This window comes from Maribacter aquimarinus (assembly GCF_047345505.1).
Taxonomy (GTDB): Bacteria; Bacteroidota; Bacteroidia; order Flavobacteriales; family Flavobacteriaceae; genus Maribacter.
In genome coordinates this window covers 1-57,671 of record NZ_JBLFEO010000008.1, presented here as the reverse complement: position 1 = coordinate 57,671, position 57,671 = coordinate 1, and the positions used below count along the sequence as shown (strand labels likewise).

40 protein-coding genes and 2 tRNA genes (1 of these 42 running past the window's edge) are annotated in these 57,671 nt (G+C 52.7%); 22 read left to right on the top strand and 20 right to left on the bottom strand.

Going from position 1 to position 57,671, the window contains the following annotated elements; genetic code table 11:
- Nucleotides 1-207, bottom strand: the 5' end (the start) of a protein-coding gene (locus tag ACKWCC_RS07680; protein ID WP_413995332.1) for a GH3 auxin-responsive promoter family protein. Its footprint begins 1,320 nt before the window's first position; 207 of the gene's 1,527 nt are visible here — the first part of the coding sequence; its start codon is at nucleotides 205-207; its stop codon lies off the left edge, out of view.
- Between the two features lie 75 nt (nucleotides 208-282).
- Here ACKWCC_RS07680 and ACKWCC_RS07675 point away from each other — a divergent pair, with 75 nt between their 5' ends.
- Complete coding sequence (locus ACKWCC_RS07675) at nucleotides 283-1,077, top strand: DUF2797 domain-containing protein (protein ID WP_413995331.1); 795 nt, start codon at nucleotides 283-285, stop codon at nucleotides 1,075-1,077.
- Here the strand turns inward: ACKWCC_RS07675 and ACKWCC_RS07670 are convergent.
- Genes ACKWCC_RS07670 through sppA form a run of 3 tightly spaced genes read right to left on the bottom strand, consistent with a single transcriptional unit; the run spans nucleotide 1,070 to nucleotide 6,344 of the window.
- Nucleotides 1,070-3,814, bottom strand: coding sequence for an AsmA family protein (locus ACKWCC_RS07670; protein ID WP_413995330.1), 2,745 nt, complete (start codon nucleotides 3,812-3,814; stop codon nucleotides 1,070-1,072). The genes ACKWCC_RS07675 and ACKWCC_RS07670 overlap by 8 nt on opposite strands.
- Nucleotides 3,815-3,872: 58 nt before the next feature.
- Nucleotides 3,873-4,583, bottom strand: coding sequence for a queuosine precursor transporter (locus ACKWCC_RS07665; RefSeq protein ID WP_413995329.1), 711 nt, complete (start codon nucleotides 4,581-4,583; stop codon nucleotides 3,873-3,875).
- A 3-nt stretch (nucleotides 4,584-4,586) separates the two neighbouring features.
- The gene (gene sppA, locus ACKWCC_RS07660; RefSeq protein ID WP_413995328.1) at nucleotides 4,587-6,344 is read right to left on the bottom strand and encodes a signal peptide peptidase SppA; all 1,758 of its coding nucleotides are present in this window, start codon (nucleotides 6,342-6,344) and stop codon (nucleotides 4,587-4,589) included.
- 70 nt (nucleotides 6,345-6,414) lie between these two features.
- Between sppA and folK the strand changes: the two genes are divergently transcribed.
- Nucleotides 6,415-7,563, top strand: a complete 1,149-nt coding sequence (folK, locus tag ACKWCC_RS07655; RefSeq protein WP_413995327.1) for a 2-amino-4-hydroxy-6-hydroxymethyldihydropteridine diphosphokinase — start codon at nucleotides 6,415-6,417, stop codon at nucleotides 7,561-7,563.
- 382 nt (nucleotides 7,564-7,945) lie between these two features.
- Here the strand turns inward: folK and ACKWCC_RS07650 are convergent, their stop codons facing one another.
- Nucleotides 7,946-8,476 carry an RNA methyltransferase gene (locus ACKWCC_RS07650; protein WP_413995326.1) on the bottom strand — a complete coding sequence of 177 codons (531 nt, stop codon included), beginning with the start codon at nucleotides 8,474-8,476 and terminating at the stop codon, nucleotides 7,946-7,948.
- Nucleotides 8,477-8,620: 144 nt separating this feature from the next.
- Between ACKWCC_RS07650 and mutS the strand changes: the two genes are divergently transcribed.
- The 4 genes from mutS (at nucleotide 8,621) to ACKWCC_RS07630 (ending at nucleotide 12,377) form a co-directional block, all read left to right on the top strand.
- On the top strand, nucleotides 8,621-11,203 hold the full coding sequence (gene mutS / locus ACKWCC_RS07645; RefSeq protein WP_413995325.1) for a DNA mismatch repair protein MutS: 2,583 nt from the start codon (nucleotides 8,621-8,623) through the stop codon (nucleotides 11,201-11,203).
- 133 nt (nucleotides 11,204-11,336) lie between these two features.
- A tRNA-Gly gene (locus tag ACKWCC_RS07640) sits at nucleotides 11,337-11,409 on the top strand.
- Between the two features lie 201 nt (nucleotides 11,410-11,610).
- Nucleotides 11,611-11,694, top strand: a tRNA-Leu gene (locus tag ACKWCC_RS07635).
- Between the two features lie 89 nt (nucleotides 11,695-11,783).
- Nucleotides 11,784-12,377: a Crp/Fnr family transcriptional regulator gene (locus tag ACKWCC_RS07630; protein ID WP_413995324.1), complete on the top strand. Its 594-nt coding sequence runs from the start codon at nucleotides 11,784-11,786 to the stop codon at nucleotides 12,375-12,377.
- Nucleotides 12,378-12,635: 258 nt separating this feature from the next.
- Here the strand turns inward: ACKWCC_RS07630 and ACKWCC_RS07625 are convergent, their stop codons facing one another.
- The gene (locus tag ACKWCC_RS07625) at nucleotides 12,636-13,496 is read right to left on the bottom strand and encodes a bile acid:sodium symporter family protein (protein ID WP_413995323.1); all 861 of its coding nucleotides are present in this window, start codon (nucleotides 13,494-13,496) and stop codon (nucleotides 12,636-12,638) included.
- A gap of 153 nt (nucleotides 13,497-13,649) precedes the next feature.
- Between ACKWCC_RS07625 and ACKWCC_RS07620 the strand changes: the two genes are divergently transcribed.
- The 11 genes from ACKWCC_RS07620 (at nucleotide 13,650) to ACKWCC_RS07570 (ending at nucleotide 24,444) form a co-directional block, all read left to right on the top strand.
- Nucleotides 13,650-15,470 carry an acyl-CoA dehydrogenase gene (locus tag ACKWCC_RS07620; protein WP_413995322.1) on the top strand — a complete coding sequence of 607 codons (1,821 nt, stop codon included), beginning with the start codon at nucleotides 13,650-13,652 and terminating at the stop codon, nucleotides 15,468-15,470.
- A 232-nt stretch (nucleotides 15,471-15,702) separates the two neighbouring features.
- The gene (locus ACKWCC_RS07615; protein WP_413995321.1) at nucleotides 15,703-16,476 is read left to right on the top strand and encodes a glucose 1-dehydrogenase; all 774 of its coding nucleotides are present in this window, start codon (nucleotides 15,703-15,705) and stop codon (nucleotides 16,474-16,476) included.
- A gap of 9 nt (nucleotides 16,477-16,485) precedes the next feature.
- Complete coding sequence (locus ACKWCC_RS07610) at nucleotides 16,486-17,700, top strand: acyl-CoA dehydrogenase family protein (RefSeq protein ID WP_413995320.1); 1,215 nt, start codon at nucleotides 16,486-16,488, stop codon at nucleotides 17,698-17,700.
- Nucleotides 17,701-17,702: 2 nt separating this feature from the next.
- Nucleotides 17,703-18,782 (top strand): phosphotransferase family protein, encoded by a 1,080-nt coding sequence (locus ACKWCC_RS07605; protein WP_413995319.1) that lies wholly within the window; start codon nucleotides 17,703-17,705, stop codon nucleotides 18,780-18,782.
- Between the two features lie 6 nt (nucleotides 18,783-18,788).
- Complete coding sequence (locus ACKWCC_RS07600; RefSeq protein ID WP_413995318.1) at nucleotides 18,789-19,544, top strand: SDR family NAD(P)-dependent oxidoreductase; 756 nt, start codon at nucleotides 18,789-18,791, stop codon at nucleotides 19,542-19,544.
- Between the two features lie 6 nt (nucleotides 19,545-19,550).
- The gene (locus ACKWCC_RS07595) at nucleotides 19,551-20,318 is read left to right on the top strand and encodes an enoyl-CoA hydratase/isomerase family protein (protein WP_413995317.1); all 768 of its coding nucleotides are present in this window, start codon (nucleotides 19,551-19,553) and stop codon (nucleotides 20,316-20,318) included.
- Between the two features lie 71 nt (nucleotides 20,319-20,389).
- Nucleotides 20,390-21,391 (top strand): NADP-dependent oxidoreductase, encoded by a 1,002-nt coding sequence (locus ACKWCC_RS07590; RefSeq protein WP_413995316.1) that lies wholly within the window; start codon nucleotides 20,390-20,392, stop codon nucleotides 21,389-21,391.
- A complete protein-coding gene (locus ACKWCC_RS07585) occupies nucleotides 21,391-22,365 on the top strand; it encodes an NADPH:quinone oxidoreductase family protein (protein WP_413995315.1) in 975 nt (324 codons plus the stop codon). The genes ACKWCC_RS07590 and ACKWCC_RS07585 overlap by 1 nt, the downstream gene beginning before the upstream one ends.
- 32 nt (nucleotides 22,366-22,397) lie before the next feature.
- Nucleotides 22,398-23,135, top strand: a complete 738-nt coding sequence (locus ACKWCC_RS07580) for an SDR family NAD(P)-dependent oxidoreductase (protein WP_413995314.1) — start codon at nucleotides 22,398-22,400, stop codon at nucleotides 23,133-23,135.
- A 228-nt stretch (nucleotides 23,136-23,363) separates the two neighbouring features.
- The gene (locus ACKWCC_RS07575) at nucleotides 23,364-23,831 is read left to right on the top strand and encodes a MaoC family dehydratase (protein WP_413995313.1); all 468 of its coding nucleotides are present in this window, start codon (nucleotides 23,364-23,366) and stop codon (nucleotides 23,829-23,831) included.
- 88 nt (nucleotides 23,832-23,919) lie between these two features.
- A complete protein-coding gene (locus ACKWCC_RS07570) occupies nucleotides 23,920-24,444 on the top strand; it encodes a DUF4442 domain-containing protein (RefSeq protein WP_413995312.1) in 525 nt (174 codons plus the stop codon).
- Nucleotides 24,445-24,468: 24 nt separating this feature from the next.
- Here the strand turns inward: ACKWCC_RS07570 and ACKWCC_RS07565 are convergent, their stop codons facing one another.
- From ACKWCC_RS07565 to ACKWCC_RS07525, 9 genes are all read right to left on the bottom strand, one after another.
- Complete coding sequence (locus tag ACKWCC_RS07565; RefSeq protein WP_413995311.1) at nucleotides 24,469-26,310, bottom strand: FAD-dependent oxidoreductase; 1,842 nt, start codon at nucleotides 26,308-26,310, stop codon at nucleotides 24,469-24,471.
- Nucleotides 26,311-26,402: 92 nt separating this feature from the next.
- Nucleotides 26,403-27,536: a glycoside hydrolase family 10 protein gene (locus ACKWCC_RS07560; protein ID WP_413995310.1), complete on the bottom strand. Its 1,134-nt coding sequence runs from the start codon at nucleotides 27,534-27,536 to the stop codon at nucleotides 26,403-26,405.
- Between the two features lie 116 nt (nucleotides 27,537-27,652).
- Complete coding sequence (locus tag ACKWCC_RS07555) at nucleotides 27,653-28,582, bottom strand: DUF4434 domain-containing protein (protein ID WP_413995309.1); 930 nt, start codon at nucleotides 28,580-28,582, stop codon at nucleotides 27,653-27,655.
- 7 nt (nucleotides 28,583-28,589) lie between these two features.
- Nucleotides 28,590-30,425, bottom strand: coding sequence for a sodium:solute symporter family protein (locus tag ACKWCC_RS07550; RefSeq protein ID WP_413995308.1), 1,836 nt, complete (start codon nucleotides 30,423-30,425; stop codon nucleotides 28,590-28,592).
- 24 nt (nucleotides 30,426-30,449) lie between these two features.
- Nucleotides 30,450-33,467: a DUF5107 domain-containing protein gene (locus tag ACKWCC_RS07545; RefSeq protein ID WP_413995307.1), complete on the bottom strand. Its 3,018-nt coding sequence runs from the start codon at nucleotides 33,465-33,467 to the stop codon at nucleotides 30,450-30,452.
- Between the two features lie 88 nt (nucleotides 33,468-33,555).
- Nucleotides 33,556-36,888, bottom strand: a complete 3,333-nt coding sequence (locus ACKWCC_RS07540) for a VCBS repeat-containing protein (RefSeq protein WP_413995306.1) — start codon at nucleotides 36,886-36,888, stop codon at nucleotides 33,556-33,558.
- 118 nt (nucleotides 36,889-37,006) lie between these two features.
- The gene (locus ACKWCC_RS07535) at nucleotides 37,007-38,602 is read right to left on the bottom strand and encodes a SusD/RagB family nutrient-binding outer membrane lipoprotein (RefSeq protein ID WP_413995305.1); all 1,596 of its coding nucleotides are present in this window, start codon (nucleotides 38,600-38,602) and stop codon (nucleotides 37,007-37,009) included.
- Between the two features lie 28 nt (nucleotides 38,603-38,630).
- Nucleotides 38,631-41,702: a SusC/RagA family TonB-linked outer membrane protein gene (locus tag ACKWCC_RS07530; RefSeq protein ID WP_413995304.1), complete on the bottom strand. Its 3,072-nt coding sequence runs from the start codon at nucleotides 41,700-41,702 to the stop codon at nucleotides 38,631-38,633.
- 41 nt (nucleotides 41,703-41,743) lie between these two features.
- Nucleotides 41,744-41,929 carry a hypothetical protein gene (locus ACKWCC_RS07525; protein WP_413995303.1) on the bottom strand — a complete coding sequence of 62 codons (186 nt, stop codon included), beginning with the start codon at nucleotides 41,927-41,929 and terminating at the stop codon, nucleotides 41,744-41,746.
- Between the two features lie 81 nt (nucleotides 41,930-42,010).
- Between ACKWCC_RS07525 and ACKWCC_RS07520 the strand changes: the two genes are divergently transcribed.
- Both ACKWCC_RS07520 and ACKWCC_RS07515 read left to right on the top strand, forming a co-directional pair.
- Complete coding sequence (locus ACKWCC_RS07520; RefSeq protein WP_413995302.1) at nucleotides 42,011-43,090, top strand: sensor histidine kinase; 1,080 nt, start codon at nucleotides 42,011-42,013, stop codon at nucleotides 43,088-43,090.
- On the top strand, nucleotides 43,087-43,797 hold the full coding sequence (locus tag ACKWCC_RS07515) for a LytR/AlgR family response regulator transcription factor (protein WP_413995301.1): 711 nt from the start codon (nucleotides 43,087-43,089) through the stop codon (nucleotides 43,795-43,797). The genes ACKWCC_RS07520 and ACKWCC_RS07515 overlap by 4 nt, the downstream gene beginning before the upstream one ends.
- Nucleotides 43,798-44,047: 250 nt before the next feature.
- Here the strand turns inward: ACKWCC_RS07515 and ACKWCC_RS07510 are convergent, their stop codons facing one another.
- Nucleotides 44,048-46,210: a thioredoxin domain-containing protein gene (locus ACKWCC_RS07510; RefSeq protein WP_413995300.1), complete on the bottom strand. Its 2,163-nt coding sequence runs from the start codon at nucleotides 46,208-46,210 to the stop codon at nucleotides 44,048-44,050.
- A 313-nt stretch (nucleotides 46,211-46,523) separates the two neighbouring features.
- On the opposite strand from ACKWCC_RS07510, the gene ACKWCC_RS07505 reads away from it, so the two are divergent.
- The 3 genes from ACKWCC_RS07505 to ACKWCC_RS07495 all read left to right on the top strand — a co-directional run bounded on the left by ACKWCC_RS07505 (nucleotide 46,524) and on the right by ACKWCC_RS07495 (nucleotide 48,725).
- On the top strand, nucleotides 46,524-47,171 hold the full coding sequence (locus ACKWCC_RS07505) for a SanA/YdcF family protein (protein ID WP_413995299.1): 648 nt from the start codon (nucleotides 46,524-46,526) through the stop codon (nucleotides 47,169-47,171).
- Nucleotides 47,172-47,195: 24 nt separating this feature from the next.
- Nucleotides 47,196-48,440, top strand: coding sequence for an NRAMP family divalent metal transporter (locus ACKWCC_RS07500; RefSeq protein ID WP_413995298.1), 1,245 nt, complete (start codon nucleotides 47,196-47,198; stop codon nucleotides 48,438-48,440).
- A 93-nt stretch (nucleotides 48,441-48,533) separates the two neighbouring features.
- Entirely contained in the window at nucleotides 48,534-48,725 is a 192-nt protein-coding gene (locus ACKWCC_RS07495) for a hypothetical protein (RefSeq protein WP_413995297.1), read from the top strand.
- A 245-nt stretch (nucleotides 48,726-48,970) separates the two neighbouring features.
- Here the strand turns inward: ACKWCC_RS07495 and ACKWCC_RS07490 are convergent, their stop codons facing one another.
- The 4 genes from ACKWCC_RS07490 to fabD form a co-directional block, all read right to left on the bottom strand.
- A complete protein-coding gene (locus ACKWCC_RS07490) occupies nucleotides 48,971-50,887 on the bottom strand; it encodes an OmpA family protein (protein ID WP_413995296.1) in 1,917 nt (638 codons plus the stop codon).
- A gap of 93 nt (nucleotides 50,888-50,980) precedes the next feature.
- Nucleotides 50,981-51,976 carry a PorP/SprF family type IX secretion system membrane protein gene (locus ACKWCC_RS07485; protein ID WP_413995295.1) on the bottom strand — a complete coding sequence of 332 codons (996 nt, stop codon included), beginning with the start codon at nucleotides 51,974-51,976 and terminating at the stop codon, nucleotides 50,981-50,983.
- Complete coding sequence (locus tag ACKWCC_RS07480; RefSeq protein ID WP_413995294.1) at nucleotides 51,976-56,319, bottom strand: Calx-beta domain-containing protein; 4,344 nt, start codon at nucleotides 56,317-56,319, stop codon at nucleotides 51,976-51,978. Before ACKWCC_RS07480 ends, ACKWCC_RS07485 begins: the two co-directional genes overlap by 1 nt.
- A 161-nt stretch (nucleotides 56,320-56,480) precedes the next feature.
- Complete coding sequence (fabD, locus tag ACKWCC_RS07475) at nucleotides 56,481-57,365, bottom strand: ACP S-malonyltransferase (RefSeq protein ID WP_413995293.1); 885 nt, start codon at nucleotides 57,363-57,365, stop codon at nucleotides 56,481-56,483.
- Between the last annotated feature and the right edge of the window lie 306 nt (nucleotides 57,366-57,671).

Here is a 57,671-nt window from a genome sequence, read left to right as displayed (position 1 = left end):
TATGGGCAGCCGTTCCCGGTAGGTTTCATAAGAGCCAATGGAATCGAACCCATAGGACTTGCCCATCTCCGTGTCTTCCGCAAACTCCAGCAATTGCAAAAGCACCTCTTCCTGGACCTCCTCCGGGTACTTCAAAAAAAGCTCTATTTGGTGATAGCGCTTTTTAAGCAACCAGGAGGCAATGGAATTGAACAGCGGAATGGGCATTTTTGGGTATCTTTAACACGCTAAAAATAGGCTTTTGGCCCATCATAATCAAACGCAAAAAAAACGTGGGTAGTTATGCAATTTGAAGGAGTGTTGAAAAAAATGCGGACCGAACTTGGGGATACCGTGAACTATTACATGGTGTTCAACGGAGACTTTCTGCACCTGAACCAAGTGCTTGATCGGGAGCTGAACCTTGAATTCCTGAAACACGAATGCCTCAACTGCCACTTGGACCGGCCCATTTTTAGACAGGGGTTCTGCAAGAACTGCTTCTTTGAGATCCCTTCTGCCGGCGACTGGATCATGAAGCCCGAACTGAGCAGGGCACACTTGGATGAAGAGGACCGGGACCTGGCCTATGAAAAAAAGGTACAATTGCAACCGCACATTGTGTACTTGGCCAATTCCAGCACCATCAAGGTGGGCGTTACCCGAAAAAGCCAAGTGCCCACCCGGTGGATCGATCAGGGGGCCCACGAGGCCCTTGCCATTGTGGAGGCCCCCAACCGTTACCTGGCGGGCATTACGGAGGTGGCCCTCAAAGACCACATTGGCGACAAGACCAATTGGCGCAAAATGCTCACCAACTCGGTGGTGGACGAAGACCTTCCCACCCACCGGGACCGACTTATGGCATATATTCCCGATGAGGCCAGGGACTATGTGCTGCGGGAAGCGCAAGAGACCCACATCCACTTTCCGGTCCTGCGGTATCCGGAAAAGGTAAGGAGCCTTAACCTGGGCAAGACCCCAAATTACAGGGGCAGGCTAAAGGGCATAAAGGGCCAGTACCTCATCTTTGAAGACGGCACGGTCTTCAATGTGCGCTCCAACGAAGGTCTGGTGGTGGGCCTGGACATCAATTAACGGTGTCCTTCTGGGCCTTGGCCGTATCGCGCTTCCTGCCCAGGAGTCCGCCCAAAATGTTCTTGGCCGCTTTTTTCACGGCTTCACGCTCCGCCGGCACCGAATCCCTTTTTGCCACGGTATCCGTTTTGGGGTCATTGCCCAAGAGACCGCCCAAGACACCTTGAACCTCCTTTTTCAAGGGGCTGGCCGAGCCTGTAGAATCGGTTTGTGCGGTTCCGCCGCCCTTGTTGAACAGGTCTCCGAGCAAATCCTTGGCCTTGGCGGTCCCCTTGTCCATAAGACGCTGCTTTTGTATTTCCACCAATTGGGTGGTCAGCGTCTTTACCCCGCTGGCCAGGTCCGTGCTCACCTCCGGACTCGAGTACAGGCCGCCAATACTGGCGGTTACGGGAATGGTCAGATCGGCCAGGCTCCCATCTTTCATCTGTGCAATGAGCTGGCCCACCTCCTTGCCCAAATACTTGGCGGGCACATCTATGGTCGCCGTATAGTCCAGCTTTTGATCAAAGGTGTGGCCGCCCGCCACCTTAATGGCAATATCCTTGTAGTTGATGGTAAAGGGCTTTACGGCCACCACCCCATCCTTGAAAGACAGTTTGGTGGTCAGATCCTTTAGGTCCAATTCCTTCAGGTCCAGGAAACCCAACTTGTTGTCCAGTGCGGAGAGCACGGGGGCATTTTCCGGGGCAATGTCCTTGGTGAGCAACTGCGCCAGCACATCGCCGGACAGGGAGGACAGCTCTGGGGTGAAGTCCTTGGTGAGCTTCCCGGAAAGGGCCAGCTCCGAATTTAGGGTGCCCTGGAGCACCTGTGCCACCGGGGCCAGTACGTTAAAGAGTTCCAGGGCCTTAAAGGTCTCCGCGATCTGCAGCTCTTTCATGTCCAGGGCCATGGCAAAGGTGGGCACTTTCGCCTTGGTGGACACCTCTCCGGCAAACGCCACCCTTCCGTTGAAAAGCGAGGAGGTCATGTTGGTAAGGCGTGCCGTCTCGTCCTGTATTTTCAGTTGCCCCTTAACATCCTTAAGGGCAATGTTGTCATAGATGACCGTATTGGCCGTGGCGTTGAACTCGGCATCCAAAAAGGCGGGGATCTTTATTTCATCTGCCGTGGCGGCTCCCGGGGCATCGGCATCGCCCGTATCGGTGGGTTCCCCATTGGCCACCATAAAATCGTTCAGGGCAAAGGTGTTGGAGGCCAGGGTAAAATTGCCCCGTACCTTTTCATCGTTGAACAGGTAGCCCAAGAAATTGTCTATGGTTCCCTTGACGTTAAAATCGGTCTGGCCGGTGGTGCCCTGCAGTTCCTGTAAGGTCACCGTGGTAGGGTTAAAGGACACCCGCGTGGTCTTTAGGGCAATGGGCTGGGCAAAATCCTGGGATCGGTAGGCAAAATCGTTCAAGGCCAAGGTGCCCGAGGTCCGTGTCCTGTCGTAGGCTTCGGCCTCAATGGCGGCCATATCAAAAGCCGTGCTCACATCGGCCTTGAGCATTCCCTCCAATTGCATGTCCTTGGGCACCGGATAGGCCCGGGCAATGTTGGCCAGGTTCATGTTGCCCTTGAGGTCCGCGCTTACCTTGGTGTTCCCCAGGAGCTCGGTGATTTTAGAGGTCAGGGAAAAGCGATCTGCATCTATGGCAAAGCTCAATTTGTTGATGTTCACGTAGGTGCTTTCGGCCAGCCCGGTATCATTGCCTATGAGCACGTCCATAAACACCTGGCTCACCGCTTTTGGCAGCTCTGGGTACTTGAAGGAAGCATTCTCGGAACTGATGTTGATGTTGAACTTGGGAATGTGCTGCTCATCCACGGTTCCCCTGAAAAAGCCATTGACCATAAAATTGCCGGTTGTGGTCACTTGGTCCAGGTTCTTGGCGTAGGCTTCGGGAATCACGGCCAGAAAGTTCTTAAAGTCGGACGAAGGGGTCTTAAAGGTCACATCCACCTCTTGGCCGGTCTCCGTGAGCTGCACAAAACCATCAAAGACCAAGGGCAATTGGTTTATGAGCGCCTCGTTCTGCAAAAAAGTGTATTTGCCCTGCTCCAGGTCAATGCCAATGACGGCGTCCAGGGCCACCTTATTCTTGTTCAGATAGTTTACACTGTCCATTTCAAAGGAAACCAGGGCCTTGGTCTCGGTATCCAGCTCCGAGGTGGCCATGGAGAGGTCTCCCGTTCCGCTGTGCTGCATGTCCGTAAGCTCCAAGTGCATGTTGCCCGCCAGATCGTCATAGGAAATGTGGGCGTTGGTGATCTCATAGCGCTCCAGGGAAAACTCAAAGCCTTCGGCGGTGCCCGAGGACGGCCCTTGCCCGGCATTGGCCGTATCTTCCTTGGCAATGTCGTAATTGGCCACACCGTTTTCATTGCTCACGATCTGCAAGCGTGCCCCGTCCAGGGACAGCCGGGTCACGGCTATGGGGGTGTCCCCGGATTTTAACAGTTGCATCAGCCCCATTTCCAAGGCCACCGTTCTGGCGGCAAAAAGGGTGTCGCCCTCAAAGGGGGCCTTGTTCACCAGGCTCACGTTCTCCATTTGCACTTCGGCATTGGGAAAACTGCGGATCAAGCTCAGATTGGCCTCCGAGAAATCTAGGGTGGCATTCATATTGGCGTTGGCATTGTTTCGTATGAGGTCGCCAATTTTGGCCTCCAAAAAGAAGGGCACGGCAATGAGTACGCCCAAAATGAGCAATAACAGCACCCCCAGAATCTTTAACAGTCTCATTTTCATAACTATAAATTAAATCGATAGACCGATTATGATTAAAAACTTCGGATTTGGAACAATATTATGCGTCCAGGTCCATTTCTTCGCCCACTTCCAGTTTGAAGCGCTTGCGAAGCCCGTACACAAAGAGGTAGAGCAAGGGGGTGTCCAGGAAGGCGATAATGACCTTAAAGATAAAACCACTGATCACCAAGCCCTGGAACTTGTCCCAGGGAATCTCCCCAAAAGAGCACAGCAACAGTACCACTGTAAAGGTATCTATAAGCTGGGAGGAGAAGGTGGAGAAGTTGTTTCTGAGCCACAAATATTTCCCTTGGGTCAATTTTTTCCAAAAATGGTAGATCTGGATGTCCACAAATTGGGCCAAGAGGTAGGCCATCATGGAGGCAAAGACGGCCACCACGGTATTGCCGAACACAGAGGTGAACATGCCATCCGTTACCGGGCTCCAGGGGGTGGCGGGTACCGCGGCACCTGTGTACACAATGAGCAGGGAAAAAAACGAGGCAAAAATCCCGGCCACCACAATCTGGTTGGCCTTCTTTTTCCCAAAAATCTCCGATATGATGTCCGTGATCAAAAAGGTGACGGGATAGGGCAGTATGCCCGCGGATATTTCAAAAAGGGGTGCCCCAAAAACGGTGACATCGCCAAAGGGTAGCCAGTAAAAGAATTTCTGGAAGATAAGGTTGGACACCACCAAGGAGGTGATGAACAAGGCCCCTAGGTACAAATATATCCTGCGTGCCAGCAGTTTGTCCTTCAGCACCATTCCTTACTTGATGTTCAGCGAAAAGGGCATTTTGGCCTGTATTCCCTTTTGGTCCACGGAGGGGCGCACGCTTTCCCATGCCCGGTAGAGCTCCTCTCCCATCTCATCGCGCAGCCAGGCCTTTCTAGTGTTGGCACTTGCCCCGCCTAGATCTTCCATAAGCCGTTCCAGGCCCGTCTTGTACTTTGGATATTTTCGTATGCCGTACTCCGTGATATTGGCCAGTTCGGCGGCCTTGGCCAGGGCATCTTCCAAACCGCCCAGGGCATCCACCAGCCCCACGCGTTGGGCATCCACTCCGCTCCAAACGCGGCCTTGGGCCACGCTGTCCACCTGGGCCATGGACATGTTGCGCCCCTCGCCCACACGGTTCAGAAAGGTTTGGTAGGTATGCTCTATGCTCTCTTCCACCACGTTCCTAAAGGTGTCCCCCATGGGCTCGAACAAGGAATAGTCCACCGCATTTTTATGGGTGCCCACCTGCTCTGCATTGATGCCAATGTCCGCTGCCAGCCCACTGAGGTTGGGCACGGTGCCAAAAACCCCAATGGAGCCCGTGATGGTGGTGGGCTCCGCAAAGATGGCATTGGCCGCGGAGGCAATGTAATACCCGCCCGAGGCCGCCACATTGCCCATGGATACCACCACCGGCTTCTTTTCCCTTGTCAAGAGCACCTCGCGCCAGATCAGGTCTGAGGTGAGGGCACTGCCCCCCGGGGAATTCACCCGCAGCACAACGGCCTTCGTCTTTTCATCTTCGCGGGCCTTTTTCAAGGCTTTGTTTATGAGGTCCTGACCAATGACATCGGGGCCGCCCTCGCCGTACAGGATTTCGCCCTGCGCAAAAATCACGGCGATCCTGTCCGTTCCCTTTTTGAGCTTTTTGGTCTTGGCGTAGCGCGTGTAATCCTCCAGGGACACCAGCTCCAGATCCCCATCCGGTACTTCCACGGCACGTTTTAGTTTATCTACATAGACATCGGCGAACACCAGCCCATCCAAAAGCCCGTTGTTTTTGGCCATCTTGGGCAAGCGGCCGCCCAGGGTGTCCGCTAGGGTGTTCATCTCCGTTTCGGAGAGTCCCCTGGCGGCGGCCATCTCCGTGAGCATGTTGTCCCAAAGGGATTGTATGAGCTCCCGGATCTGCAGCCGGTTGGCCTCGCTCATTTCGTTCTCCAGGAAGGGCTCCACGGCACTTTTGTACTTGCCGTGGCGTATGACCTCCATTTTTATGCCCGTTTTGTCCTGCAGTTCCTTAAAAAAGAGCACTTCCGAGGAAAGCCCCTTGAAATCCAACGCACCCACGGGATTGATGAAGATGGAATCTGCCACAGTGGCCAGGTAGTAGTCTTTCTGGGTATAAAAATCGGCATAGGCGTAGATGAACTTTCCCGCCTCCTTAAAATCGGCCAGGGCCTTGCGCAGGGCCTGTGCCTGGGCCATGCCCGCCATGACAAAATTATTGTTGAGGCTAATGCCCTTGATGCGGTCATCTCCCTTGGCCACGGCAATGGCGTGCAGGATATCGTCCAGACCGCGGGCCGGCTCAAAAAGACTGGCAAAGGGATCGGCCCCGTCTCCGCCCACATAGTCCGCAATGGGGCCCTGAAGTTGCATTTCCAACACGGTGTTCTGCTTCACCTCAATGGCGTCCTCGCCCGAACCCAAAAGGGCGGCAAAGATGAAGAACATAACAAAGAGAATACCAAATGCCACCAAACACCCGATGATGGCGGCCAATAGATTTCGTAAAAAGTTCACAGTTGCGCAATTTTTTATTTGATGGCAAAGATAACCAAAGTGAATTTGTTTTACTTATTTTGTTCCCCTTATGCGAGCAAAGGAAACCGTTTATCTTTCCCTGGGCAGTAATTTGGGGCAGCGCCGGACCCACATTCAGGAGGCCATTTTTGACCTTGGCCAAAAAATGGGGCCGATCGCCCAAGTTTCTTCCCTGTACAGCACCCCTGCAATGGGCTTTGCGGGAAAAGAGTTCCTGAACGCTTGCGTGGCCCTGCACACCACTTTGGAGCCAGAGGCCTGCCTGCGCGTTCTGCTGGACATTGAACGGAGCAAGGGACGCAAAAGGGAAGAAGGAACGGGCTATGCCAACCGCCCCTTGGACATAGACATTCTCTATTACGGCACAAGGACCATAAGCTCCGAACCCCTTACCTTGCCCCATCCCCGAATGGCCGAGCGCCAATTTGTGCTGCGCCCCCTGGCGGAGATCGCCCCACAGTTTTACCACCCGATTTTGGGCAAGGACACCCGCAACCTGATACAACAATGCCCGGACAAGAGCAGGCCCCTAAAAAAACCCCAACCGCTGTTCAAGACCCAAAAGGAGCTGCTGGCCCATTTGGGATTCTTGACCATAGAGGGCAATATTGGTGCCGGAAAAACGAGCCTTACCACCAAGATTGCGGCGGAGTTCAACGCCAAGTCCATCTTGGAACGATTTGCGGACAACCCCTTTTTGCCCAACTTTTACAAAGACCCGGACCGTTTTGCCTTTCCCTTGGAAATGTCCTTTTTGGCGGACCGGTTTCAACAATTCACCGAAGACACCAACCAGCTGGATCTCTTCAAGGATTTTTTGATCAGCGATTACGACATCTACAAATCGTTGATCTTTGCCAAAGTGACCCTCCAGGAACAGGAGTTTGACCTTTACCGCAAGCTGTTCGGGTTCATGTACAGGGAGACCAAAAAGCCCCGCTTGTACGTTTTTTTGCACCAAACCCCGGAGCGCCTACTGGAAAACATAAAAAAGAGGGGGCGCCCCTACGAACAGGACATCACCACGGCCTATCTGAACTCCATTAACCAAGGCTACCAGGACTACCTCAAGACCTATCCCAAGGACAAACAACTGATCGTGGACAGTTCCGAACTGGATTTTATGGGCAACCCAAGGGATTACGCCAAGATACTGGCCCACATTAACGCCCACGTCCTGAAAGAACGGAAGGCCTGACCCTTGAACCCAGATTAAGCAATAGAAATTCCCCGCCTGAAAGGAACGGGCAGGTATTACGGCTGTAAATCCCTGCAAAATCAATCGTTGCACTCACTTTGGCTCACTCACCGTAGCTATGGCCACGCCTCGATCGCAAAAGTCTTGATTTTATTGGGCTTTACACCCTCATTACGAAAGTCTACTGCATAATCTGGGTTGAAACGCCCCAAGCCAAAAGTCGGTTTTAACAAGAGGGGTGAACCAGACCCAGGTGTTATTTAGATTAACAATATATTGGCAATATTCTTGCACAAACGGTTACAATTTCCGTTCTTGCGCACTGCTGTAAGCAACTAACTAACTCAAACTTTACTCCAAACCCGGCCCAAGCCGGGTTTTTTTATCCCTGGAGCTTGGACCAAAAGTCCCATACCGCCACCCCGGCGCTCACGGCAATATTGAGGGAGTGCTTGGTGCCAAACTGGGGGATCTCCAACACGCCATCGCTGGCCGAGACCACCTCCTGTGCCACCCCCTTGACCTCATTGCCCAGCACAAGAGCATATTTTTTTGACGCTTCCGGGAAGAAACGCTGAAGTGGCAGCGCGCCTTGCGCCTGTTCCAACGAAAACACCAGATATCCGTTATCCCGTAGATCCCGCACCACCTGTAGGGTCTCTTTGCCATACTGCCAGGCCACGCTTTCCGTGGCGCCAAGAGCCGTTTTGTGAATGTCCTTGTGAGGGGGCTTGGCGGTGATGCCGCAGAGAAAGATCTTTTCCAGCAAGAAAGCATCGGCCGTTCTAAACATCGAGCCAATGTTGTTCAAGCTCCGGACATTGTCCAAAACGAGCACCAAAGGGGTTTTGGGCGCCTCCTTGAAGCCGATCACATCCAGACGCTCCAATTCCTCGTTCCGTAACTTTTTCATGGCATAGTTTTCAACGAAGGGGCTTAGATATCAACAAAGATTTTTAAACCATTAATATTGCCCTATATTCGTTTTAAGGTGCAAAAATAAGTAGAACCAACGATCGTGGCGAGCAAATCCAAGACAAAAAAGACCACCCCTTTGATGCAGCAGTACCATGGCATCAAGACCCGGTATCCAGATGCCCTGCTCCTTTTTCGGGTAGGCGATTTCTACGAGACCTTTGGGGAAGATGCCGTGAAGGCGGCCAAGATATTGGGCATTATCCAGACCCACCGGAACAATGGCGGGGACCGCACCGAGCTGGCGGGCTTTCCCCACCATTCGCTCAACACCTATCTCCCCAAGTTGGTAAAGGCCGGCCAGCGCGTGGCCATCTGCGACCAGCTGGAAGACCCCAAACAGACCAAAACCATCGTAAAGCGGGGGGTAACGGAATTGGTGACCCCAGGGGTGGCCCTCAATGACGATATCCTCAGCGCCAAACGGAACAATTTTCTCTGCGCGGTGCATTTTGGGCGCAAAAAACTGGGCATTTCCTTTTTGGACATTTCCACGGGAGAGTTCCTTACCTCGGAGGGCAGCGAGGAGCAGATGGACAAACTGCTGCAAAATTTTGCCCCCAACGAGGTCTTGGTCTCCAAGACCCATAAAAAGGAATTCGCCACCACCTTTGGCACGCGGTTCCATACCTTTTACATAGAAGATTGGGTGTTTCAGGAAGATTATGCCCTGGAGCAGCTCACCGGCCATTTCAAGACCAGGAGCCTAAAGGGCTTTGGCGTGGCCCACCTGACACACGGCGTGGTGGCAGCGGGCGTGGTGCTGCACTACCTCTCCGAGACCCAGCACCGGCAGCTGCAGCACATCAATACCCTACAGCGCATTGCCGAAGACGACCATGTCTGGATGGACCGGTTCACCATTCGCAACCTGGAGCTGCACCAGTCCCCCTCAGCCAATGCGGTGACCCTCTTGGATGTCATTGACCGTACCCTTACGCCCATGGGCGGCCGCATGGTACAGCGATGGCTGGCACTGCCCCTAAAAAACCTGCAAAGGATACAGCACAGGCACCAAGTGGTGCAGCACCTGACCCAGCATGAGGAACTGCTGCACTTTCTCCAGGGCCACCTGAAGCACATGGGCGACCTGGAGCGGCTCATTTCCAAAGTGAGCACGGGCAAGGTGAACCCCAAGGAGGTGGTACAGTTAAAAAACTCCCTGGAAGCCATTGCGCCGCTGAAACAAAAAGCTGCCCAATCCAAAAACGAGGCCCTCTCGGTGATCGGGGACCAACTGCACGGCTGCGAAAAATTACGTGCCAAAGTAAAGGAAATGCTCTTTGAGGAGGCCCCGGTGAACATCCTTAAGGGCAATGCCATTGCCCAGGGCCACTCCAAGGAACTGGATGAGCTCAGGGACTTGGCCCGATCCGGAAAGGCCTACCTGGACCGGATGCTGGAACGGGAGACCGAGGCCACCGGCATCAGCTCCCTAAAGATCGCCTCCAACAATGTTTTTGGCTACTATATTGAGGTAAGGAACACCCACAAGGACAAAGTGCCCAAAGACTGGATCCGCAAGCAGACCTTGGTGAACGCCGAGCGCTACATTACCCAGGAACTGAAGGAGTACGAAGCCAAGATCCTGGGGGCCCAGGACCGCATCCTTAGCTTGGAGCAACAGCTGTTTGGCCAACTGGTGGTCTGGATGCAGGAATACATCCCGGCGGTGCAGCAGAACGCCCGGGCGGTTGCCCAACTGGACTGCCTCTGTGGGTTTGCCCAATTGGCAAAGGAAAACAACTATGTGCTTCCGGAAATGAACGAGGGCACGGACCTGCACATAACCAACGGCAGGCACCCCGTCATTGAAAAACAGCTGCCCCCGGGCGAACCCTACATAGCCAACGACGTTCACTTAGATCGCTCCGAGCAGCAGATCTTGATGATCACCGGGCCCAACATGAGCGGTAAATCGGCCATTTTGAGGCAAACGGCCCTGATCGTGCTCTTGGCGCAGATGGGCAGTTTTGTGCCCGCCGAGGCGGCCACCCTGGGGCTGGTGGACAAGATCTTTACCCGGGTGGGGGCCAGTGACAACATTTCCATGGGCGAATCTACCTTTATGGTGGAAATGAACGAGACCGCATCCATATTGAACAACCTATCGGAACGGAGTTTGATCTTGCTGGATGAGATCGGGCGTGGCACCAGCACCTATGACGGCATCTCCATTGCCTGGGCCATTGCAGAATACCTGCACGAACATCCCGCACGCGCAAAGACCCTTTTTGCCACCCATTACCACGAACTCAATAAAATGGGGGAGACCTTTGGCCGCATCAAGAACCACAACGTCTCGGTACGGGAACTCAAGGACACCGTGCTCTTTTTGCGAAAGCTCCAACCCGGGGGCAGCGAGCACAGTTTTGGCATCCACGTGGCCAAAATGGCGGGCATGCCACAGCAGGTGATCCACCGGGCCAACAAAATGCTCCAGAAAATGGAGGCCTCCCATAGCGGGGAATCCAAAAAACCGGACTTAGGCAACCTACAAGATGAACTGCAGCTCAGTTTCTTTAACCTTGACGATCCCCTTCTGGAGGAGATCAAAGAAGAAATCCTGCATTTGGACATAGACACCCTGACCCCGGTGGAGGCCTTGATGAAACTCAATGAGATCAAGCGCCTGCTCACCAAAAACAAGAAAGCCACTTCCTAGGAGCTTCTCGCCTTTCCGGTGCTGGCCGGGCCCCGACCAATTTTTATTTCTTTTTCCCAAAAATTGCTTTGGATTTTATAGAAATATATTAAATTTGCTCCCGCAGAATCTTAGTGCACGTTCTTATAAAAACGCGAAAATAGCTCAGTTGGTAGAGCGCCACCTTGCCAAGGTGGAGGTCGCGGGTTCGAATCCCGTTTTTCGCTCTGAAATGCGAAATGGAACTTTCTGGAAAGAAGGTCGCGGGTTCCCCCGAAGCCTCGGGGCCGTTTTTCGCTCTGAAATGCGAGACCAAAACGACCCTTGAAAGAAGGTCGCGGGTTCCCCAAAACGAATTGAACGAATTGGTCCCGGTTTTCGCAAATAAAACAAAACGCTGCTTGCCAGCGTTTTTTTGTTTAAGTCCTGCTCGAGTGGTGGAATTGGTAGACACGCCGGACTTAAAATCCTGTGGGCATTTGCCCGTGCGGGTTCAAGTCCCGCCTCGAGTACCTCCAAAGCTGCAATGCACATTGCAGCTTTTTTTATTCCGTATTCTTTCAATACCCTATCTTTAGTCTCTTTAAAAGACAGCCCTATCGTGTGTTCTGATACGCCACTGCTCAACAACATCAAAAAAAAGGTACGCTCGTACACCACCGTGGATGACGAGCCCTTGGCCATGGCATTGGGGGCCTACCGGGCCATTACCCTGAGGAAAGGGGAACGCCTCAGCCGTCAAGGCGATAAAGTGAACCACTTCTATTATTTGGAACGTGGCTGTATTTCCTATTATAAAATGGAAGAGGACGCCATTAAGGTACTCGAGTTCTACACTCAGGATGTCTTCTTTACAGACCTTATCGCCTATGTGAAGGGAACCCCCACCGATTGCTATCTGGAGGCCCTGGAAGATAGTACCGTGCTGGCCGTACACAAGGATGATGCCGAGCGATCGTTTGCGTCCTCGCACCAGCTGGAGCGTTTTGGACGGCTGTCCATGCAAGAGGCGTTTGTAAAGCTGTTTAACCGCGTGGACCGACTCAACAACCGCAGCAATGAGGAACGCTACCTCCGCCTGGTGCAGAAACGGCCCGATCTGCTGCAACGGGTACCACAATACCTCATTGCCTCCTATCTGGGCATTACCCCCGTTGGGCTTTCCAAGCTGCGAAAGCGACTGGGAAAAGGGTGAGGGTGGGGGAAGACTTGAAATTTGAGATTTGAGATTTGAGATTTGAGACAAGAGAAGCAAGACGCAGGGCTTAGGACATAGGATAAAGGACAAAGGACGTCAAGGTAAATTGTAAAAGCCTGATTATAAAGAGCTCACCTCTAAACACCACCCTCTACCAACTACCAACTACCCTCTACCAACTAAAAACTTTCCCATTAAAAATCACCCACCTCCTAAAATATCGAACCCCACATTTCGCATTTCCCATTTCGCACGTCACCCCTCGGCCCTGCTGCGGTTGGCCCAAAATATGAAGGCCCCGGCGGTCAAGAACATGACCACCCCGTAAACGGCAGGGGCAATGGCGTAGGCCGTATTGTTCAGCAACAAAGTGGCAATGGTTATGCCCAGGGTGCCGTTCTGAATGCCCCCTTCTATGGTGATCGAGATGCGCTGTCTTTCCTCTAAATGGAAAAGGTGCCCCAGCAGAAAAGCTGTGAGCATGGTGAGCAGGTTAAGGCTTAGGGTCACCAGGCCGGCCTCACCAAAACTGGACATGAGCATTTCACGTTCCTTGATCACCACCGCCAAGAGCACCAGGACAAAAAAGATGCCGGAGGCGCGCTTCACGGGTTTTTGCATGCGCAGCGCATATTTGGGGCTTCTGGATTTCAACACCATTCCCAGTGCCACGGGGACAATGACAATGACAAACACCTGCAATACGGTCTGTACCACATTGAGCTGTATCACCGTGCCCTCGCCCAGCACCTGCTGCAGGCCCAGGTTGATCAAAAATGGAATGGTGAGCAAGGTAATGAAGCTACAGGCCGCCGTCAAGGACACGGAAAGGGCGGTGTCCCCATTGGCCAGGTGGGTTATGAGATTGGAAGTGGGACCGCCGGGACAGGCCGCCAAAATGATAACGCCAATGGCGATCTCCGGGCGCAGGGCAAACACGGAGATCAGCGCGAACCCTATCAGGGGGAGCAAGACCAACTGGCAAACAAGTCCAATGACAATGGCCTTGGGCCTTAGGAACACAAGGGCAAAATCGCGCAGGCTCAGGGACAGTCCCATGCCGAACATAATGATGATGAGGGAAAGCGCCAAAATGGCATTGGAAATGGAATCCATAGGTGCAAGGGTGGTTTAAGGGTCCCTAAATATAGGTGTTTTATGCCTTCCGGTGCCCATTTGGGGCCGTTGTGCACTTTCTTAAACCAGTATAATGGACGTTACCCTTATTTTATGGTATCTTGATGGACGATATAAATAAAACGATCCCTTATGGCAAATGCATATATGGATATGGAGACCCTAACGTATCTCCTCAATGACGTTCACCAGTGGCAAGACCTTCTGGACCTACCCGATTATGCGGACCACGACATGGCGTCCGTTGCGCTGTTGATCAAGTCGGTAAAGGAGTTTGCGGACAAGGAAATGCACCCCTATTTCAAGGAGATGGACGAGCGTCCGGCCCACTTCAGGGATGGGGAGATCGTGGTGCACCCACAGGTTCCAAAATACATGGCGGCCAGTGGTGAAATGGGCCTCTTGGCGGGTGGCTTTCCGTACAAGGACGGCGGCATGCAACTGCCCTCCATGGTCATGAACGCCCTGGGCTACATTCAAGAGGCGGCCAACAACCACCTTCCCGGCTACATTGGCCTCACCATTGGCGCGGCAGAACTCATTACCCATTTTGGCAACGACCACCTTAACCAAACCTATGTGCCCAAGATGCTGGAGGGGAGCTGGGGCGGCACCATGTGCCTCACCGAACCCCAGGCCGGCAGCTCCCTGTCCGATATTGTTACCTCGGCCACCCCGGATGGCGACCATTACAACATCCACGGACAGAAAATATTCATTTCCGGCGGGGATTACCAAGGGGCCGAGAACATCGTTCACCTGCTCTTGGCCAGAATTGATGGGGCCCCGGCCGGCACCAAGGGCATCTCCCTCTTTGTGGTGCCCAAAAACAGACCGGAGCAAAACGGAAAGCTCACGCCCAACGGGGTGGAGACCGTGGCCGATTTTGAAAAAATGGGACAGAAAGGCTACTGTACCACCCACCTGTTCTTTGGGGGCAAAGCGGCATGCCACGGGTACTTGGTGGGCGAACCGCACAAAGGCCTAAAATACATGTTCCTGATGATGAACAGTGCCCGCATTGCAGTGGGCCGCGGTGCCGCCGCCATCTGCGCTGCCGCCTACCAGGCCTCGCTCAACTATGCCCACGAAAGGGCCCAGGGCCGCAAACTGACCAGCACGGAAAAAAAAGACGTGCAACAAGAGCAGACCTTGATCGTGAACCACCCCGATGTACGGCGCATGCTTTTGTTGCAAAAGGTGGTGTCCGAAGGGGCGCTGAGCCTGGTGCTGCTCACCTCCAAGTACCAAGATCTCTCCAAATCCCTGGAGAGCGCCCAGGAACGGGAAAAATATACGCTTTTGTTGGAATTATTGACCCCCATTGTAAAAACCTACCCGTCTGAAATGGGCAGGATCGCCGTGGACAACGGGCTGCAGATCCTAGGGGGGTACGGCTTTTGCTCCGATTATATCCTACAGCAATATTTAAGGGACATCCGCATCTTCTCCATCTACGAGGGCACCACGGGCATACAGTCCCAGGACCTTCTGGGCAGAAAGATCACCATGCACCAAGGCAAGGCCCTGGAGCTGCTCTCCCAGGAAATAGCCACCACCATAAAAGCGGCCACGGCACATGACCGCCTAAAAGGCTGCGCCGGGCAGCTCGGCGGGAAACTCCAAGAAACGCAAAAGATTTTGAAAACACTGATGGGGCACGCCCAAAAAGGGGACTACGAACGTTTCTTGGCAGATGCCACGCCCTTTATGGAGTACTTCTCCAACGTGCTGCTGGCCTGGCTGTGGTTGGGCATGGCCCTAAAATCACAACAAGCCCTGATACACGGGGACGCCGAGCACAGCACCGATTTCCACAAAAGCAAAATCCACGCCATGGAATTCTATTTTACCTATGAACTGCCAAAGACCACGGGGCTGGCGGAAATTATCATGAACCATAAATCATTGACCGTGGCTTCCGGGGAAAAGGTGTTCGGGGAGCATTTCTGACGTTGGTGGAAAAAACAAAACGTCGCATATGGACCATCGTACAAGCCCATCTGCTGCCAACCACCAGCGGCCAACATCCGAAGTACAGATTTGGATCGATGATGATGGGACACGCAGCAGATGGATTTCAACACAGGATAAGAACAAGCACAATGGATAATGGGAAGCTGCCAACGGGCCAGAAGAACAAAAAGGATGCCCTTTTTTGCGGGCTTCCCCAAAAACCAAAACAATGAGCATTAAACAACGATTTGACCTCAGTGGCAAGGTGGCCGTGATCACCGGTTCCAGCAAGGGCATAGGAAAAAGCATTGCCCGGGGACTGGCCGAGAACGGGGCCAAGGTGGTCATCAGCAGCAGAAAACAGGACGCCGTGGATGCGGTGGCGGAAGAGTTCAACAGCGAAGCACTGCAGGCCATTGGCGTGGCCTGCCACATAGGGGACAAGGCCCAATGCGAACAACTGGTGGCCAAGACCCAAGAACACTTTGGCCGGCTGGACATTCTCGTTAACAACGCGGCCATAAACCCCTATTACGGACCGTTGGAAGGTTCTGACGAAGCCATTTTCGATAAAATCATGCACGTGAACGTCAAGGCGCCGTGGATACTGTCCAACCTGGCCATGCTGCCCATGAAGGCCCAAGGCAGCGGCAGCATCATCAACATTGCTTCGGTGGAAGGGCTGCATCCCGGTTTTGGCCTGGGCCTGTACAGCATGACCAAGGCCGCCCTGATCATGATGACCAAAAACCAGGCAAAGGAATGGGGCCGTCATGGCATTAGGTCCAATGCCATCTGTCCGGGATTGATCAAGACCAAATTCAGTGAAAGCCTGTGGAGCAACGAAAAATTGGTGGCCGGCTATGAACGTACGGTACCGCTAAAACGCATGGCCGAACCTGATGAAATGGCCGGGCTGGTAATGCTTTTGGCCTCCGAAGCGGGCTCCTACATGACCGGTGGCGCCTATGCGGCAGATGGCGGTTATTTAATCTCAGGTTAAACCCAGCGTATGAACTTTGAACATTCCAAAAAATCGATGGCCCTGCAAGAGCGCCTCAAGGCCTTCATGGCCAAAGAGCTGCTTCCGGTGGAGGAAGCCGTAAACCAGTTTCACGCCGATCCGGACAATGCCTGGAAAAAATGGCCGGGACTGGAGGGGCTAAAGGCCAAGGCCAAGAGCGAAGGCCTCTGGAACCTCTTCTTGCCCAAAGCCTATGGCACGTGGAGTCCCGGGCTCACCAATCTGGAATACGCGCCCTTGGCGGAACAGATGGGCCGCATGCTGTGGGCCCCAGAGGTGTTCAACTGCAATGCCCCGGATACCGGAAACATGGAGGTACTGGCCAAGTACGGCACGCCAGAACAGCAGGAAAAATGGCTAAAACCCTTGTTGAACGGCAGCATCCGCTCCGCATTTTTAATGACCGAGCCCGATGTGGCCTCTTCCGACGCCACCAATATTGAGACCTCCATTGTGGCCCATGGCGATGACTATGTCATCAACGGAAAAAAATGGTGGTCTTCCGGGGCCATGGACCCGCATTGCAAGATCGCCATTGTCATGGGCAAGACCGATTTTACCGCCCCACGCCACCTACAGCAGAGCATGGTACTGGTGCCCATGGACACCCCCGGACTGAAAATCATAAGACACCTGCCCGTGTTTGGCTACAATGACTCCCCCGAGGGCCACGCGGAAATGGTGTTGGACAACGCCCGGGTGCCCAAGGGCAACCTGCTGTTGGGCGAAGGCCGAGGCTTTGAGATCGCCCAAGGCCGCTTGGGCCCTGGAAGGATACACCACTGCATGCGCCTTATTGGCATGGCCCAGCGGGCGCTGGAGATCATGTCTAAAAGAACCCTGCACCGAAAACCCTTTGGCCGTACACTGGACACCTACAGCAGTATCCGGCAAGAGATTGCGCGATCGGCCTGCGATATTGAACAGGCCCGATTGCTCACCCTCTCCGCCGCCGATAAAATGGACAAGCAGGGCAACAAAGAAGCCAAAGACCTCATTGCGATGATCAAGATCGTTGCCCCGAACATGGCGCTAAGGGTCATAGATCGGGCCATTCAGATTTTTGGCGGCATGGGCGTGAGCAATGACACGCCACTGGCCCATTTTTACGCTGCCGCCAGAACGCTCCGACTGGCGGACGGCCCCGACGAGGTGCACTTGAACCAGCTTGGAAAAGGTACCATTAAGAAATACGGTCAATAGGTATGTCGGCAATCAGCAACACCAGACCCATTCGTGCCGGGGAAGAACTCCCCAAGGCAAAGCTGATGGCATTTCTGGCGCAGCACGGATTGGTGTCCTCCCCCCACGGGGAGCTGTCCGTTCGTCAATTTTCCAACGGATATTCCAACCTCACCTACTTACTGGCCTGCGAAGGAAAAGAATTTGTACTGCGCCGCCCCCCTTTTTCCGCCCCAAAACGGGGGCATGACATGGGCCGCGAATACCAGGTCTTGAAGCATTTACAACCGGTTTTTGGAAAAACCCCCACCGCCTTTGCGTTTTCGGACGGTGCCTTGCTGGGGGCGCCCTTCTACATTATGAGCAAGGTGGAAGGGGAGATCCTCACCGCAACCACCGCCAAACAGAAAAAAGTGGGGCCCCGGGCCTTCCAGACCATCGGGGCCACTTGGCTGGACGCCTTTGTGGACCTCCACACCATTGACTACCGGGAGGTGGGCCTGCAAGGTTTGGGCCGCCCTGAGGGCTATGTGGCGCGGCAGGTGACCAATTGGGGCAAACAGTATCTCGCCGCGGCCACCGAAGCCGTGGTGGAGGCCGAAAAGGTGATGCAGTGGATGGAGGAACATCAACCCAAAACCTATGGACATACCCTCATACACAACGATTTTAAGTATGACAATGTGGTGTTCAAGGACGAAAACTGGACCGAAATCACCGCCATTTTGGATTGGGAAATGTGTACCCTGGGCGATCCATTGATGGATCTTGGCACCTCCTTGGGCTACTGGACCACCCACCAAGACCCCGAATTCATGAAGCAAGGACTGCCCTCGCCCACCGTGATGGAAGGCAACCCGTCCAGGACGGACATCGTACAGCAGTACGCCCTGAAAAGCGGCAGGGATGTGGACCACATTGTGTTTTATTATGCGTACGGACTGTTCAAGATTGCGGTCATTGCCCAACAGATCTATTACCGCTACCGGCAGGGGCACACCCAAGACCCCAAGTTTGCGCAGCTGAACAAAGCATCGGCCCTGTGCTGCGCAACCGCCTGGCAGGCCATTCAAAAAAAACAAATTGATCATTTATACACATAGCGAAGCATGGACTTAAAAGACAAGGTGGTGGTCATTACCGGAGCGGGAAGCGGCATCGGTGCCGCCACGGCAAAATTGTTTGCGGCCCACAAGGCCCGCGTCACGGTCTCGGACATTGATGTGGACAAAGCCAATGAAACGGTAAAGGACATTGAAGATGCCGGGGGAAAGGCCACGGCCGCACAGACGGACGTTACCCAGTTTAAGGAGGTAGCAGCCCTGATTGCCCAAACAGTGGACACCTTTGGGCAATTGGACGTGATGGTGAACAATGCCGGCATTGGCGGCAAGCACCAACTGAAAACGGCAGTGCATGACCATGACGATTGGCACCAGGTGATCGCCGTGAACCAAACGGGCGTCTTCTACTGCATGCAGCTGGCCCTACGGCAAATGACCCAACAGGGGCATGGCGCCATTGTGAACGTGGCCTCCCTGGCCGGGCTAAAGGCCTCGGGGAACAACCTTTCGTACAGCGCAAGTAAATTTGCAGTGGTGGGCATGACCAAATCGGCCGCCTTGGAGTACGGCCGAAAAAACATCCGCATCAATGCGGTTTGCCCCGGTTTTACGCAATCTGCCCTACTGAACCAACTCTTGGCCAGCAGCGACACCATGGAAAAGAACCTGCTGCGCATGATCCCAATGGGGCGGTTTGGCGAGGCCCATGAAATTGCCGAGGCCATTTGTTGGCTGGCATCGGACCATTCCAGATTCATCACCGGACAAACCTTGACCTTGGACGGCGGAACCTCATTGTAAACCCATATGAAACACCTGAAAATCAACACAAAAGAACGCTACGCCATCGTCCAGATGAACCGGGGCAAGGTAAATGCCCTGAACCACGACATGGTGCTTGAACTGCGCAGCACCTTTGCCCGGATGGAAAAAGACCCCGCCGTGCAAGGTGTTGTGCTTACGGGACAGCCCCATTACTTTTCGGCGGGCCTGGACCTGATCGAGCTCATGACCTACAACGAGGCCCAAATACAAGAGTTCTTCAGAGATTTTGGCGCGCTGTACCTGCAACTGGTGCAGTTTGGAAAGCCGTTTGTCTCGGCCATTACCGGACACGCCCCGGCCGGGGGATGCGTGCTGGCCGTAACCAGTGACAACCGCTATATGGCAGCGGGCGACAAATACGTGATCGGCCTGAACGAAGTGGCCGTTAACATTCAGATCAGCCAAAACCTAACAGAAATATATGCCTTTTGGATGGGGCTCGGCCGCGCGAGCCGCTACCTCTTGGAAGGCAGATTATTGAGCGGGAAGGAAGCGATGGCCGCTGGTCTGGTGGACGAACTCCTGCCCCTGGAAGAGGTGCTGCCACGAGCGGAAAAGCAGCTACGGCACCATCTAACGGCAGACCCCGAAATCTGGAGAAACACCAAGGCCAAGGTCAGAAAATCCCTGTGGGAGAAATTGGACACCGATTCTGAAAACGTCCTGAAGGAGGCCGCAGCGCTCTGGTGGAAACCGGAGATCAGGAAGAAAATGGAGGCCTATGTGGCACATTTTACCCGCAAAAAATAATGCTGGACGGTGATTCTTGACCACTGCAACAGTGCAACGCCCCTTTTTGGGAAAAAATAAAACCAATAATGATGAACAAGCAACTCTTATTTGTAAAGCGCCCAACGGGCAAGGCCGAAGCGGACACCTGGAATTTGGTGGAAAACCCCATCCCGGAAATTGGCGATGGCGACATCTTGATCAAACAGCACTATATTTCCTTGGACCCCGCCATGCGGGGCTGGATGAACAACGCCAAATCGTACATCGCCCCCATGGAAATTGGGTCGGTGATGCGGGCAGGTTCCGTGGGCGAAGTGGTACGGTCCAACAACAAAAAGTTCAAGGTGGGCGATTTTGTGGCCGGGACCGGGGGCGTGCAACAGTACACGGCCACGGACGGCCAGGGCTATTACCCGGTGGATCCCAAACTCGCCCCATTGCCCACTTACATAGGCACCTTGGGAATGACCGGGATGACCGCCTATTTTGGCATTACCGAGGTGGGGCAAATAAAGGCCGGCGATGTGGTCCTGGTTTCCGGTGCCGCGGGTGCCGTGGGCAGCGTGGTGGGCCAAGTGGCAAAAATCAAGGGCTGTACCGTGGTGGGCATCGCTGGCGGTGCCGAAAAATGTGCTTATGTGGTGAACGAACTGGGCTTTGACGCCTGTATTGACTATAAAAATGAGAACGTGGCCTCACGGTTCAAGGAAGAATGTCCCAAGGGCATAGATGTCTATTTTGACAATGTGGGCGGCGATATCTTGGACATTGCCCTGACCCGCTTAAAGCGGCACGCGCGCATTGTCATCTGCGGCGCCATATCGCAGTACAACAACAAAACGGCGGTGAAAGGCCCCAGCAACTATCTGGCACTATTGGTAAGCCGCGCCACCATGCAGGGCATGGTGGTGTTTGATTATGCCGACCGTTACAAAGAGGGCGCCATGCAGTTGGGAGCATGGATGGCCCAAGGCAAACTCAAGAGCAAAGAGGCGGTGTACGAGGGCATAGAAAACTTCCCGCAGACCTTTGATCGGCTGTTCTCTGGAGAGAAATTGGGGAAGTTGGTGCTAAAGGTAATTGAAGACTGATGCGGGCCATACGATGCAACACCTACGGGCCGCCATCTACATTGGCCCTGGAGACCGTTCCAGAGCCCGTGCCAGGAGAAATGGAGGTATTGGTACAGGTGAAGGCCTGTGGCGTGAACTTCCCGGACACGCTCATCATTCAGGGCAAATACCAGTTTAAGCCCCAACTGCCCTTTACCCCCGGCAGCGACCTGGCCGGTATTGTAAAGGCGGTTGGCCCAGGGGTTTCCCACCTCCAGGTGGACGATGAGGTGTTTGGTTTTGTGGCCCACGGGGCGATGGCAGAAGCGGTTTTGGTGCCCGCTAAGGCGTGCTTTTTAAAGCCAAGGGGCATGTCCTTTCCCATTGCCGCGTCCTTTTTAATGGCCTACGGTACCTCCTTCCATGCCCTAAAGGACCGGGGCAAACTGCAAGCGGGCGAAACGCTATTGGTACTGGGAGCTGCCGGTGGAGTGGGCCTGGCAGCGGTGGAACTGGGCAAATTAATGGGCGCCAGGGTCATTGCCGCGGCCTCCTCAAAGGAAAAACTGGACCTGTGCAAAAAACATGGTGCAGACCAAACCATGAACTACGGGGTGCAGGACATCAAAGCCACGCTAAAGGAGCTTACCCAAAACAAAGGGGTGGATGTGGTGTACGACCCGGTTGGGGGCAACTTCTCGGAAGCCGCCTTTAGGGCCATGGGCTGGAACGGACGCCACCTGGTGGTGGGCTTTGCCGCGGGCGAGATTCCCAAATTGCCCCTAAACCTTCCCCTGTTGAAAGGGGCATCCGTGGTCGGGGTCTTCTGGGGCGCCTTTGCGATGAAATTTCCAAAAGAAAATTTGGCCAACACCAAAACCCTGATGCAGTGGCAGGCAGATGAAAAACTGAAACCCCATATCCATGCCACCTACCCGCTAAGAAACGCTCCCGAGGCATTGGAGGAGATGATGCAACGCAAAGTGAGCGGCAAATTGGTGATCGAGATGTAAGAAGATGTTAAACGTAATCCTTAAAAAAAAACATGAGACTAAAAGACAAAATAGCGATCGTAACCGGTGGCGCCCGGGGCATTGGGGAAGCCATTGCGGCACTGTTTGCCCAAGAGGGCGCCACCGTGATCATCATTGACCTGCTGGAACAGGGCGCCGAAGTGGCCAAACGCATTGTGGCCAAGGGAGGCAGGGCCAGCTACCATAACGTTTCAGTGACCGATAAGCAAGGTATTGAAACCCTCTTCGCGGCTGTGCACAAAAAATATGGCAAAATTGATATCCTCATCAACAATGCCGGCATCACCAAAGACCGCACCCTGGAAAAAATGAGCATGGAAGAATGGGATGCGGTGGTGGAGGTGAACCTCAAAGGAGTGTTCATCTGCACCCAAGCGGTGGCCCCCTATATGAAAGCCAAGCGCTACGGCCGCATTGTCAGTGCCGCCTCCAACGTGGGGCTTCGCGGCAATTTTGGCCAAACAAATTACGCGGCAACCAAGGCCGGGGTCATAGCCATGAGCAAAACCTGGACCATGGAACTTGGCAAATACGGCATTACGGCCAATGCGGTGGCCCCTGGCTTCACCCTGACCGATATGGTGGCCCAAATACCCGAGCCGCACATGGAGGCCATTAAGGCCAGTATCCCCCTGAAAAAGGTGGCACGGCCCATGGACATTGCCTACGGCTATCTCTACCTGGCGTCCGATGAGGCCCAGTTCGTGTCCGGCATCTGCCTTACCATTGACGGGGGCATGTCCCGATGACGGTCTTGGGATGCACAAACCCAAGGCCACAGAACGGAACGATCACTGGCCACGGACCCGGGTTGCTGCCCAAGGGCCACCAAATAGAGACGGGAAAAGGCACGTCACGGGGAAACTTGGGCAGCCGCAACGTTTTGGGGCGATAGACAAAATTGAGCAAAACAGAAAGGGATCATAAAGGGTACCGGCAAAAAACGGTCCATGTTCCCCAGAAAAACACCCAACATTATGGCATTGGTTGAGATACCGGACTTAAAAACACTAAAAGAGATGGAGGGGCAGTCCCTGCCACCGGGCCAGTGGCTTACCGTAACCCAGGAAATGATCAATGATTTTGCCCAGGCCACCCAAGATTTTCAATGGCTGCACGTGGATGCCGAGAAGGCCGCGACCCATTCGCCCTTTAAAAAAACCATTGCCCATGGGTTCATGTCGGTGGCCCTCTTGTCCAAACTCTTAACGGATGTGCTCCGGGTAAAATCGGCCACGATGGGGATCAACTACGGGCTGAACAAGGTACGCTTCCCCGCTGCCGTCTTGGTGGACAGCGACATACGGCTGTTGGTCAAAATAAGCACCGTGGAGGCTTATGCGGAGCGTGGCGTCAAAATCACCTGGCAGTGCCAAGTGGAAATAAAAGGGCACGGGAAGCCCGCCTGTGTGGCCGAATTTTTAAGTTTGATGTTTGAACCCTAGGCCAGAAGCCCTTTGGCCCACCCAACACACCCTACGATATCCCGGCTTCCGGGCCGGCACAAAACCCAACAAAAAAGGAACAACACACATGTCATTTTATCAGCGCTTGGCCAAAGTGGGCGAAAAGTACCTTCCAAAAAGCACCTTGTTCAAGTACGGTTTCAACCTATCTCCCATGTACCGGAGGAGCACGGGCAAACTTACCTCCGTTTCCAAAGATCTCTCGCACATCACCGTGGCCCTGCGCCTCTCCTACAAGAACAGGAATTTTGTGGGCACCATGTTCGGTGGCAGCATGTTCGCGGCGGTGGACCCGATTCCCATGGTCCAGTTGATGCAGCTACTGGGAGATGAATACGTGGTGTGGGACAAATCTGCCGAAATCTTTTTTAAGCGGCCGGGCACGGAGACCATGTACGCGGCCTTCCATTTTTCCGCCCAAGAACTGGAAACCATAAAAACCCGGGTGGCCAGCGCCCAGGAAATAGACTTTGTAAAAAAAACCACCCTGACCAACAAGGATGGCTCCGTGGTGTTCTGCGAGGTGCACAAGACCATCTATGTGGCCCAGAAAGGGTTTTACAAGGCCAAGAGGGCTGCGGCAAGGACCTAGCCACCAAGCGGTGGACATGCTTCCTCAGCGCACCATATTCCCCTGAAAATCCACCTCCAGATCAAAAGGTTTCAAAAGGGCATCCACCACCCAGCTCACCTGTCTTCGCGTCAGGGGTTTGCCCTCCTCCGGGTCTTTGTCCCCGGAAAGCGCATGGAGGGCGGCCCCCACTTCCTTTTGTGTGATGTTTTCGTCCACCTGGCGCAACAGGCGCACCAGAGCCTCTTGACCCAGGGGCGCACCAGGGGCGGCATAGGTGTTCAACTTGGGGAACAGTGGCAACAGCCCTTCCCACAGCTCCCGTTCCGTTACCATGCGCTCGGGATAGAACCAGGTTTCATTGGCCCACTTATAGGGCACGCCCACCCCCTTGAAGACCCCACTGGCCCCGATGCGCTGCATGGCCCCAAAGGCGTTGTCCTCTTTGTTCACGTCCATAAAGGGCATGAGGTAGGCCCCATCTGCCAACAGGGCCCGCTGTACGCTGCGCACGGACACATGGGCAGGGGGCTTGCCCTCTTTTATGCTGGTGGCCGCCAGGGCCCCGGCCGCCTGGCCAATGCCCAGGACCACGGGCTGCAGTCGCGTGGCGCCGTTGACAATATTGGAGACGCCAATGTTCTTTTCGGCCACGATGAAATGGGGCACGTTCTCCGGGATCAGCGCCCCCAAGGGCACGTTGTAACTGGGCACCTTGATGTTGATGAAATCGATTTCCGGGGTGTCCGGGTTTTTGTCGTGGTGGTGGTCTATGGGATAATCGCCCACGGCCACTCCGGTCTTGTAGAGCCCAAAATCATAGGGACGCTCCAGATGGTTTACCGTTAGGAACACCTGGGCCTTTGCCCTTCTGGCCTCCCGGTCATAGGGGATCATGGGGTAACCGTCCGCGGTGGGAAACTCGTCCATGGCCAGGCGCAGGTTGGCAAAACCGAGCTCATTTTGAATGTAATACACAAAGCCCTGGGTAAAGGACTTGGCCTTTTTAAGGGCCTCTTCCCTTTGGACCGCGTTCATATTGGGCCAGTCCACAAAAAAGTCGTTCCCGCAATTGGGCCAATTGATCATGTACTTGTCATTGGGCAACTTGCCGTAATTGAGCATCTGTTGGCAACTGGACACGCTGCCAAACATCTGGCCCCCCTCCCGCTTGCAGGCACAGGCGTAGGCCTCGGCATCATAGTCCTTGGGCTTTTTAACCAGACCACGACGGCCCTTTTTGGTTTTTACATCTTCCAAGATGGCCACATAGGTCAGGTCCTGGACAATGGTGTTGGCCTGCTCGGGGGCCTCTTTTTCCTGGGTCTCCTCCTTACTGTCCATGCCCAATCTAAAGGGAGCGCCCACCAAGGGGAGCAGCTCCCCGATCTCGGTGGCATCGACCAAGATGGTGGCCGTGATGCGTTTTTGCCTTCCTTGGTGGCGGTAGGCCACCTCCCATGATCCCCCCTTCTTGGCAACGGTTTGGTAATGGGCTTCGTACAGCACTTCGATGTTGGGGTTTTGGGCCATGTTCTTTAACACCGCATTGCCCACGGAGGGCTCAAAGAGGGTGTGGCTCACCCAGCCGGTGGCCACGGCTTTTGGCCCGCCATAGCGGGCGTAGAGACTGTCCCTGAACTCGCCCCAGATTCCGGAGGGCATTTTGTGGTTGCCATCAATGGCCGAAACCCCGGCACTGGTGAGCATGCCGCCCAACCAGGTGGTGCGTTCCAGTACGGTGACCTTGGCCCCCATCCGGGCCGCCTGTATGGCCGCCGAAGTGCCACCGGCACCACCGCCAACAATAAGGATTTCCGTTTGTTCCTGGGCGCCGAGCCATGGTCCCGCCAGGAGCATCATAAAGCACAAAAAGAATGTTTTCATCTGTTCCGTTTTACTGTTTTACATCCATCCCATGTTCTTTGCCAACATCCGTATCCCAGAATCTCGGGATTCACATTGGCCCATTGCGTCGTTCAGAATTTTTGATATCGTTTTTTAAAAAAGGTACTGTGCCACTTCAACCCTTCGTAAAAAAAGAACACTTCGTCCTCAAGGCCCAAGCGCCTGTTGGTGCGCAGCATCTTCCTCAGGAAGCGTTTGCTGGGCGTATAGTCATCTACCCGGAGCAAAATGCCGGGCACAAAGGGAATATTGGTGTTTTTGGGCATAAAGGCCAAGTTGGTCGTTAAGGTGCTGGCGTAGGCGGGGTGGTCATAGCGGTACACCTGCGGAATAATGGCATCTACCCAACCTTCCCTGACCCAGGTGGGCCAGTCCTGCAAGTATTCGTCCCGGCTCCAGGGGTAGATGCTGGGCGCCATGGTGACCTTGACACGGGCATCTGCCGCTTTTACGCTGGTGTATATCTTTTGGGCGAAGGTGTTCAGTTTCTGGGCCCGCCAGCGCACCCACTCCGCATTCTCATGGTCTTCCGGAGGGCGTTTCCCTTGGTGCTCCCCTCCGTAAAGGCCCAAGGTAAAGGGATCATAGCCCGCAGTGGACGGATTGGCAGGCAGGCGATCGTCTCCCTGGATACCGTCTATATCATAGTTGTGCACCACCTCCAAAATAAGGGACAACAAGAAATCCTGTACCTCGGGATGAAAGGCGTTCATCCACTGAAAGCCATTTTTGGACACCAATTTCCCCTGGTTGTCCAATGCCTTCCATTCGGGTTTCTTTCTCAGGATATGCCCTCCATCCGGCTCTTGATAGCTGCTGCTAAAACCAAACTCGAACCAAGCGTGCACCTTCAACCCTTCCCGGTGGGCGGCATCCAAAAGGGTCTGAAGCATATCCGACCCGGAAAACCGGGGCGCAACGGGAACTCCGAAAAGGCTGTCCATCACCGCACTGGGATACAGGGTGTGGCCGCGGTTCCAGACCACCACATAGATATTTTCCAGCCCCATGGCCTTACAATCGGACACCACTTGTTGTATGCCTTCGGGCGAATCCAAGGCCTTGCTGGCCACATCGGTTAGCCATACCCCTTTCTCGCTTTGCGCGCTTGCACTGCCAACAATGCAGAGCATTCCCGCCACTGCCCATAGCAGATCTCCCCACTTGAAATGGATTCTTTTACATAGGCTTGCCATCATCCCCATACTCATAATCGTGTTACGTTAAGCCAAATTACCTTTATGCCCATCACCCTAAGAACCATCTTACCCGCGCCACTATTTCCACAGCACACAAAGCAACCTGAAAACGTGCCGCCCTCCTACCCCAAAAAATGTTCCCTGTACCGGTTGTACAGATGTCCCGCCTGGGGGTAGGCCGACTGTGGACTCATAAAATGGGAAAACTCAAAGGTAATGGCCTTCCCGCAGCCCGCACGTTGGGCCGCTTCCAGCTTCAGCTTTAATTTTTCGAACTTTATGGGCAAAAACTTTATGGGCATGTCCCGATCAAAAGACTCCGTATTGGTCCAGGAGGTGAGGCCAACGGCATCGGCCATTTTTTTGTTCAACACCAGATAATCTTCCAACTCCTCGTAGGCCACGTGCCCATCTTGGAAGGCCACAATGTCCACACTGCCCTTGATGCCGTCAAAAATTTCGCTCCATTCCCGCTCGTGCTCCCTCAGGGAAACGGCATTGTCCTTGGACAGCGCCCGATCGGCCGCCATCACGGCCTTCTTACCGTCGATCCATGGGGAGATGAGCACCGGTAGCCCCCCGCTAAGCTGCTTGCAGTGGGTGCCCAGTTGGGCAATGGTCTCCACGGCGCCCTTGGTCCTGCGGCTCAGTTCCAGGCTCAGGTACCAGCCCCCAAAACTTTTGTGGTGGCCATATCTGGCATATACCTCCTCCAAAACGTGCAGGTTCTCATGGATCTCATGGGACATGTCCCCGGTCTCCCAATATTTTCCACTGTCATAACTGCCAAAAAACAGCTGCATCCCGTATTTTTCGGACAGTTGGAGGAAAAGTTCCACCAGATCCACCGGTGGTCTAAAACAGCCGTGCCTGTCCATTAAATACGCCGAGGGATAGGTGAGAAAGCGCTGGTAGCCGCAGCGAATGAGCACCACGGTGTCTATCCCCACGGCGCGCATGTGCGCAAAATCCCTTTCCCACTCCTTGGGTCCCCAGTTCTGGTGGGGGATGTCATGGCTGATCTCGTCTATAAACGTTCCAGTTATTTGCATGCTGTGTCTATTTTTCGTCCACCGTCTTTAGATGGTCCCACCAGTATTTCTTCAACAAGAAGCTCGTTATGATCAATACCGCGGACCAAATGACCATTTCGGTGTTCTGCCGGAGCATGAAGTAAATGGGGATCACCACCTGGGCCATCTGCCAAACAATGCCCACCAGCACATTAAAGGAATCCCGTTTAAAATCCTGGTTGGGCACAAAGCTGGGGTCCTCTGCCATCACGGCCTCCTTTATGGGCCCCCAAAAACCCCAGGGCCGTGTTTGTCTATAAAAGGCCATTACCGCTTCCTTGTTGGGCAGCGGCTCCAAAAAGGTGCCAATGACACAGCCCACAAAGGAGAAGACAAAGATGATGGGGAACACAAAAATATCCACATACTCCGGAAAGAAGATGAATTTAACGGTAGATGCCACCAGGCCAAAGAGCATGCCCCAGAAATAGCCGTTGCCGGTAAAGCGCCACCAAATCCATTTTAACACATTGGCCGCCACATAGCCCCCATAGAGCGACGAGCTCAACCAAAGGATGAGGGTGTTCAGGGAGCCCGCATTGAACCCAAAGAAAATGCCCACCATGACGAGGCCCAAGGAAGACAGGATGCTCAGGCGCACCAATTGGGCATCGGCAGCACCGGGGTTGATGTATTTCTTGTAAATGTCATTGACAATATAGGCCGGGGCGGAGTTGACAAAGGCGGCAAAGGTGCCCATAAAGGCGGCCAGGAACCCCGCCAGCATGAGTCCCTTGAGTCCCACGGGCAGAAACTGGTTGATGGCCATGGGCAGCACCTTTTCAAAATCTATGGCATCTCCCATGGCATTGAGCTCGGGGCCCATGAAGACCAGGGCCAGTACGGCGAACCCAATGATCATGAAGTAGCGGGGAAGGTAGAGCACACAGATGGTGAGAAATCCCATTTTTGCGGCTTCGGAAGGGGTCTTGGTGGCCAGGATGCGCTGCATGTCATAGCTGGGCACCGGTCCCGCGACCGAGGCGAAGATGCCCTTGAGCACCATCATCATAAAGAGCAGTCCAAAGAGATCGAACCCGTCCGAGGCGATCTTTTCATTCACCTGCGGAAACATGGTGCCGGACCAGTCCAAGTCCAACTCACTTCCAAACCAAAGGTTGTTCCATCCGTCTGGCACCACGGCGGCGATCTGTTCGCCATCGACCATGGTAAAGGCCACGATGCCCACGCCAATACAGGCAATGGTCATGATCACAAACTGCATTACCTCCGTGGCCACCACACTGTGCATGCCGCCCTTTACGGTGTAGAGCGATGTGAGTCCGCAAATGATAAGGGCATAGGACCTGGCCGAGCTCACATGGTAGCCAAAGAAATCGAAGGACATGTCCCAGGGCAAAATGGCCGTGCTGTACTTTCCTATGCCCTCAAAGAAATAGGCAATGAAGCCCAACACGCTGATCACCGCAAAGATCACAATAATGATGTGCGAGAGTTTGGCGCCCCTGCCATCTCCAAACCTAAAGGTGATCCACTCCGCCCCGGTCATGACATTGGAGCGGCGCATCCAGATGGCGAGATAGACAAAGACGAACACTTGGTTCCACACCGGCCAGAGCCAAGGTAACCAAGCGCTCTTAAGGCCATAGACAAAAAGGATGCCCACGGACCACATGGTGCCGGAAATATCGAACATGCCGGAAGCATTGCTCAGGCCCAGATAATACCAGGGCATCTCGTTCCCGCCCAAAAAATAGGATTCCATATTTTTTGAGGCTTTGTTGGAAAGGTAAAAGCCCAGGGCCAAAACGCCCACTACGTAGGCAATGACAATGGCAATGTCAATATAGGTAAGACTCATTTCAATTGGCTGGTATGGGTTGCATCAAAGGGGATTCTCTACAAAAAATTGCATCAACTTGGTTTTATGGTGGGTTGATGTTGGGATGTTGATGGGGCTCTTATCAAAGAGGGCCAGGGCATTCTTGGTGTTTTGGTCCTCTTTGGGGCGGGCATTGAACCGATCAAGATCCTTTTGTAGGTCCTCCGGACGGTTCAGCGCTCGTAGGGCCAACAACCTTAACAGGGCATTGGTCCCAAAATGGTCTTTCTCCTCATTTACATATCCCAAGACCTTTTCCAAAAAAGCAGGGACCCGGGCATCATCTCCCTGTTTGGCGGCACAAAATGCCAATGCATAATGGATTAATCTTTCATCCACATCAAAAGGTTTACCAACGCCCAGGTTTTCCGGCCATTTGCCCAAATCCCCGATCAGTGCCTTTGCCGCCAAATGGTCGTTGTTTTCCAAGGCCTCCAACAAAAGGGCATAATGCGCTTCGTCATAGATCTGTTTGCTTTCACTGGCGTGCTCAAAGGGCAAAATCTGGACGTTGGCCAAAACTTGGAGCGTTCGCTTGGGGTACCCGTTGTGCAGTAAGGCTTTGGCGTGGGCCAGGCCAATATTGTCATTCTTCGGAAACTGACCAAAGGCTGTTTCAGAACGTGCAAGTGCTTTTTCATAGGCATTATTTCCCAGATAGAACTGGATGGCGTCCAAATGGACCTTCCAGTCCGCCGGTGCCAATTCCAACGCCCTCAAGAAGTCCTTTTCCCGAACACTTGTGCCCTTTTCACGGTTCATCGCTGCCCGAAATTGATAAAAAGAGGCCACGTTGGGCCGTTCTCCCAGGGAATCCAAGATATCCAGACCTTCCTTGACCCTATCCAGGGCAATGTAGTTTTGCGCCAATAAATAGCTGAACTTCCAATGGTCCATGGTCCGGTTGGCCCATTGTAGCACCTTTAGACTCTCCCTTTTATAGGGAAAGGAAAACAGAACGGAACCCTGGCTCAACGAGCGCAATGGGGCCTTGGCCTCTCCTGGATGGTTGCGGTGTGTGAGGTAGGCGACCCATATTTCATTTTTTAGGGTGCCCGGCACCTTTTGGAGCACTTGCATCGCTTCGGTTTCCATACCAAGTTCGTGGTACCGGATGGCGGTTGTAAGGGCGGTTTCCCCTGGCAGTTCATTTTTTAAATAAGCCCATTTCCCCAAGCCTTGAACCCCTTTTTCCATGAACTGTTCTTCCACTGCGGCAAAGTGGTTCAGGGGGGAAAATTCCTTTAATGTTTTAAGAACGGCTAGGAAACCCCTTGCATCCCCTTCCTTTCTGCGAGCCACCAGCAAGACTTCCAACGCGTTTTTGTTGTACCGATTGAAATCCAACGCCCTTTGCCCGTATTCCAAGGCTTTTTTATGATTGCCTTGCTTTAGATACAACTCTGCCATTTCCCCATAGGCCAGGGAACGGTGCCCAATGTCCCTAGCCGCCCATCCCAAACTTTCCAAGGCATTTAAATGATCTCCAAGGGCCCTATGGGAAATACCGGCAAGGTAATTGGCCCTTGCATTGTAGGTGTCCATTCTGAGCACGGCATTGGCCCGGGAGAGTGCCTCCGGGTAATTGGCCCTGCGGTACTCCAATTCGGACAAGACCAAGAGTGCCTCCCTGTGGGAGCCATCCTCCTCTACCAATTGGCCCACCAATTGCCGTGCCTTTTGGTACTCCCTGAACTCCAATGCCTCCAGGGCGTCCTGATACCATTGCTGATGCTTGGAAACCACGAGTGCGGTATCTGGAAGGAATGGTCTTTTTAGGATGTGTGCATCCTTTTCATTGGTGTACTTCAGGTCTGTACCCAAAAGATGAACCTCCAGGACATTTCCTTTGGCCAAAGGAACTGAGGTGCTGGCCACCTCCATTGGACCCAGTTCCATAAGCTCATTTTTAAGCACCTTGCCATTTACCCTTATCTCCAGTCGATGCTTCAATTCTTGAAGGGCATTGAGGCTTACCCTGGCGCTTCCATTTTCCTCTTCCACATTAAGTACCGCCTCACGCGAGACCGCCTCCATACCACCAATTTCCTTTATGGGAAACCAAATCTGGGACCATTGGTCCATGACCTTCGGGGCGAAACCTACCTGACTTATGGGATTCACTGCGCCCGGCGAATACTGATCAAGTAGCCTGCCGGCCTGAAATTCTATATACTGGCCGTCCGTGTCCGTGAGCAGGTCTTCCCAAATACCGCCGGACCGGGCCAAAGACCAAAGCCAAAGTTTTTGTCCCGGCATCTCCTCATAGGGCGCCCATTGGCCAAACCCCACTTTTTCATCGTGGTAATATCCTCCGAAAAAATTCTGGTACGCCCCAACGATATGATAGGATTTGTCCTTGCCAAAATTGTTTTCCCCATACATGGCCAGATTGCGCCCTTGGGCATCCAGCGGCCAAGGATGTGCGTCTCCGTTATGCTCCACGTAAGCATTTCCTGGGATGAAAAATTCGAGGTCCATCGCGGCCCGTGCGGCTCCTGTCATCCAATTATAGTAAGATTCGGTCAAGGGTGAAGCATTGTACCAAGTGGCATTGGTCTCAAAATAGGCCGTTTTGGGCGGCAGTTTAATCTCCACCGTCCAGTGCGTATTGGAAGGAAGATCATCATTGCCAACAATACAGGCCACACTACCATCTTCATATTCCACGGTCTTATAGTTAATCGGCGTTGCGGTGGAAGGATGGTGGCCAATAATTCCAAAATTGAACTCTATTCCACCACTGGTCCAAGGGCCGCGCATGGCAATGTTGCGAAATTTTACCACCTCGTTCTTGTACAGAAACTCGTTTCCCGTACTTTTTTCCACGGCACCCCAAACCTTTCCGCCAATTTCGGGCAAGATCCAAACCTTTATAAACTCGTTCTCAAGGATCACCACGGTCCATTCCCTTTCCTTTGGCAGGTGTTGGTACTCATAAAACTTAAAATACGGGGCCAATTTTGTGTTCTGTGCGGTTATGGGAACCGCGTCCGGCTTTCCAAATCCATAGGTTTTCAAAGTTTGGCGTTCCTCTTTTACAGTGGCCTGGCCACATACGCCCCCCGACAGCAGGAGGGCGCACCATAAAATAAATGCAGCATGTACGTTACCGCTCGTTCCCATCATCACCGTTTAGTTTAAATACCCTTATGGGGCCGTTGTTACGTGCAAAAAGAAACCTAGGTTCGCCTGTTCCCTTTCTTAGCCGCACAACATCACGGATTTCCCCGGTTATGTGCAGGCCGCTTTCATTTTGACTTACCTCGGAAAAGGCGCCCTCCGGCGTGCCCAGCAGCAGCAGCCCCCGGTTGGCATCGTAACGACCGTATTTTACCCGAGAGCCAAAAAAGTTACCGGCCAAAATAAGGTCCTGCAGCCCATCTTTGTTCACATCTTCTGAATACATCGCAAAAATGGGCGCCCACTGGGCGCTTGCGGGCAAGGGCTCAAAACGAAAAGAAAGGTTGTCCATATTCTTAAGTATGCCACTGGTAAAGGTCCGTGCCCTGAGCGTATCCATCAAAGAGCGTTCTTGTTCCGTAAAGATATCCTCCATCTGCGCATTGGCATAATCAGAATAGTTCACATATTTTCCCTTAAGGCCCACCAATTGATCGGTCAGGTCATCTTTTGAAAAAACGGGATATTCCTTGCCCTGTATAAAACTGGTGAGAACAGGGTCTATGGAGCCGTTACCGTCAATATCCGAGTGGTAAAGCGAAACAGGTTCCTTTTGGCTGGCCTTCAACTGTGAATTTAAGCCGTGGTTGCCCAACACCAGGTCCATCTTCCCATCCCCGTCCACATCCATTGGCAAAACGCGGTTCCACCAGCCCTCCGTGTTTTCAAGACCCTTAACCGTACCCTTGGGCTTAAATCCTTCCTCCGTATACTCAAAAATTCTTATGGGCTCCCACTCGCCAACCACCACAAGTTCCTCTTTGCCATCTGCGTCCATATCTGCAAAGGCCGCGTCCGTGACCATACCCAGATGTCCTTCTTGGGCGTCCCATTTTTTGGTGTGTATGCCAAAGGTGCCCGTACCATTGTTTTGCAACATAAAGCTTTGGGGAGCGGTGGGATATTGCCCCGGCACCAAACGGCCGCCCACGAAAACATCCAGATCGCCGTCCCCATCCATATCATTGACGGCTATGGCGAGTCCGCTGGTTTTCATCTCCGGGAGGGCGTCCTTTTTCTCCGTGAAGCCTCCCTTTCCGTCATTGAGGTACAGACGGTCTTGCAACAGCATATCCCCTGCCTCCAGCTCGTTGCCGCCACTGACAACGTAAAGGTCTTGGTCTCCATCTGCATCGGCATCAAAAAACAGTGCATTCACATCCTCGGCTGCTGCCAAAGGTGCAAACACTTGGTCTTGGTGCTCTTTAAATCCGCCATCTTTCTGCTGCAACAAAAGTCGGCTCGGTTCACCGATGGGCCCTGGAACAAAAACATCTTCCAACCCGTCCCCGTTCACATCTGCCGTGGCCAACCTGGGCCCTTGGGTAGATCGCTTTTGGGGCAATAGACGTTCTCGTTTAAAATCATTGTACTCATTTTCCCTATGCGCCAATGGAAGGAGCCCCGTCCGTTCCACTTCTTTAAAATAGGCGGAAGGTGCGGGCCTCTCGGTCTCCGAAACTTGGGATGCCTCCAGAAAGCGAAGCACCACCTTGGTATTGATCGGGACATTGAAAAGCGTCTGCTGTTTGCCGCCGGGCCAAAAGACGGTAAGGCTATCCACGGCCTGGGCCTGGCCCAAGCCAAAGGTGAGCGGACCGATCATGGACGACTGGTAGCCACGCACAGGCATCTGTTCTTGGTATTGATGGTTGCCCTGGGAAGATACGCGCACCTTGGCACCGATTCCCGAGGGGTTTTTTTCCGGTCCTTCCAAACTTATTTGCAAGTTATTGTGCGTGCGTTGTTTGTCCGTGTTGTTCCTATATACAAAGGCGGGCTCATCTATGTTGTTCACCACCAAATCCAAATCGCCATCATTGTCCAGATCGGCATAGAGGGCCCCATTGGAAAGTGATTCCCGCTCAAAGCCCCAGTCCTTGTTCTTTTTGGCAAACGTGAGGTCTCCGTTACTGGCATACATATAATTGGGAACCACCGTGGCCGGTATTTCCTGCACCAAGTCCAGAATGGAGGTCTTGGTCCCGGTTCTGTCCTCATTGAGCTTCTGTTGCACCGCAAAGTTCATGAAGTCCATATTGGTATAGTCCCGCTTGTACCCGTTGGTGATAAAAATGTCCTTATGGCCATCATTGTCAAAATCTGCCATTAGGCCGGCCCAGCTCCAGTCGGTATTGGACACCCCAGCAAATTGGCCGATCTCGGAAAAGGAACGACCCTGGTTGTTCAACTGCAGCATGTTCCGCATGGTCTGATGGTAAAACCCTGATGCCTGCAGTTTGCTGAACTTTTCATAATTGTCCGGCCCCGATACCATTTTCTGGCGGTAGTTGCCCTCGGGGAGCATATCCAACGCAAGTACGTCCATATAGCCATCATTGTTCAGATCTGCCACATCGTTGCCCATGGAGAACAAAGGGGTGTGGCCCATATAGGCGGCCAAGGATTCTGTAAATGTTAAGTCCCTGTCATTGATGTAGAGGTAGTCTTGTTCGTTGTAGTCATTGGACACATAGATGTCTGGCCATCCATCATTGTTCAAATCCGAAATGGCCAGGCCCAGACCAAAACCCAGCACATTGCTTACCAGACCTGATTCTTTTGTGGCATTGACAAAGGTGCCGTTATCGTTACGGTACAGTTTATCTGCAAAATCGGGGTTGGAACGTTTTTTTAGGCTTGGCGTGATCTGGCCAAAACCGGCATATTCCTGAGTGGAATGGTTCAATACATAAAGATCAAGGTCACCATCCAAATCATAGTCGAAAAACGCTGCCTGGGTGGAATACCCTGTGTCTGCCACCCCGTATTCTTCCCCTTTTTCGGAAAACGTGAGGTCGCCATTGTTTATGAACAACAGATTGCGCCTTTTACTGGGGGCTTGGGCTGCCGATCGGCACACGTAGAGGTCCATAAAACCATCTGCATTGACATCTGCCATGGTAACCCCAGTGTTCCAAAGCCCCTCGGCAAAGACACCCGCTTCCTTGGCCATTTCCTTGAACTCCATGTTCCCTTGGTTAAGGTACAGGTGGCTACCTACCATATTGCCCGTAAAATAAAGATCGATGAGCCCGTCATTGTTCAGGTCCCCGGCGGCCACGCCACCACCATTGTACATATACCCATATTCCAGGACGTTGAACTCTTCCGTCTCTCCCAGGACATTGGTAAATGTAATGTTGGTGTGGCTTTGGGGCATTAGGGAAAACAACTTGCTTTCATCCACACGGGTGCAAGAAAGTGCCCACAAAAGGGTAAGCACAAACGTATAGGCGTATTTCTTCATCTTATGCATTTCTAGGGAGATTATGGCCGTGTGGGCATTGCCCCATCACGGGCAATACCGGCCGTTTGAAACAAAAAAATACCAATATGGAGCATATTGGTATTCTTTTGTCTTTAACAATCCAACGCTAGTTTTTCTTATCCCACCAAAGCTTTGTGGTTCCCAGATCGGGCCCTCCCAAGAGGTTGGCCACGGCTTCTTGGACAGCTTCGGTATTGTCTGCATACTCTGTGGCCGTATAAGTCATTCTACGTGGAATTTCATCTACGGGTATATCCGGATTCAAACTGTTCAAACGGTCGTACAAAATTGGGTAGCCCGTTCTTCTGCGCTCAGCATAGGCCTCTTCACTATCGGGCCAAAGGGCTATCCATTTTTGGGTAATGATCTGCTCCAGCTGCTCTTCCTCGGATCCCGCAGCGTTGTAGGCCACAGGTACGGTGGACACTGGCGGGGTGGCCCCGTCATAAGAGGCTGGGGTCAAGGGGCTGGTGACGTAGTCGTCCCCGCTGAGGTTGTTGCCATCATAGCCCAATTGCACGTGGTTGGCCACAATTCCTTGGTTGTACAGCTCTTCCGCGCTGCCTCCCGCATTCCAACCCAAAAGGGCCGCTTCTGCCCTTAGAAAGAATGCTTCCGCAGCCGCCATGACCACCCATGGCGGTCCTGGATCGCCACCCAAGGTGTAGGGATCGGCCATGTTGGATGCCAGCCCATTGAAATTTGTGGTGGCTTTGGCCTCCGCTGTCTGTCCATTTCTCATTCCTTCATAGGGGAACTCCACACCGGCAGGATCATCCGCTGGATCCGGAATTGCGGCGGGAGCCGCAAAACTGGCAATTCGGGGGTCTTGGTATCCCTTGAGGATACTTTCCATATCGGCACTCATCCTAAATTCCCCCCATTGGGTAATGGTGTTATAGGAGTTTTGAAAATTGATGTTGGTCTGGATCACCGCATTATCCTCGTTGGTGGTGAACACGCCATCTGAAATGGCCTGTTCGGCATTGGTTTGGGACAATGAAGGGTCTGCATAACGCACCCGCATTGCCAGACGCAACCTGAGCGTGTTGGCAAACTTTAACCAAGAATCCACATCACCCCCGTAGATCACGTCATTGGAAGCCAAGAAAGATGTGGCCCCCGCGTTAGCCTTTAATACGGCAACGGCCTCTCCCAGCGTGGTGAAGAAGTCATTGTAAATGTCTTCCTGGGAATCATAGGGCACTTTTTTCTCCAAATTGCCAAATTGGGAATAGGGAATGGGTCCCCAATAATCCGTGACCCTGTGATAGGCATACACCCTCCATACTTTCATCATCGCATTCTCTACCTCAAAACCCTGTTCTGCAGCGGTATCTTCGGCAAACTTGATATTTGGTGCCGCACGCTGGTAAAAATAACGGTAAGCCCCATTGAGCCAACCCCCCACCAACTCGAACTGGTCACTGTTGAAGTTGGGCGCCGTGGTGGCAAAATAGTTGGAATACACATCCGCAAATAGCGAATGCCCCAGTTGAAACGGGCCCCTTGCTTGATCAAAAGGCATGTAGTTGGGGGTGTAGAGCGCCCTTTTCACAAATAGGGGATACTCCGATGAGGTCACCGCATCTTCCGTAAAGTTCTTGGGATCGGTGTTCAGCTCCGTAAAATCGTCCGTACAACTACCCAGTAAGGCCAAAATAAGCAGTGCGGGCAGCAACTGTGTGAATCTGTTTTTCATTTTTTTCAAGTTAAATTACAATTTTTTTTTAAAATGACAAGTTGATCGAAACCCCTATGTTCCTTGTGGTGGGCAAGGCAAAAGCCTCACGGCCTTCACTTTCGTTGTCCGTGCCACCGAGTATCTCCGGATCAAAGTTCTCTGCCTTGTTGCTGATGAAGAAAAGGTTTCTTCCCACCAAGGAAACGTTTGCCCTGGTCAAGAACGTGTTGGACAGGATGCTTTCCGGAAGGGTATAGCCCAAAACAAGTTCCCTTAGGCGTATGTTGCTCAGATCCCTGACAAAGGCTTCACCTACCGGAGTATTTCTACCCCCTACCCTATTCCAAAAATCTTCGGCTGTGACCGCAACGGTGTTGGGCGATCCATCTTGGCGCACGGCGGTTTCCCCTGAAAAGAAATTATCGCCGAACACCAAACCGCCATCACGGCCCTCGGTGGTATAGTCCAGAACACCGTCCCGGGCCAGAATGGCTTCGGAGAAACTGGTTACGCTGCCCCCTTGACGGATATCAATGAGAAAACTGGCATTGAAATTTTTGTACGTAAAAGAGTTACGGATACCGGCCAGCCAATCTGGGTTAAAGTTGGCCACCTTCACGGCATCCCTTCCCGGGGTAATAATGGGAAGGCCAAAGTCATCCACAATGACGTTGCCATCTCCATCCCGCTCATAGCCCCTGGAATAAATGTCACCGAACTGGCCGCCCACTTCCAAGACGTAATCCCTGATAAAATCACTGCTTACCGTTAACCTATCAAAACCTGGGGCAATGGCCAATACCTCGTTCACGTTTCTGGCCCAGTTAAGGTCCAGGTCCCAGGTGAAATCCGGTGCATCTATGATGGTGCCTCCCAAGACAATTTCAAAACCCCGGTTTTGGATATCCCCACCGTTTTGGAACAGACTGGCAATACCGGAGCCCACGGGTGTTGGGGTACTGAATATCTGATCGAAAGAGTTGATCTTGTAATAGGTGAGATCAAATCTCAGGCGATTGTCAAAGAAGCGCGAGTCGAAACCAAGCTCCAAGGATTGGGTGGTTACCGGCCTTAGGTCCGGATTGGGCTGTGTAGGATTGATGTCCAGACTTCCAAAACGGATGTCTGCCCTTCTGGAAAGGCGGAAGGCGTCGGTATCCGCACCCACTTCGGCCCAGTTGGCCCGCAATTTCAAGAAGCTCAAGGGCGTACTGCTCAAATCCACCAGGTCCGTGACCACACCCGTTAAACCCACGGATGGGTAAAAATAAGACCTGTTGTCCTCCGGCAAGGTAGAGCTCCAATCGTTTCTTGCGGTAAGGTTCAAAAAGATGGCGTTCTTATAGGAAAGCTCGCCCAATGCATAAACGGACTGTACCTCAAAACGGTCTAGGCGCTCAGTGGCCAATGGCTGTTGGGTGTTGCTGAGGGCAAAGAAATTTTCTATTGTAAAGTTACGCCCCTCGCCCTGCAGGTAGGTGCTCTTGAAGAAACGTTGGTTGGCACCCGCGCTAACATCTATCCTAAAATCCTCGGACAAATTCTTTTTGTAGTTTACCAGGATGTCATTGTTCCAATCGAACTCGTTGCTGGCCGCCTTTCTGTATTGCCCAAACTGGGCCACGGTATAGGTGTCATTGTACCAGAAAATTTCTTCCGATCGGCTGGTCCTGTCCAAGGCAGAGCGCACCAGTACGGAAAGATCGTCCGTAACATTGTATTTCAAGGACAACAGACCAAGAACGCGCTCGTCCAGTCTGGGGTTGGTCCTGTTGTTTATGGTCCAATAGGGGTTGCCACCACCGTTGAACTGGGGCAGAAAATAATGTTGTCTCAATTTTCCCTCATCATTGATGAACTGGAAATCTGCAAAATCCTGGGTGCGGATGTTCCTTGGTATTTTGTAGAGATAGCGCATGGGATTGTCAAAACCTTCCCCAGTAGCCAGCACATTGTCAAAATTGTCCCTAATGTAGTTGATCTTGGCATCTACCTGAAGCTTTTCCGTAATATTGGAGGTAACCCGGGTGTTGATGCTGTGCCTGTCCAAATTGTTGCCGGGGACAATGCCACCCGCATCGGTAAAGGTGTATCCCAAAAAGACATTGCTCTTCTCACCGTTCATGTTCACCCCCAGGTTGGTGGCCAGTTGGTGACCGGTTCTAAAGAAGTCCTTTACGTTATCTGGTTGCGCCTCGTAAGCATACGTGCCGCCAAAATCAGGGTAGTTGGGGTTATTGCTCCAATGGGCCACCTGGCTGCCATCAAATCGTGGGCCCCAAGAGGTTGTGGCCACTTCCGAATAAGACCCACCGGCTCCCTGGCCAAATTCATTTTGGAAATTCAACAGGTGTATGGGAGTGCTCATCGTGGCCGTAAAGCCCAAAGTGGTAGAAACCCCCTCACGGGCACCCTTGCCACTTTTGGTGGTGATCACAATGGCTCCGTTCTGTGCCCTACTGCCATAGAGAGCGGCGGCGTTGGCCCCGCGAAGTACGCTAATTTCCTGGATATCATCTGGGCTTATGTTGTTGATGTCGCCATTGAGCAAGATCCCATCCACCACGTACAAGGGCTGGCTGCTACCGTCAATGGACTTGTTGCCCCGCATAACGACTTTGGTTGGCGCACCGACACCGGCGGCGGATTGCGTCACCGAGATACCGGCCACCTTACCACTGAGTCCTTCCAGAACGTTCACGGAACGTGCCTGGGTAAGTTCTTCGGTATCCACTTGTTGGTTGGCGTAGGAAAGGGATTTAGCCTGACGTTCCAGACCCAGGGCAGTGACCACCACCTCATCCAGTTGACTGGCATCCTCTTCCATGACCACATCAATGGTATTGGCAGCACCCACCGTAATGGACTGTGGCCTGGTTCCCAAATAAGAGAACACCAGCACGTCGCCCACTGCCGCCTCAATGGTGTAATTACCGTCAAAATCGGTCTGGGTTCCGTTGGTGGTGCCATCCACCACTACGTTCACACCAGGCAACGGCATGTTGTCCGTGGCACTTGTAACAGTTCCCGTAATTGTCTTGGTCTGGGCCAAAAGTGCCGAAAAACCAAAAAAGGCAGCCAAAAAGAAGACCCCCTTTACATTCAGTAACATTTTCATACTTTTTTGAGTTAGTTAATATGATGTTAAAGAGGTAAAATTCATATTTTGCTAGCATTTATCCAAACATTTCCATAAACAACCACTAAACTGCCACGAACCGCGGTTTGGGGAGCACCAAATTCATCTTCATCATCCCAAAAAAAGAATAAAAATGAGACAAGACTTCTTAAAATTTCACGGAAATGATTACAAAAACCCACACTAATTGGTAATTTGACCAACATTATCGAATCTTGCACAAATGCATCTGCCTCTGTCTAGTAAAATGGGCAGGTCCAAGAGAAAATAACTTTCAAAAAAAATCCATGGCCATAGAAGGTACCCGTCCGTTTCTTGAGCGTCAAAACAAAGATGGATACCAAATATTGTTTTGGCACCACATTCTGTTCTGGGTACTTTATTTCACTTTTAACACCGTGCGCTGGGGCAGTTATTTCCATGACTACCCGTATGCTTTTAAGACCAACCTGCTCAGTTTTCTCATTCACATCCCGTTCTGCTATCTCAACATCTATGGGTTAATGCCCAGACTGCTCTTTAAAAGAAAGTTTGTAGCGTACGGTCTCGTCATTTTGGGTTGCCTGGTCACCGCCCTGCTCGTTCGTTTCAACCTTACCTATTATTTGGTGGGCACCAACGTTTGGCCAGAGGGTCCGGAGCCCATAGACAGCATCACATTCAATTATGCCGTGAACATGATGTTGGGCGAGCTTTATGTGCTCTCCTTTGTTACCGCCATAAAACTAACGGTAGACTGGCTTCGCGGACAAGTGCGGCTCAATGACCTGGAGAAAAAGCAAATGCATTCTGAAATCAAGTTTCTTCGATCACAGATCAGTCCGCATTTCTTTTTCAACACCCTGAACAACATTTACAGCCTTACCTTGGAAAAATCAGATAAGGCCCCAGGGCTTTTGCTAAAACTTTCCGCTTTGATGCGCTACCTCCTTTATTCCACCAACCAACCCCTGCAACTTTTGGAGAAGGAAGTGGAAAGCATAAAAAATTACGTGGCCATTGAGCGTGTGCGCTTTGACGATTCCTTAAAGCTGACCATGAGCGTCAATGGCTCCTTGGAGGGTGCGAAAATAGCTCCAATGCTCTTGATTCCCATTGTGGAAAATGCCTTTAAGCACGGCGCCAGAAACACGGTGGAGCACGCCTTTATTCAGATTAATCTGGTGGTAATGGATGATTTTTTGTATTTTGAAGTGCATAATTCCGTTCCACAGGAAATAAATGCGACCCAAAACGGGAAAGGTGGCATTGGATTGGCCAACATAAAAAAACGGCTTAGCTTGGGCTATGACAGAAGCCACTATGACCTCGCGCTAAAGGAAGGGAAAAATACCTATACCGCTAATCTCAAAATAAAGGTTAAATGAGTTTAAAGGCCATTATCATTGACGACGAACCTTTGGCCGTAAAAGTGATCGCCAATTATATTGATCACGTACAGGAACTTGATCTTGTAAAAACATTCAGAAATGCCATGGACGGACTGGACTTTTTAAAGTCCCAGCATGTGGACATCATTTTTCTGGATATTGGCATGCCCGTATTGAACGGTTTTGGCTTTCTTGAGAACCTGACCAAAAAACCCTTTGTGGTCATTACCACGGCACACGATAAATATGCCCTGAAAGCCTATGAATTTGAAGCAGTGGACTATCTGGTGAAACCCATCCCACTTCCCCGATTCCTAAAGGCCGTAAGAAGGGTCCTGGAACTTGCCCCAAAGCGGTCCCCATCGGTGGCGCACGCCAAAGAAAGGGAACATCTTTTTGTGCGCGTTGAAAAGAAAAAAATGCAAAAAATCCACCTGGATGAAATCTTGGTTGTGGAAAGCTTAAAAGACTACATTACCATAAAAACCATTGATTCCGAATATACCGTGCACCAATCCCTGACCAGTTTTACCGAACAGCTTCCGGACAATGATTTCATTAGAATCCATCGTTCTTTCACGGTTGCAGTGGACAAGGTAAACTCCATTACCGCCAACAGTCTGCTCATAAACAATGTGGAATATGGCATTGGCAGAAATTACCTCAAAGAGGTACGGGAAAGAATTCTTGAAGGTTTCATTTAAAAACAACCCTTATTTTGATTTTGCTTGGGCTGACTTACCGGCACTGAACAACCCTAAAATGCCCCCGACCCAAACAAAACAAGGATATCATTGAAGGAAGTTTTTTGGCTTTGGCCGAAAGAAAAAAACGTAAGACCAATTTTGCTCCACACATTCCTACTTGGCCAAATCACCCGAGGATGGGTTAAAAAGGGAAACCAATTAAAAGAAGCTCCATTAAAGACAGGGTGTTTAGCTCTAGGTGACAACTTTAAAACGCAACACCCAAGTTTATGCTTTCGGGCAGCTTGTAACCAAATTCCCTGAGCTGGCCCAGGGCCTCTTCCACGGTGGGCACGGGCAGTTTGCAGGTATTGTCCTGGCACACATAGACCAAGGTGCCCCGTTCCGTGAACCTGTTCTTGAAAAGGGGTTCCCCACTGGCCACCGTAGATCCGGCCAACAAGGTGTTGGGCAGATGGTACCGCCCCAATTCCGCCATCATTTCCTTGGCCCTGGGCCCCACCACTACGATTTCATAAAACGGTAAGGCGCGGTACATGAACAAACTGCCCCAGAGCCCATAGTTTTGCGGGTATTCCATAAAATCTCCCTGCATCCGGGAAACCATATCGTTGAACCGATCACGGTAATCCGTATTGTAATCCAAATGGCCCAACCAATAGAGGTTCTGGGCCATTATGGCATTGGACGAGGGCCGCACCCCATCTTCCTTGCGCACCACGTTGGATATCAGCGCACTGTTCTGGCTATACTTAAAAAGACCGGAGGCATCCGTGTATTTGTCCACCGCCGTTGCCGTCCATTTCCTGGCCGTATCCAGATAGGTGGGGTCCAAGGTGGCCTCGTAGAGCTGCAGGGCACTATTGGCCAAAAGGGCATAATCTTCCAAAAACACTTGATCTTGCTTACTGCTCCGCTTATAGGAATGTACCAAGGCACCGTTCTGCACATTGTGCTCTTCCAAAAAAGAAAAGGTGGCCAAGGCGGCATCCAGGTATTTGGGCTCCCCCAGTGCCTTGTGGGCCCGTACCAGTCCATTGATCAACAGTGCGTTCCAAGAAGTAATGATTTTGTCGTCCTCCTTGGGGCGCACCCGTTTGGCGCGCTCGCTCCACAGGCGCTGGTGCCAGCGCTCCTTGAGCGCCATCAAGGCCGGCACGTCCATTCCGTTTTTCTTGGCAAAGATCGCATCGGCGTCCCTGCGGAAAAGGATGTAGCGTCCCTTTTCCCAAACTTCCTCCGCATGGATGTTGTAGTATTTGGCAAAAAGAGGAAAATCAGCTCCGAGGGCCGTTTTTAGGGTGTTGGCGTCCCAAGTATAGAAAAGGCCCTCCTCTCCGTCTATACTGGCGTCCAAAGAGCTGATGTACCCGCCTTCCTTGCCCCTCATCTCCCGTTGCAAAAAAGCAAAGGTGCTGGCCACCGCCTCCTTGTAGGCAGGATCCCCGAACACTTTGTAGGCATCGGCAAAAAGCCCCAAGAGCTGGGCGTTGTCGTACAACATCTTTTCAAAGTGGGGCACCTTCCAGTCCGGATCGGTACTGTACCTGAAAAACCCACCGCCAAGATGGTCGTACAGACCGCCCATGAGCACGTTGTCCAAGGTCTTCTTCACGTGGGCCCGCACCTGGACATCGCCGGTGAGCACGGCATGGTCCAACAGCATGCTTACCTTGGCCGGAACCACAAATTTTTCCGGTGCGCGGTCTCCGCCCCGTTCCCTGTCCCAAAGGGAAGACCACCGCTGTACGGCATTGTCGATCATCTCCATGGAGATCTTGGAGGAGGCCGAAGCGCTTTCGGGACTTTCGTACACCTCTTGGACTCCTTGGGTGAGCAGATCGGCATATTCCTGCATTTTTTCCGGGTTTTCCCGGTGCTCTTTGCTAAAATTGGCCAAGACCGCCATCCAATTTTCCTTCTCGTGGTAGGTGCCCAAATACACGGGTTTGGCATTGGGCAGCATGATCACGTTCAAGGGCCAGCCGCCGGACCCCTTGACCAGTTGCAGGGCCGTTTGGTACACGGCATCCACATCAGGGCGCTCATCACGGTCCACTTTTATGCTGATATAGTCTTGGTTCATCAACTTGGCCACCTCCTCATCCTCAAAGGATTCTTGTTCCATCACGTAACACCAGTGGCAGGAGGTATAGCCCACACTGAGCACCACCAATTTCCCTTCTTCCCTGGCTTTCTCAAAGGCGCCCTCGCTCCAGGGCAGCCAGTTCACCGGGTTGTGCGCGTGCTGCAAGAGGTAGGGGCTGGTCTCATTGACCAAGGCGTTGGTATATTTATGTGCTGTTTTGGGCGGCACCCCACTGGCCGCCTCTTCCCCTTCCGTGTTCTTTTTATCCTTGCAAGAAAAAACGAGGAACAATATCAAACAAAAACTGCAATACTTCTTCATATGCTCTGGTCTTTGGCCCAAACCCAAAGATAATCAAAACCAGAAGAGCCCCACAGGCCACCGAGCGCTTTGCAGGGCCCATTCCCGGAACGTGCAAATCGTTTTGGTTTAAGCCATCCGTCCCAACACGCACTATGGGCAACCTTGAACCCATGGGCCAACGCTTGCCGTGAACATCAAGAACACCGTGGATTGGCCCAGTCCGGGAATGGAACGGACACGCCATACGGGCCATCCCGGCAAACCGTCATCCCCGGGGGCCCCACCAAAAAACAAAAAGGAGGGTTCATTATTTAGTATCTTTACGGGAACTATGGGGCTTTCTTTAAAAAAAACAACGGGCTGGGGTCTTGCCGCATTTGGTGCACTGTTGTGCCTTGCGCTCCTTACCAGCCACTACGTCATTGCGCATTACGCAAAAGACAAGATGTATGACAAGCTTGAAGATGTTCCAGCGCAGCAAGTGGGACTGGTGCTGGGCACCTCCAAAAGATTGAAGAGTGGGGCGCCCAACCCCTACTACACCAACCGCATCCTTGCCACTACGCTGCTATACAAATCGAACAAAATAAAATTTGTGCTGGCCAGTGGCGACAATGGCAGCATCTACTACAACGAACCCAACACCATTAAAAAAGACCTTATAGCCGCCGGCATACCGGCAGACCGGATTTTTTTGGATTACGCCGGTTTCCGCACCTTGGACTCCATGGTCAGGGCCAAGGAAATCTTTGGCTTGGACAGCGTTACGGTCATTTCCCAAAAATTCCACAACGAGAGGGCCATTTACCTTGCCGGCAAAAAAGGGCTCAAGGCCATTGGTTTCAATGCAAAAGACGTTTCCATCGAGGCGGGCCTTAGGGTAAGGGTCAGGGAATCCCTGGCCAGGGTAAAAGTTTTTGTCGATTTGGCCCTACAGACCCAACCCAAATTTTTTGGAGAAAAAGTGACCATTGATTAATTTACCACCCAACCAGCGCGCCATATGAAAACACTGATAAGAAATCTGGGGCCCGGGCTGCTGTTTGCCAGCATGGCCATTGGGACCTCGCACTTGGTGCTCTCCACCAAGGCCGGTGCCCAGTACGGGTGGATCATGATCGTGCCCATCATCTTGGCCAATGTGCTAAAATATCCTTTTTTTGAGTTTGGCGTGCGGTACACCAGCGTTACCAACACCACCCTGATCCAAGGCTACCTGAACCGTGGCAAAGGGTATCTGTGGTTCTATGCGGCCATTACCGTGACCACCATTTTTACCCTATTGGCGGCCCTTTATACGGTTACCGCCGGTCTTTTCATCAACCTTTTTAAATTGGATGGCGCTTCCATTGGCTCAGTGGCCTTTGGCCTTTTTGCCTTTATCAGTGCCCTGCTGATCATTGGCAGGTATCGCTTTCTGGAACTAAGCCTTAAAATGGTGGTGGGCATTCTATTTGTTGCTCTTTTGGCCACCACCTTTTTGGTCGTGGCCAAGGGACGGACAGAGGCCGCCCAGGATTTTGAGCCCCTGCCGCTCTTTGATGGTGCCGGCGTGCTCTTTATCATAGGCCTTATGGGGTGGATGCCCACGGCCGTGGAAGCCTCGAGCTGGGTAAGCCTATGGAGCTTGGAAAAATGGAAAGTGCAAAAGAAACCCACCCTACAACAGTCGCTCCAGGAATTCAATACCGGTTACGTCCTTACCGCACTGCTCGCCATTTTTTTCCTGGTGATCGGTTGGTACACCCTGTACGGCACCCGTACCGAGCTCAGCGGCAATGCGGTTCAGTTTGCGGACCAGGTGGTGTCCCTGTTCACCACGCATATTGGGCAATGGGCCTACCCCTTCATTGCCGTATCTGCCTTTGCCACCATGTTCAGCACCTGCATGACCGCGCATGACGCCATTGCCCGGGTGGGCTTGGACATCGCGGAGCTTTTGAGCCCAAAAAAAATTCTAAGTGGCAACAAACGGCTTTTCTCCTTTACCGTGATCCTATTGGCCTTGATCAATTTCCTGGTCATTTGGCTGTTTGGGGGCAATATGGGCCAATTGGTGGCCCTGGCCACTTTTGTCTCCTTTGTGGTGGCACCGGTAATAGGATATATGAACCTCAAGAACGTGACCAGCACGGACATGGCCCTGGAATTCCAGCCCCCCAGACCCCTAAAATGGCTCACCTACCTGGGCATAGTATTTCTCTCGCTCTTTGCCGTCTACTATTTTTATATTGTCCTGGTGCAATGAAAACCCGTAAAACCCGTTGTTATGGGTATCACAGAATTTATTTGACAACAGGCCTTTTTCTTCCCATTTTTGTGCCAATGTAAACGGATTTTTATGAAGTTGATGAACGTTGAAAGAATAACCAAAACAGAAAAGAGGTACACCAAGAAAATGGGCATACTCCACACCAAGGTGACCTATATTAGAAAACGTTTGCTCATTTTTCCCCTTAAGACCCTGCACAAATATCGCAATACCTACTACGGTGAGGTCAAGGACTGTGAGCAGTGCCTGCTTTCAAGATAAGCACCGTGGGCCCTGCTCCAAACCCACCCTTCCCGGTCTTGCATTGGAATGCCACCACTGAAATGAAAGAAGCTATGGGAAGAGCTCTCATGAACCTGCCGGGAAGGTGTTTCCTTTTTGCCACGGACAGGCAACAGCGTTTTTACAAACCGCAACTTTTCATACGGGGCAAAGCCTAAAGGGGTGTGCCCAAGGACCTCCAAAACCGGGAACCACCTCCCTTGCCACGCAATGGTTGGGGCCGTTCAGTTGTTTTGCACCACGATCAAGGTCCTTTCGTTCTGCTTGTGCAGAAAATCCAGGCAATATGCACCGTCCACACAGTTGTTGGTGATCTGGGTCTCCCCATACCCAATGGAAGCGGCAATCTGGGACCTTTCTGCGCCATTGGCCTCAAGATAGGCCTTGATGGCATCCGAGCGCTCTTGGGAGAGCCTCAGATTGTAGTTGGAACTTCCCCTACTGTCCGTATGGGTCTCAATGGCAAGCCTTAGCTCCGGAAACTGTTTTAGCGCGGCCACCACTTTGTCCAGCTGCGCGGAGATGGCCGCGTTGATCTGGCTCTTTCCCTTATCAAAATAGAACTTTTCCAGGTCCAGCACCGTTTTTCCCTCCGCGTTGGTGAGCAGGTCTTCCAGACGCACCAACGGAACTTGGAGCCCCTTTTCCTGAAGGATGTCCATTTCTTGGGGCGAAAAGGCCTTGCTGTAGCTAGAATGGCCCTCCTTTTCGATCTGTAGGGAAACCCCGTCCTGCCACGGCACCTCCATTTCAAAGCGCCCGTTGGCATCGGTCAGGGTGCGCACCAACACCGTGCCATCAGGCGCCAAGAGGTTTACCGTCACGGCCTCCAGGCCCTGGTTGGTGATCTGGTTGGCCACATTGCCGCTAAAGGCAAAGGTCTTTAGTCCGGGGACCGTTGCCAAAGTGTAGGCATAAATATCATCTGCACCTTTACCGCCTGGCCTGTTACTGGCAAAGTAACCGCTGTGCCCCCCATTGCCATTGGAACGGATAATGAAACCAAAATCGTCCGCAGAGGTGTTGAGGCCCACGCCCAGGTTTACGGGGATGCTGAAACCGCCGTCCTTCTTAAGGTTTGATTTGTAAATGTCCATCCCGCCCATTCCGTAAAAAACATCGGACGAAAAATACAGGCTGCCGTTGTACAGATAGGGAGAAATCTCATTCCCCGGTGTATTGATCCTGGGCCCCAAATTGGTGGGAGAAGACATGATCTGTCCTTTGTTGGTCTCAACATAGTAAATATCCGTGCCCCCTTGGCCATCGCCAAAGTTTGCGGCAAAGTACAGGCGCTCGGTGGCATCGTCATAAAAAGGATAGTAAAAAGAGGTGCTCAGGTCCTTGAGCACAAAACCCTGGGTGCCCGGCCCTTTGGCCATTCCTATGCCCAAGGCGTTCTTACCATTTTCATCAAAGGCCATTTCCCCGTTTTCGGTATTGGAAAGCGTGTAAAAAAACTTGTCCAGGGCCGGGGAGTAAAAAGGGGTGGCCTTATGGTAGCGGCTATCGGGGATCTTGGCAAAGGTTGTGACCGCCCCAATGTCCCCGTTTTCCCCAATAGCGGCCTCATAGATATTGAGGTAGGCCTCCCCACTGGGCCCGTACACCAACTTACTGTCCCTGGGCCTGCTGCTGCTGAACAGTAGGCTCCCTTCATAAAAGGCAGGCGAAAAATCCATGTAGGGCGTATTTAGGGTCAGTGGCATCACCTTAAGCTGGTTTGGCCGTTGCGGGGACGCCAGCAGTTCCTTGTTGAAATTGGCATTCTCCAATAGTGCTTTGGAGAGTTCCTGGGACCGGGTGCCCAGAAAAACCCCAATGCGTTCGGGCTGGGAAGATTTTGAAAAGGACTGAAGCATCTTGTTCACGTGATGAGGGGTCATCACGGTATCCTTCTCACTGAGCTGCACATACAGCTCTGAAGCATCCCTGAACCGATCTGTCCTAAAATAAGCATCTGCCAAGTTCAGGCGTTGCTGCGGGGTCAACGGTTCTTTTAGTCCCTCCTTCTTGTAGGCCGCTATGGCCTCGGCGTACCTGTAACCATAGAAGAGCTCATCTGCCTTAGAGGTTCTCTCCTGCCCAACAGTGATGAGCGGCACCATAATGAAAAGCAACGTGCACAATACTCTAGCCATAATTCTTATCCTCTTTTACCCTCTCTTGTTTTCTAACATTCCTCTGTCCCCAGGGCATCATTGCCCCTTTCCTGCAAGACGTTGCCCAAAGCACTAGAAAAAACGTGGGGTATCTATCTGTTTGGTCTTGCCCTTATCGTTTTTGTCCTTCTTGTCCTTGTTGTTGTTGGCGCCGCCCTTGCCCAAATAAAATTTCAGGATGATCTCGTGCGACCCATTGTTGAACTCACCCAAAAGATTGGTGTTGTAATCGTAGGAATATCCAACGTAAATGCCACTGCTTATCTGAATGCCCGCCAGGCCACTGATGGCATTGTCCAAACGATAGGATACCCCCGCCGTGACCACGTCCGAAATCAAGAAATTGGCCGACAGGTTACTGTTCAAGGCGGCACCGGAAAGGGTATTGATCAAAAACGCCGGCTTGAACAACAGATCGTCGGAAAGGTTAAACACGTAGCCCCCTATAAAATTGAACTGGATCTTCTCCTCGATCACACTGGCCACCTCATCATTGTACACCCCTTCGGTAAGGAAATTGGGAATGGAGGCGCCCAGGTACCAGTTGTCCCCGTACAAAAAGGCCCCGGCGCCAATGGTGGCGTAAAACCTATTGATCCGGTCCAGGTTCAAGGGCTCCCCGGGATTTTCAAATGTGCCCTTTGAGAAATCGACATTGAGAAAGGAACCCCCGGCATCCATCCCAAACGAAAGTTTGGTGGCATCGGTAAGGTTCACTTGGTACGAATAGGAAACGTCGGCATAGGTCTGTGATACCGGCCCCAGGTTATCGCTCACCACATTGATGCCCAGCCCCATGACCTCGTTCTTAAACGGCAAATTGGCCCCGGCCCTAATGGTGCGGGGCGCACCCTCTATATCTATCCATTGGGCCCGGTACAGGCCAATGATCTCCGCGGTCTCCACCGTGCCCACATAAGCAGGGTTAAAACTGCCTATGTTGTACATGTATTGGGTATATTGGGGCTCTTTCTGCCCGTGCGCCCCGGGTGCCCAACCCAGAAAGACGGCAAGGACAAGAAAGCCAACCCTGTGTTTTACTATGTTAGCACCAAACCCTTTCATCATTATCTTATGAGTTGTATCCACCCTTTGTCCGTTACTTGGGGTCCGTTATCAATACTGTAGTTGAGAATGTAGTAATAGGTGCCCTCCGGTGCTTCCTTACCATCCCTTAACCCGTCCCAGACATCGCCATCGTTTGTTTTCTCCGCTTGGTAGGTTAAATTCCCGTAACGGTCATAGATGCTGATGTCATAGCGGATGTTTACCGTGAGCCCGGTGTCCGGGTCTTCAAGATTTATGCGCAGCACCTCGTTCTGGTTGTTGCCATTTGGCGAGAATTGATTGTACAGGAACCCGGGATCGGCCCTTGTTTTTTCAATAACGTTCACCACCACCGTGGCACTGTTGTTACTGGGTTCCCCATCCCGCGGAGAAGAACGGGTATAGGAAGCTGTGTTTTCAAAACTGCCCACTGTGGGCACTCGCGCCGTTATGCGGAGTATGGCCTGTCCTTCCAAGGCCAGGGAGGGTATGGTCCAAAGGCCCGTCTGGGGATCATAACTGCCCAAAGTGGCGGTGTCCGATTCATACTCAAAACCGGGCCCCAGCACATCGGAGATGGTGATGTCCACCAACTCGTCGTTCAATGAGGCATTGGTTACGATAATCTCAAAGATCACCGTCTGCCCCACGATCTGGGTACTGGGAATGGCTTCCTTGGTCACGGAGAGGTCCACTCCCTCGCGCACTTCGGTGAACACGGTCACCGTTTCGGAAACGTCATTGTCCGTGTTTTCGTCCAAGGGAACGGAAGACAGCAATTCTGCCACATTGGTATAATTGTCCCCTTCCAATACCTCTACTTCAATGTCCAAGGTGGCCGTGCCCAAGGCCGGGAGGTTGGCCACTGACCATTCCCCGCTTACCTCGTCATAGTTGCCCAGGGAGGCGGTTTGGGACACGAATGCAAATCCGTTCTGTAAAAAGTCGCCCACCACGGCCGCTACCACCTCCTTGTCCGTCAGGTTTTCCAGGGTAATGGTAAAAACAACATTGTCGCCAACCAGGGCATTTTCGTTGTTTACCGTCTTGGTCACCACCAGATCTACGGGACAGTCGGGGCTGGAGTTGTCGGGAATGCAGGGATTTTCATTGGCTGGATCTTGCTGATCGTTCACCCCATCGTTATCACTGTCCAGGATATTGGAGTCCAGGGCATCAATGATGCCGTCCTCATCCTCGTCCAGGGGGTTGCCAATATCAGTGCCCACTTCCACACCATCTTCAATGCCGTCCCCATCGGTGTCCGGGTTGTTGGGATCGGTGCCCAGAACCGCTTCCTGCCCACCGAAAAGGCCGTCGTTGTCGTCATCGGTATTGCAGTCGTCCACGGTAATGACCACATCCACCACCTGGGCCACACAGGGGGCGGTGAAATTGGTGGTGGTAAAGGTAAATTCATAGGTGCCAGCGGGCAGCCCGGTAAAATCCACATTGTTTTCCGGGTCAATGACCAGGGAGTTGGTGGCATCTACCTTAATGGTCCATTGCCCTACCGCAGTGCCCGACAGCCTATTGTCCAAATCCAATATGGCAGGGCCATTGGCCGGAACACTGCAGGCATTGCCATCCGTTCCCGTAATGATATCGCCGGCCGCCCCAACGGTGACCGTAACGGGAATTCTATCACTGGCACAATCGTTCTCCACGGCCTCCACATAAAATACGGTAGTCTCGGTCAAGACCGGTGTCGTAAAGGCCGTTCCAGTAAAAACAGGGGTTGTTCCATCTAAATCCAGGTACCAATTAATGGAGGCGTCCGGACCTGAAGTGGCATTCAAGAGCACCGTGCCCGGTCCGCAGCGTTCAACGTCTGCCACAACAGGTGCATCTGGAATGGCGTTCAACACCAATTCCACTTCTATGACCCCACTGGCACAATCGTCCGTAAAATCATTGGGTGTTCCATTGTCATCCAAAAAGAAACCGAAATAAGATCCCTCCACGCCGGGATCGGCCACTTCGGCCGGCAACAGATAGGCATCTTCGTTCAAAGGATTGGAGACCCGGCTCCAGCGCAGCTGGGCTCCGGCTGGCGCGAGCGTATTGGTGTAATCGTTCAAACTGGAGACCGTGGTGTTCTGGAACAAGGTTCCCAAGGAAGTGTCCCCACAGAAAACAGTGGGCACGGAGGTGTCCAAAATCGGAGCTTCCACGCAATTGTCGTCATCGTTGATGCTGCCCGTGGCGGCACCGGTTCCCGCCAGTTGTACCCCTGGTACAGAGGGGGCCGCCAGTTGCACGGTAAAGGTCTCCGTATTTTCCAGCAATTGGTCATTGTTCAAGGGCACCGCAATGTTTTGCACCTCACCGGCGTTGCCCGCAAAGGTCAAGGTGCCGGCGGTACCGGTGTAGTCCACCCCTCCGCCGGTGGCCGTACCGTCCGTAAAGCTGTAACCTACGGTGAAGCCCCCAGAAACAGCTACATCCAGGGTAACTATGAACTCCAAGTTCCCAGAGGCCACATTTTCATTGGCAGCGACGTCCGCTATGGAGATTGTGGCCGTGTCGTCATCGGCGTTGACCACGGTCACCACTTGGTTTGCAAGATCGTCAAAAACATCGTCGCTATTGGCGTCCACCACCGAGAGGGTAATGTCATAGGTTTGATCACCGTCCAAGACCTGGTCGTCCACTGGGGTAACGGTCACCGTTTGGGGCTGGGCAAAATTGGCCGAGGTAAAGGTCAAGGTGGCCGGAAGAACGGAGCCCTCGCCGGTATTCCCAGAAGTGGCCGAGATGACCACATTGGAAGCGGGCGCTGCATCCAGCACCACGGTAAACGTGGCCGGCCCACCATTTTCCACGGTGGACAGGTTGGTTTCGGATAGGGTGAAGCCCGCCACATCATTGTCCACGATGGTCACCGAGGCAGAATTGGCCGTTCCCGTGGCATAGGCCGCGTTGGGCTGAAGGGTAATCGTTACGTCTTCAGGGCCTTCTGCAAGAGGATCATTAACGGCGATCACCGGGACAGGTATCTGTTGCTGGCCGTTGGGAATGATGATGGGGTTGGGAATGGGATCAAAATCCAGAATATCCGTGGCGTTGCCGCTTAGAGCATTGAACACCCCTAGCGGAGCACCGGTCTGGTTCAGCGCACCGGCATCTACCGTAAATTCCCCATTGGCACCCCCTTCGGCAGCCGTGGGCACGCTGGCCGCAACGGTGACCACGAAAGCGTCACTGTTGTCAATGGTCACCGTGGCGGTGTTGGCTGGTCCCACAACATATGCTCCCGGAGCAATATCCAGAATCACGGTCTCGGTTGGTTCCACCGCGTTGTCCGTGGGTGCCACCACGGGAATGGTTACCGAATCATCCCCATTGGGTACCGCCACAAAAGGGGGAATAGTGTTGTAGTCCGTTCCATTTGCAGCAGAACCGCCAGGCTGCAGGTTTACCTGAACGGGCACGCCCGTATCATTGTCGGCCCCCAGCTCTATGGTAAACTCCCCATTGGCGCCCCCTTCCACAGCTGTGGCCTCTGTTGTCGTAATGGTAACCGTAAAGTCATCATCATCTTCATTGGTAACGGACACTAATTGATTGGGCACGTCGTCAAAGAAGTCATCGCTGGCATTGTCTGCCACCCTCAATCTAATATCATAGGTCTGTGGGCCGTCCACTAGGGCATCGTCCACGCCCGAGACCGTCACCACCTGGGGTACGTTCCAGTCCACATTGGTAAAAGTGAGGTTTGGGAGATTCACCGTGCCCTCACCTGCGGACCCTGCAAGCGGGGTCACCTGTATAACCACATTGGTCTGCGGTTGCGCGTTAAGAACCACCGAGAAGGTGTCCGTGGTGCCCGTTTCTGAAGTGGTGGTGTTTGGTCCCGTTTCCGTGACCGTGAAGCCTGCCACGTCATCATCCAAAATCTCAATGTCCGCAAAGGGCTGCGATGTTCCATAATTGGGTGGGTCCGGCAAAATACGCCATCTTACAAATTCGTCGTCCTCCACCAACTGATCTTGCAAAACGGTAAGCGGAAAAGTGGCGCTTCCAGAAGTTTGAAAAGCGGGTATTGGAATCAAGACCGAGGCTGCAAGGGGGGTATAGTCATCTCCAGCGGTGGCGGTACTTGCCGAACCCGTCACCAAGTTCACTGGAAAAAGAGTGGCCGAAAAAGATAAAGGGATAACGTTGTTAACCGTTATCGTAAATTCTCCGTTCACGGGACCAGCTTCCCCGGCGGGGAACTGGGTGGCGGTAATGGTCACATCGACTTGGCCGAGGGCCGAGGGCGACACCATTAGAAAAATGAGGGTGCACCACAACGCGCACCAACGGAAAAAAGGCCGAGACACCAATTTCGGGAACCCAAGGTTTTTGTTCAATCGCATAGCGTCAATGTTCTAATGGGGGGCTCAAAAAAGGTTGGTAGGTATTTTCATACCCAAGAAATGGGCATCAATATTACAAAAAAAAAGGGCAAACCGAGCCAGAACCGCTTAAAACTGACTTTTTAAGGTTTAAACACAGGCACGGCGAACCGCAGTTTAAATCAAGAAAGTTCCGGGGATTTAGTGGCCACAGAGGCATCTATCTTGCGCACCAGCCCCTGGAGCACCTTGCCCGGGCCCACCTCGGTAAAGGTCTGTGCCCCATTGGACACCATTTGGCGCACGCTCTGCGTCCAACGCACCGGGGCCGTGAGCTGTTCCATCAGGTTTTTCTGTATCTCCGTGGCTTCCCGTACCGCTGTGGCGGTGACGTTCTGGTACACGGGGCAGTTGGGCCGGGAAAAGGGCGTTGCCTCGATGGCCGCCGCCAGTTCTTCCCGGGCCGGCTCCATTAAGGGGCTGTGAAAGGCCCCGCCCACCGGCAACATCAGCGCACGCCGCGCCCCGGCCTCCTTAAGGCTTTCGCAGGCGGCAGCCACCGCATCCACGGCGCCGGAAATGACCAGCTGCCCGGGACAATTATAGTTGGCGGCAACGACCACCCCGGGGGTGGCCGCGCATATTTCTTCCACTACGGCATCTTCCAGCCCCAAAACAGCGGCCATGGTGCCGGGCACCTCTTCACAAGCCCTCTGCATGGCCAGCGCCCTTTTGGAGACCAAGACCAGGGCATCTTCAAAGGCCAGGGCGCCATTGGCCACCAAGGCCGAAAACTCGCCCAAAGAATGCCCGGCAACCATGTCCGGGGCAACCGCATTGCCCATGACCTTGCCCATGATGACGGAATGCAGAAAAATGGCCGGCTGGGTCACCTTGGTCTCCTTAAGGCCCTCCGCACTGCCATTGAACATGGTCTCGGTGATCGGGAAGCCCAAAATGCCGTTGGCCGCCTCGAACATGGCCTTGGCCTCGGGATAGCTTTCGTAAAGGTCCAGGCCCATCCCCACAAACTGGGCGCCCTGTCCGGGAAATACATAAGCGTTCATCGTCTTGAATTTTAGGTAGGCAAAAATAAGGATATATTCTTGGGCCACAACTTTTTCCGCAAGGCTGCACGGGAGGTAGGGAAAACAGGGTGTTTTCCGTAGCGCAAGCCATAAAAGAGCGGGCGTTTACCCCATACCTTCACTTCCCCGGGCAAAGAAAATAGGCCGTATCAAAAAAAAAATGGCTCTATCGTGTTTTGAGTGGGTAAGTTAGTAAATTGTTATTTTCGGGGGATGGAAAATTCCAAGGAAATATTCGCACTCGCCCTGGGTCTTACCGATCCGTGGTATATAAAGGAGATGTCC

Bases quoted from the DNA above. Each gene is read 5' to 3' on its own strand.
- ACKWCC_RS07675 (WP_413995331.1), top strand. From the start codon at position 283: ATGCAATTTGAAGGAGTGTTGAAAAAAATGCGGACCGAACTTGGGGAT.
- ACKWCC_RS07670 (WP_413995330.1), bottom strand. From the start codon at position 3,814: ATGAAAATGAGACTGTTAAAGATTCTGGGGGTGCTGTTATTGCTCATT.
- ACKWCC_RS07665 (WP_413995329.1), bottom strand. From the start codon at position 4,583: ATGGTGCTGAAGGACAAACTGCTGGCACGCAGGATATATTTGTACCTA.
- folK (WP_413995327.1), top strand. From the start codon at position 6,415: ATGCGAGCAAAGGAAACCGTTTATCTTTCCCTGGGCAGTAATTTGGGG.
- ACKWCC_RS07650 (WP_413995326.1), bottom strand. From the start codon at position 8,476: ATGAAAAAGTTACGGAACGAGGAATTGGAGCGTCTGGATGTGATCGGC.
- mutS (WP_413995325.1), top strand. From the start codon at position 8,621: ATGCAGCAGTACCATGGCATCAAGACCCGGTATCCAGATGCCCTGCTC.
- ACKWCC_RS07625 (WP_413995323.1), bottom strand. From the start codon at position 13,496: ATGGATTCCATTTCCAATGCCATTTTGGCGCTTTCCCTCATCATCATT.
- ACKWCC_RS07620 (WP_413995322.1), top strand. From the start codon at position 13,650: ATGGCAAATGCATATATGGATATGGAGACCCTAACGTATCTCCTCAAT.
- ACKWCC_RS07615 (WP_413995321.1), top strand. From the start codon at position 15,703: ATGAGCATTAAACAACGATTTGACCTCAGTGGCAAGGTGGCCGTGATC.
- ACKWCC_RS07610 (WP_413995320.1), top strand. From the start codon at position 16,486: ATGAACTTTGAACATTCCAAAAAATCGATGGCCCTGCAAGAGCGCCTC.
- ACKWCC_RS07605 (WP_413995319.1), top strand. From the start codon at position 17,703: ATGTCGGCAATCAGCAACACCAGACCCATTCGTGCCGGGGAAGAACTC.
- ACKWCC_RS07600 (WP_413995318.1), top strand. From the start codon at position 18,789: ATGGACTTAAAAGACAAGGTGGTGGTCATTACCGGAGCGGGAAGCGGC.
- ACKWCC_RS07595 (WP_413995317.1), top strand. From the start codon at position 19,551: ATGAAACACCTGAAAATCAACACAAAAGAACGCTACGCCATCGTCCAG.
- ACKWCC_RS07590 (WP_413995316.1), top strand. From the start codon at position 20,390: ATGAACAAGCAACTCTTATTTGTAAAGCGCCCAACGGGCAAGGCCGAA.
- ACKWCC_RS07585 (WP_413995315.1), top strand. From the start codon at position 21,391: ATGCGGGCCATACGATGCAACACCTACGGGCCGCCATCTACATTGGCC.
- ACKWCC_RS07580 (WP_413995314.1), top strand. From the start codon at position 22,398: ATGAGACTAAAAGACAAAATAGCGATCGTAACCGGTGGCGCCCGGGGC.
- ACKWCC_RS07575 (WP_413995313.1), top strand. From the start codon at position 23,364: ATGGCATTGGTTGAGATACCGGACTTAAAAACACTAAAAGAGATGGAG.
- ACKWCC_RS07570 (WP_413995312.1), top strand. From the start codon at position 23,920: ATGTCATTTTATCAGCGCTTGGCCAAAGTGGGCGAAAAGTACCTTCCA.
- ACKWCC_RS07565 (WP_413995311.1), bottom strand. From the start codon at position 26,310: ATGAAAACATTCTTTTTGTGCTTTATGATGCTCCTGGCGGGACCATGG.
- ACKWCC_RS07560 (WP_413995310.1), bottom strand. From the start codon at position 27,536: ATGGGGATGATGGCAAGCCTATGTAAAAGAATCCATTTCAAGTGGGGA.
- ACKWCC_RS07555 (WP_413995309.1), bottom strand. From the start codon at position 28,582: ATGCAAATAACTGGAACGTTTATAGACGAGATCAGCCATGACATCCCC.
- ACKWCC_RS07550 (WP_413995308.1), bottom strand. From the start codon at position 30,425: ATGAGTCTTACCTATATTGACATTGCCATTGTCATTGCCTACGTAGTG.
- ACKWCC_RS07540 (WP_413995306.1), bottom strand. From the start codon at position 36,888: ATGCATAAGATGAAGAAATACGCCTATACGTTTGTGCTTACCCTTTTG.
- ACKWCC_RS07535 (WP_413995305.1), bottom strand. From the start codon at position 38,602: ATGAAAAACAGATTCACACAGTTGCTGCCCGCACTGCTTATTTTGGCC.
- ACKWCC_RS07530 (WP_413995304.1), bottom strand. From the start codon at position 41,702: ATGAAAATGTTACTGAATGTAAAGGGGGTCTTCTTTTTGGCTGCCTTT.
- ACKWCC_RS07525 (WP_413995303.1), bottom strand. From the start codon at position 41,929: ATGTTGGTCAAATTACCAATTAGTGTGGGTTTTTGTAATCATTTCCGT.
- ACKWCC_RS07520 (WP_413995302.1), top strand. From the start codon at position 42,011: ATGGCCATAGAAGGTACCCGTCCGTTTCTTGAGCGTCAAAACAAAGAT.
- ACKWCC_RS07515 (WP_413995301.1), top strand. From the start codon at position 43,087: ATGAGTTTAAAGGCCATTATCATTGACGACGAACCTTTGGCCGTAAAA.
- ACKWCC_RS07510 (WP_413995300.1), bottom strand. From the start codon at position 46,210: ATGAAGAAGTATTGCAGTTTTTGTTTGATATTGTTCCTCGTTTTTTCT.
- ACKWCC_RS07505 (WP_413995299.1), top strand. From the start codon at position 46,524: ATGGGGCTTTCTTTAAAAAAAACAACGGGCTGGGGTCTTGCCGCATTT.
- ACKWCC_RS07500 (WP_413995298.1), top strand. From the start codon at position 47,196: ATGAAAACACTGATAAGAAATCTGGGGCCCGGGCTGCTGTTTGCCAGC.
- ACKWCC_RS07495 (WP_413995297.1), top strand. From the start codon at position 48,534: ATGAAGTTGATGAACGTTGAAAGAATAACCAAAACAGAAAAGAGGTAC.
- ACKWCC_RS07490 (WP_413995296.1), bottom strand. From the start codon at position 50,887: ATGGCTAGAGTATTGTGCACGTTGCTTTTCATTATGGTGCCGCTCATC.
- ACKWCC_RS07485 (WP_413995295.1), bottom strand. From the start codon at position 51,976: ATGATGAAAGGGTTTGGTGCTAACATAGTAAAACACAGGGTTGGCTTT.
- ACKWCC_RS07480 (WP_413995294.1), bottom strand. From the start codon at position 56,319: ATGCGATTGAACAAAAACCTTGGGTTCCCGAAATTGGTGTCTCGGCCT.
- fabD (WP_413995293.1), bottom strand. From the start codon at position 57,365: ATGAACGCTTATGTATTTCCCGGACAGGGCGCCCAGTTTGTGGGGATG.